Genomic DNA, 57,020 nt, shown 5'->3' with positions numbered 1-57,020 from the left:
TCGCCGCCAGGCAGGCGACGCAGCCATTAGGCGCGAGGAGTGGCAGGAGCAGCTTTTGGACGCGCTGCGCATTGCCGTGAAGCGCCGCATGATCGCCGACGTGCCGGTCGGCGTGCTTCTTTCCGGCGGCGTCGATTCCAGCCTGATCGTCGGGCTGCTTGCGGAAGCGGGCCAGCGCGGCCTCATGAGCTTTTCCGTCGGCTTCGAGGAGGCGAACGGCGAAAAGGGCGACGAATTCGTCTATTCGGACCTCATCGCCGGCCACTTCGGTACGGATCATCGCAAGATATTCGTCCCGTCCGCCGATCTGATGGGGGCCTTGCCCGGGACCATCGCCGCAATGTCCGAGCCGATGGTCTCCTATGACAATGTCGGCTTCTATCTGCTCTCGAAGGAAGTTTCGAAGCACGTCAAGGTCGTACAGTCTGGACAGGGTGCGGACGAGGTCTTCGGCGGTTACCACTGGTACCCGCCGCTGATGAACTCCAACGACGTCGTTGCGGATTACGGCAAGGCCTTCCGCGACCGTTCCCACGCGGTCCTGGCCACCCAGTTGTCGGATTCCTGGATTGCCGACCACGACGTGAGCGGCGACTTGCTGAACGAGCATCTCCTGCGCGAGGGCGCCGATACGCCCGTCGATCAGGCGCTCCGCCTCGACAGCAACGTCATGCTCGTCGACGATCCCGTTAAGCGCGTCGACAACATGACCATGGCCTGGGGCCTGGAAGCGCGCGTGCCTTTCCTCGACCACGAGCTGGTGGAACTTGCCGCCCGCATGCCGCCGGAGGAAAAGCTGCGCGACGGCGGCAAGGGCATTCTGAAGGATGTGGCGCGCCGGATCATTCCGAGCGAGGTCATCGACCGCAAGAAGGGCTATTTCCCCGTGCCGCAGCTCAAATATATCGCCGGTCCGTATCTCGACCTGATCCGCGACACCTTGCGCTCTCAGAAGGCCCGTGAGCGGGGCATCTTCAAAGAAGCTTATCTCGACCGCCTGTTCGAAGCGCCGTCGGATCACATCACGCCGCTACGCGGCTCCGAGCTGTGGCAGGTCGGACTGCTTGAAATGTGGCTTGAAGCGCAGGGGGTGTAGCATGAAGAAGACGCGCGAGATCGCATTGCCGCGTCAACGCAGCAAGGGCACCAAGGCAGTCACGCACCGTTTGAACCGGCTGCGGACGCACACCCAGCCGGGGCGCGACGCCGAGGGGTCGAGGGCCTCCGGAGGGGCGAAGCGGGATGTCGTGCTCGACTGCGGTTGGGGCAGGCTCCTGTTCGCCCAGACGTTTTCCGACGACGAGAAGCTGTTGTCCGAGTTGCGCGAGGAGGCTCCCTCGAGCCGGGATATCGCCTTTTACGTACGGGACCCGCACGTGCTTCTGTCACGGGCGCCTCAGGAAATTTTCCTGGACCCGTCGCACACGTACCGGCTCGACCTGTGGACCTACCGTGCAAACACCCGCCGAACGCGAGGCATCACGATCCGCAGGCTCGCGTCGGAAGCTGACGGAGACGGCATCAACCGGGTCTATGCCGCCTGCGGCATGGTCCAGATCCGATCCGATTTCTTCTCTTCCGAGCGGGACGACCGATCGCTGACCTATTTCGTGGCGCAGGACGACGCCACGGGCGAAATCGTGGGCACGGTGACCGGGATCGACCACCAGAGACTGTTCGACGATCCGGACCGCGGCGCTTCGCTGTGGTGTCTCGCGGTGCATCCGCAGGCGCGCCAGCCGGGCATCGGCGAACATCTGGTCCGCAAGCTTGCCGAGCATTTCCAGGCACGCGGCCTTTCCTATGTCGACCTGTCGGTCATGCACGACAATACGATGGCGATCAGGCTCTACGAGAAGCTGAATTTCCGCCGCATGCCGCTTTTCGCCATCAAGCGGAAGAACGCGATCAACGAGAAGTTTTTCGCGATTCCGCATCAATCCTACGATGCGCTCAATCCCTATGCGCGGCTCATCGTCGACGAGGCCACGCGGCGCGGGATCCATGTCGAGATCACCGACGCGGAAGGCGGGTTTTTCCGCCTCTCCCATGGCGGCCGCTCGATTCATTGCCGCGAGAGCCTTTCGGAACTGACTTCCGGCGTCGCGATGTCGATCTGTGACGACAAGGCGATTACGCGGCGCATGGTCTCCACGGCGGGCCTTGTCGTGCCGGACCAGATGGAAGTGGGGGAGGACCGCGAGGCAGTTCGCGCCTTTCTCGAAAAACACGGCAAGGTGGTGGTCAAGCCGGCGCGCGGCGAGCAGGGTCGGGGCATCTCGGTCGGCATCACGACGATGGAAGCGCTGGAGGAGGCAATCGCATCGGCCCGTCAGGTCTGCGACCGGGTACTGCTCGAAGCCTTTTTCGAGGGAGAAGACCTCCGTCTCGTGATCATTGACTATACGCTTGTTGCCGCCGCGGTTCGCTTGCCGCCGCGCGTCATCGGCGACGGCCGCAGCAAGATCGCCTCCCTCATCGGGAAACAGTCGCGCCGCCGCGAGGCCGCCACGGGTGGCGAAAGCCGGATTCCGCTCGACGCGGAGACGGATCGCTGCCTTGCGGAACAGGGTCTCGATCTCGAAACGATACTGGCCGAGGGGCGGGAGATTACGGTTCGCAAGGCCGCCAACCTCCATGCGGGCGGGTCGATCCATGACGTGACGGAGATCGTGCATCCCGATCTTGTCGAGGCCGCCTGCAACGCGGCGCGGGCAATCAACATCCCGGTGGTCGGCATCGACCTGATGGTCCGCGATCCGGCGGAACCGGACTACGTGTTCATCGAGGCCAACGAGCGTCCCGGCCTGGCAAATCACGAGCCGCAGCCGACGGCGGCGAGCTTCATCGAGCTGCTTTTCCCCGGCAGCCGCACGGCGATGTAGCAGCCCGTCACTCCTGCGGTATCTCGCTGTCCATCAGCGCGTCGAGCGGCCCGGTCAAGGCCGTTCTCGGCGGCACGAGCTGCGGCTGGATCATGTGTATTTGCAAGGACGCTCTCGGTTCTTCGATCACTTCGAAGGCCCTGGCGATCATTCCCTCGATATTCTGCCGGATCATGATGACGGGGAAGGGGAGGAAGGAGGCGAACGGGTCGTAGTCGTAGCATCCGACGACCAGATCCGTGAAATTCTCGAGCGGATGCTTGGCCATGAAACGCAGCAATCCCTCGAAATTTATCGATGAGTTGACGAAGAAGCCGCGTGGCAGTTTTCCATGCTGTTCGTAGAAAGCTTCGAAGGCCTTTCGCGCGTTGTCGGCGGCATAGCCGGTCGGCCATATGCATTCGTCCGGGTCGGCGCCCAGCAACTCCTCCTTCACGGCGCGGAAGCCGCGTATGCGCTCGCGTGTGGCGTGATCGTCGCGGCCCCCGAACAGGTAGAGATCGTCGGGCTCGAGCGGCCGCTCGGCGGGGAAGTGGCGGATGATCGCCTCGGTCAGCAGGCGGCCGCCTTCGAAATTGTCGCTGATCACCGACGGCACTTTCGTACCGGGAAGGTCGATATTGATATGCTTCAGGCCGGCCGCTTCGCAGACCTCGTGCACGCCATCGGGATCCGTCGCGCCGCAGATGAACAATTCGTCGATGGAATAGGAGATCAGCGTTTCGGCCGTCCTGCGCTCCTCCTCGGGGTCGCGGCTGGCACTGACGACGATCGGACATTGACCTTTGCTGCGCACATGCGCCTCGAAGGTCTGGGCGAGCGAAGAAAAGTAGCGGTTGTCGTGCACGGGCAGGAGCAGGCCGACGAGGCCGGAGCGGGAGCTGCGCAGGCCCCGTGCTTGCCTGTTGGCAGTGTACTGATGCGTTTCGGCGAGGTTCCGGATGTGCTCCGCGGTGCTTTCCTTGATCCGTCGTTTGCGCCACGTGCCGTTCAGCACCGCGCTGACGGTGGAGGGCGAGCTCCCGGACAGCACCGAAAGATCATAGATGGTCGCCTTCTTCCTGCCGCCGTTCGTCATCTGACCTCCTCCAAACTCCGGAAAACCGATGCGCGCGTTTTCTGGAATTGCTCTAGTGCCGATTTCGGCTTGACGTAAGATTAACTCTGCACGATAGTCATTGCACCATCGATTGTGCAAAAAAGAAATATCGATTGTGCAAATCGTAGGTGCCGTCTGAGGAGGCGGCCGTCGGCGGCGGGACATTCCCTCCCGTCCAAGAGAGTCGAGCTGGAGGCCGGCGCATGACGCGCCCGGGAGCGTTCCCTTGGGGGAACATGTGGAGGAGAGACATGATCAGGAAAATTCTTGCCGCCGCCCTGGCGGCGTCGCTTTCGCTTGCGGGTGCCTATAGCGCCGCTGCGCAGGATGCGGGCAAGGTCGGTGTCGTCGTCAAGATCGGCGGCATACCGTGGTTCAACGCCATGGAGGCCGGTATCAAGGAGCGCGGCGAAGAGCTCGGCGTCGACGCCTTCATGGTCGGGCCGACCAGTGCCGATCCGGCACTGCAGGTTCGCGCGATCGAAGATCTGATCGCCCAGAACGTCAAAGTCATCGGCGTCGTACCCAACGACGCCAAGGTGTTGGAGCCGGTCCTCACCAAGGCCAGGGAAAAGGGCATTATCGTCATCACGCATGAATCCCCCAGCCAGAAGGGCGCGGATTGGGACTTCGAACTCGCGTCCGCCACCGGCTTCGGTGAGGCGCATGCAAAGCTGCTTGCGGAGAAAATGGGCGGCAAGGGCGAATATGCCGTCTTCGTCGGTTCGCTGACGGTGCCGTTGCACAATGCCTGGGCCGACGCGGCAATTGAATACATCAAGAAGAACCATCCCGAGATGACGCTCGTCGGCGATCGCTACGGCGTCGCAGAGGATGTGGACAAGAGCCGCTCGACGGCTCTCGACCTGATCTCCGCTCATCCGAATCTCAAAGGCTTCCTCGCTTTCGGAAGCCAGGGGCCGATCGGCGCCGGCCGCGCCATCGAGGAGCGCCGCAAGGTCGGCGAGATCTTCGTTCTCGGGCCCTTCTCGCCCGGTCAGGGCCAGAAGCTCATCAAGTCCGATGCGATTTCCGGCGGCTTCATGTGGAATCCCAAGCAGGCCGGCGAAGTCTTCGTGACGCTCGCCGACAAGCTCATGAAGGGCGAGGAAATCAAGGACGGCGAGGAAATCGAAGGTCTCGGCGTGATCCACCCCGACTTCGAAAACCGCAACATCATCGTCGACCAGCTCGTACCGATCAACAAGGAGACGGTCGCCGACCTCGCCGCAATGGGCCTCTGAACGGATAGAAGCGGGGCGGGAGCCAAGCGCATCCCGCCCCGCCAACGGGTTCTCCCGGCTGCTGGGCCGGCTCCGGCCGGCCTGGCAGATCCTCTGGAAACACCATCGATGGGCCTCGATAGCATGCACCAGTCGGCAAGCGCGGCGAGCACGGACAAGCCGCTTCTGTCTCTTCGCAACATCAATATGACTTTCGGCGGCGTCAAGGCACTGAAGAATGTCAGCTTCGACGTGCGCCCGGGCGAGGTCCATTGCCTCGCCGGAGAGAACGGCTGCGGCAAGAGCACACTCATCAAGGTGATCACGGGCGTCTACCGCCCGGCCGAAGGGGCGGTCATCGAATATGAAGGCGAAACCTATTCGCATATGTCGCCGGTCACCGCACAGGATCGCGGCATTCAGGTCATCTGGCAGGACCTTGCGCTTTTCCCGGAAATGAGCGTCGCGGAAAACATCGCCTTCCACGAGGTGCTCGGCGGGCGGCCGCGGCTGGTGGATTACGGCCGCATGCGCAGGATCGCGGTCGATGCGCTGGCCCGGCTGGGCATCACGCTCGACGTGGACCTGCCGCTCAAGGAATATGCGATCGCCCAGCGTCAGATCGTGGCGATTGCCCGGGCGCTGGTCGGGGAGGCGAAACTGGTCTTCATGGACGAGCCGACGGCATCGCTGACGCAATCGGAAACGGACCATCTGCTCGAAATCGTCCGCAGCCTGTCCGCCTCCGGCGTCGCGGTCGTCTTCGTCAGCCACCGGCTTGCCGAGGTTTTGGAGATTTCGAGCCGGATCACGGTCTTGCGCGACGGCGCGCTGGTCGGGGTCTATCCCGCAGCCGGCATGACGCAGTCGAAAATCACCGAACTCATGACCGGCAAGACCTTCGATCAGCACGTCCGCGCGCGCCCGAAGGAGGACCAGCCGGCCGTTCTCGAAGTTCGCGGCCTCACCAGGCCGGGCGACTTCGAAGACGTTTCGCTGACCGTTCGCCGCGGCGAAACGGTCGGCATAACCGGTCTGCTCGGGGCAGGGAGGACCGAGCTGGCGCTCACCCTCTTCGGCATGCTCAAGCCCGCATCCGGGACGATCAGTATCGATGGCCGGGAGGTCCGCTTCGGCTCGAACCGCGAGGCGATCAGGGCCGGCGTCGCTTATCTGTCGGAGGACCGTTTGTCACTCGGGCTCATCCAGCCGCAGGCGATCGCCGACAATCTGGTTATCGCCTCGCTGCACAAGATTCTCTCCGGGGGGCTTCTTTCCGAAGATCGCAAACGAAGTCTCGTCTCCCGCTGGATCGCCGATCTCGGCGTCAAGATCGGCCATCACGCCGACGCGATATCGACGCTTTCCGGCGGCAACCAGCAGCGCGTGGCGATCGCCAAATGGCTTGCCACCGATCCCAAACTGCTGATCCTTGATTCGCCCACAGTTGGCGTCGACGTCGGGGCACGGGCCGGGATCTTCGACATCGTCGCCAAGCTCGCCGAGAGCGGGCTTGCGATTATCCTGATCTCGGACGAGGTGCCGGAAGTCTATTTCAATGCCGACCGTGTCCTGCACATGGCCCAGGGCCGCATCGTCGGAACCTATGATCCGCGCCAGTCGCGGCTGGAAGAGATCGAGGCGGCCGTCTATGCGTAGCTTGATCCGCACTCACGCGACGGAATTTTCGCTGCTGGCGGTGATCGTCGTCATCAGTGCCGTGCTCTCCTTCGCGACGGCGAATTTCTTCTCGCTCGGCAACGCCTTCGATCTCCTGAACATCAGCGCCGTCAACATCATCTTCGCCGTCGGCCTTCTGGTGGTGCTGATCGCCGGCGGCATCGACATCTCCTTCGCCGTGGCCGCTTCCGTCGTCCAATACGGCACAGCGATCGCGCTCGGCTGGATCGGCGGCGGCGGCTGGATCTCCGGGCTTCTCATCGCCGGTTCGCTGGGCGTGCTGCTCGGCTGCTTCAACGCCTTTCTGATCCACCGCTTCCGGATCATTTCGATCGTCGCCACGATCTCTACCTTCAATATCTATTTCGGATTGCTGATGTTCTTCACCCGGGGCGTGTCGATCTACGACCTGCCTGACTGGCTGACGGACCGCGTGATCCTCTTCGAGCGTGAAATGCCCGACGGCACCTGGATCGAGATCACGCTTCCGGTTCTCGTCATGGTCGTCTGCGTCATTGCGACATGGACGCTGATCACGCGGACGACGACGGGCCGCCAGCTTTACGCCTTCGGCGACAATCCGGAAGGCGCCCGCCGCTTCGGCATCAATATCGGTGCCATGCAATTCATTGCCTTCGGCTGGCTTGGTCTCATGGCCGGCATAGGCGGTCTCATCCAGGCGCATTATGCTCAGGAAGTCGTGCCGAACGCGCTTTATGGCCGCGAACTCGACGTGCTCGCCGCGGTCGTGCTCGGCGGCGCGCGCCTCGGCGGCGGCAAGGGCACCGTGCTCGGCTGCGTGCTCGGCGTGCTTCTGATCTCGATCACTCAGAACGGACTGAACCTGATGGGCGTGTCGCCCTTCGCCTTCAAGATGATTATCGGCGCGATCATTCTGATCGCCATCACGCTTTCCAACACGCGGATAGAGCGCCTGCTGCCTTTTGTCGGTCAGAAGGGAACGGGCCGATGACCACAGTCTTCGAAAGGATCAAGGCCGCCATAGGGCCGGAAATGGCCGGTCCGGGGCTCGCCTTCGTCGCCGTCGTCCTCGTCTTCGGGATCGCCTCGCCGCAATTCCTGAGCGCCGCGACCTTCGGCTCCGTCGCCTTCCAGCTGCCGGAACTCGGGCTCCTGACGCTTGCCATGCTGCTGCCGATCCTGACCGGCGGCCTCAATCTCGCAATTACCTTCACCGCCAATCTGGCCGGACTGACCCTTGCCTGGATCCTCAAGGCGAACGGAGGGGCCGACGCGGGCTTCGGAATCTTCCTCGTCGGCTCCCTCCTTGCCGTGATGGTCGGTGCGGCAAGCGGAGTCATCATGGGCCTGGTGATCGCGTTCACACGCGCCCATCCGATCCTCGTCTCCCTGTCGATGATGATCTTCCTGCGCGGCCTTGGCGAGTTCCTGACGCGCGGGGGCGACATCTCCGGATTTCCGCCCTTCGTCGGCGTGATCGGCCACGGCTCCGTCGCCGGCATTCCCGTCCCGCTGATCGTTTTCGTCGTCTGCGTGCTCGCCTGGCATCTGCTTCTCGGTCGCACAAAGCTCGGCTTCAACACCTACATGATCGGCTCGAATCTCGAGGCGACGCGCTATTCAGGCATCAACACGCGCAAGGCGATCGTGCTTGTCTACACGCTTTCCGGGGTCATGTGCGCGATCGCCGGCATCATCATGTTGGCGCGCTTCAATTCGGTGCGCATCGGTCATGGCGAGTCCTATCTGCTGATCACGGTGCTCGCGTGCTTCCTCGGCGGCGTCAATCCGTTTGGGGGCTTCGGCCGGGTGATCCCCGTCTTCGTCGCGCTGGTGGTGCTGCAGCTTCTTTCGTCCGGGCTCAATCTCATCGGAGCCAACCAGCATCTCGCGACCGCCGTCTGGGGCATCCTTCTCGTCGGCGTGATGATTCTGCGTTGGGTCGTTTCGAAAATCAGGATTTCAATTGTCAGAAGAGGATCATGACGATGCAGGGTTTTGGCGTACATACGAGCATGTGGACGATGAACTGGGATCGTCCCGGCGCCGAACGGGCGGTAGCCGCCGCGGTCAAATACAAGGTCGATTTCATCGAGATCCCGATGCTCAATCCGCCTGCCGTCGACACGGAGCACACCCGCGCCCTGCTCGAGAAGAACCGGCTGCGGGCGGTCTGCTCGCTCGGCCTGCCGGAGCCGGCGTGGGCCTCGGTGCGGCCCGAGGCGGCGATCGACCATCTGAAGATCGCAATCGACAAGACTGCCGATCTCGGCGGCGAGGCGCTGTCGGGCGTCATCTATGGCGGCATCGGCGAGCGCACCGGCGTGCCGCCGACTGTCCAGGAGTATGACAACATCGCGCGCGTGCTGCAGGCCGCGGCCAAGCACGCCAAGTCGCGCGGCATCGAGCTTGGCGTCGAGGCCGTCAATCGCTACGAGAACCACCTGATCAATACCGGCTGGCAGGCGGTCAAGATGATCGAGCGGGTCGGAGCCGACAACGTCTTCGTGCACCTCGATACCTATCACATGAACATCGAGGAAAAAGGCGTCGGCAAAGGCATCCTCGATGCCCGCGAGTACCTGAAATACATCCATCTTTCCGAAAGCGACCGCGGCACGCCCGGCTACGGCACCTGCGGCTGGGACGAGATTTTCTCGACGCTTGCGGCGATCGGCTTCAAGGGTGGTCTTGCCATGGAAAGCTTCATCAATATGCCGCCGGAAGTGGCTTATGGCCTTGCCGTCTGGCGTCCGGTCGCAAAGGACGAGGAGGAAGTGATGGGCAACGGTCTGCCGTTCCTGCGCAACAAGGCCACGCAATACGGCCTGATCTGAACGAGGTTGGCGCGAGCACGGTCGGGGAGAAGAGACGGTGGATGCGATGAACGATCGAGACAGCGGCGCGGCTCCGGTCGCGGTTCTCGACATCGGCAAGACCAACGTCAAGCTGAGCGCGGTCGGGGCCGACGGGGCGGTGGCGGAGACGATCAGCGTCCCCAATCCCGTCCTCCCCGGGCCTCCCTGGCGCCACCACGACCTCACGAAGCTGGGCGAATGGGTTTTCGCGACGCTGGCGGCTCTGTCGCGGCGCCATGAACTTGCCGCTGTCGTCGCGGCCGGGCACGGCTCGGGCGGCGTTCTGACCGGTTCCGACCCCGAGGCCGGCGATGGTGCGGCGCTTCCTATGGTCGATTACGAGCAGCCGTTGCCGCCGGATATCCGCGACGGCTATATCCCGCTTGCCGGTACGTTTCTCGACCGCGGCAGCGCGACCATGCATGGCGCGACCCATCAGGCCCGCCAGCTCTATTGGATGGAGGAGCGCGAACCGGAAGCTTTCGGGAAAGCGCGCTGGTATCTCGGCCTGCCGCAATATTGGGCCTGGCGGCTTTCCGGCGTCGCCGCGTCTGAAGCGAGCTTTCTCGGGGCACAGTCGCATCTCTGGAATGTCGCCGAAAGGCGCTTCTCACCGATCGTCGATGCCCGCGGCTGGGAGCGGCTGATGCCGCCCTTTGCGAAAGCCTGGCAGACGCTCGGGCCGATCCGGCCCGAACTCGTCCGCAGGTTCGGACTCCCGGCAGAAATGCGCGTCCTCACGGGCGGCCACGACAGCAGCCTCAATCATTATCGCTATCACGCCGCGGGACTTCGAGATTTCACGGTGATCTCGACGGGTACCTGGATCGTCGGCTTTTCACGAACGACACCGGTCGAGCGCCTCGATGGGCACCGGGGTATGACGCTTAACAGCGACGTTTTCGGAAACCACCTCGGCGGGATTCTGACAATGGGCGGGCGGGAATTCTCCCAAATCGCCGGTTCCAATCCGCCGACGGACGACGCCCCCATTGAGGTCCTCGGGCGTCTGGTTGCGCAGCGGACCATCGCGGTGCCCTCCTTCGGCGACGACGATGGTCTTTTCCCCGGCAGCGCCGGAAGCGGGCGCATCCTTGGACCTGTGGCCGAGACGGCAATGGAGCGCAAGGCCCTGGCGCTCCTCTATTGTGCGCTGCTGACGGTGGAATGCATCGAGGCGCTTTCCACGGATCGCCTCATCGTGCTCGACGGCAGCTTCCTGCGCGATCCTCTTTATGCGGGTGTGGTTGCGGCATTGCTTCCCAAGCGCCAGGTGCGCTTCAATCTCGACGCCTATGGTGTTGCCGCCGGTGCGGCGCTGCTTGCCGGTCACGAGACGCGTAAGGGGCCGGCGCCGCTTGCCCTCAGCGAGCCCGTCGATCTTGCGCGGCTCAATCCCGAACTTTCCCGCTATGCCGCCGATTGGCGCGCGATCGCCCGCGCAATGCCGGGCAACAGAGATAAATTCCGGAACACGAAAGGAAATCTTCATGGCTGAGACGGACAAGCTGGCACTCCGGCGGGAAATGGTGGACATCTGCCGGCGGATGAATTCGAGCGGCATCAACCAGGGCACGGCCGGCAATCTTTCCGTCCGCACCGATGACGGCTTCCTCATCACGCCGTCCTCCATGCCCTATGACACGATGCAGCCGGACGACCTGGTGGAAATGGGATTCGACGGCACCTATGTGGGCCACCGCCCGTCATCGGAGTGGCGCTTCCATCGCGACATTCTGCGCGCGCGCACCGATATCGACGTGGTCCTGCATTGCCATTCGATCTACGCGACGACGCTCGCTTGCCATCACAAGACCATTCCGAGCTTTCACTACATGACGGGGATTGCCGGAGGCACCACGATCCGCTGCGCCGAATATGCGACCTTCGGAACGCAGGCGCTCTCCGACAACGCGCTTATTGCCCTCAACGACCGTTTGGCCTGCCTGCTCGGGCAGCACGGTCAGATATCGCTCGGCAAAACGCTGGAACAGGCATTGTGGCTTGCAATCGAGGTGGAGACGCTATCGCGGATCTATGTTCAGGCTCTGACGCTCGGAGAGCCGCCCGTACTGCCGGACGACGAAATGGAGCGGGTGATCGCCCAGATGCGGCGTATGAGCTATGGCCAGGCGCCGGATCCGGAGGGAGTGAACGACGTGGCGCGCCCGCGCGTGTAGTGAAGCCGGGCAGAGGGGGTGGCCACTCTTCGTGGGTGGTCTCCCTCGCCCTTCCGCCGCGGATCGCCTTCGCCGCCCAATTGCGTCGCGGCACTCAACTGTGCGCTTCTTCAGAGAGTTCGCTGATTTCTCGCGCAGAAAGCATCATTCGGCAGGCGCGAGCCACGGCAATTGCGATCGATAGCCCTCTTGGCGAGGTCACGAGACTAGCACCTCGGCAAAGCGGGTTGTCAGCCTTGGTATTCGAACTGTTCGTCGGTATTCGGCCGCCCTCCGGGAGTGAGGTCCAAGAGGGTCCACATCGGCTCGACAGTGCCCAAATGCCGTGGATCCTGCCCCGGCTCGGCCGGCAAGAACAACAGTTCAGAGGCCCAGCTCAGCCTGATCAGCCGGTCCGCGCCTTTGTGAAACACGGTAAGGATCGGCAATTGCTGGCCCTCCGCGTCCTCGCCGTGGTAGTCGTGTTTGAAGCTATTGTTCGCGGCAGAAAGGAGCTTCAGCCTGCGCCAGCCCCGATGAGCCGCAAAGGCTGCAACCTGCTCGATAGGCGCCTTTGCAACAGCCGCGATGTTTACGCCCATACCCTCTACGTGCGGCACCGCTCCCTCCCAGTTGTCGAGTAGGGCAGTACAAGACGGGCACGGACCGTCTTCGATCGGCAGCTCTGCCATCGGCCCGCTGCTCGGTTTGGGCCGCTTATCGCTGCGATGGCGAGGGAACATATAATGGTAGAGGATCAAGACATCGGTGCCGGGCCGAAACAGCTCGGAGAGTCGCACCTTTGCCAATGTCCCCTTTCCGTCCATGTGGTCGAATTCATAGTCCTCGGGAACGACCCCGCCCGGAGGGAGTGCTCGGATCTCTGCGGCCACGGATTCCATTTCGCGCCTGAGTGCTGCTTCGCGCTGCAGTAGCTTGTCGCGAGCGGTGCGATAACTTGAACTTTCGTTCGGAAACGTTATGCCCATGGGACCACTCCATTGAAGCGATGGGCCGGAGTGTAACACAGCTCAAGGAGTCCGCTCAGCCGGCTGGTCGGTCGCCGAAAGGCCGTCGGCCGCAAGACTGCCGTCAGGACCGTTCAGCACCTCCGGCGCACAATCTGCTCAGCTCGTCCTTCTAAGGTCGCGTAGGGATCCAGGAACAGCTCCGCTCGTTTCGCGCAGGCTCTAAAATGACGATAACCACTCCTCGGTGTTCATAACCTTTACTTGAACTGAGAAGCGCTTGCTGAGAAGTTCCAGCGATGCATCGTGCGTTTGATCGGTCGCGCTACATACCGCATCCTTCAGCAGGATAATATTGTAGCCGAGATCGATAGCCCCAAGCGTCGCGGCCAGCACGCAGATGTCCGTCTCGCCTCCTGTTACGACCAGTGTGCCGATATCCTGATGAAGCAAGGCGCTGTGCAGGCGACCATCCGTCCAGGGCGAATAGGTCCTTTTGTCAAAAATGCGTGCTGGCGGTACCAATCTTTTCAGGTCCGGAACCAGATCCACCAGAACCGGATCAAGTTGGGTAGTCGTCATCATCGGCCATTTCTCGTAGTACGCCTGCCACATGCCTGGCAGTTCCTCAGGGGCGGACGGCGGCACGAAACGCGTGAATATCGTGCGCTCCGGAAACCGGCCTGCAACTTCAACGACCTGGTCGAATACCTTCGGCATCCAGGTAACTTGCCAAGGAGTATCCTCGGCGAACATGCGCTGCATATCTATGCACAGATGCGCCCATTTTCCCGGATTCATTTCCTACGCATCGTCCTTCTTCTGAGAGCGACATGACGGTAAGAACTCCAACAGAGGAGTGGAGTTCCAGCTCTCACGGACTGGCCAGGTGCGCGAAACGCTCGGATTGGCTGCGGTGACGCTGCAAACGTTATGAAACGCCAGTTCTGCGGCCCTACGACACCCTTGATTTGCTGGAGAATGAATGGCCGAACCACGGAGAGCGCAAGTGGTGGACGAGCTTATACCTATCGGCTCCTTGCTTTTCCTCAGTAAGCGTGTCGCCAGCCCACGAGGGTGTCAGAAGATGCGAGTGATCGCCGGAGTTACGCAATGCTTCCAGCTTGCTGATCAACAGGTTCAGCCCTGTGAATTCGTGCCGAACTGCGACCTGAGCGTGACACGCTAACCGACACGTCGCATTTGCGCGAGTAGTTTCTTGCGGAAGACTTCTGCGGGCGTTCGGTAGCCTAAACACTTCCGCGGCGTCGAGCTCTGGCTGCCAAGGCTGCTTGGTTACCAGGGCTGATGGGAGTGATCATGAAGCCGATCTACATTCTGAACGGGCCTAACCTCAACCGCCTTGGCAAGCGAGAGCCTGAAATCTACGGGACGACGACACTGGCCGAAGTCGAGGCCTGGTGCCGGGAGTCGGCGGGAGATCGGCCGGTAGAGTTTCGTCAGACCAATAGCGAAGAACAGTTGATCGACTGGGTTCATGAAGCAATCGACGAGGGCGAGGGGATCATTATCAATCCTGCCGCCTTCATGTTCACCTCGGTCGCACTCCTGGACGCCCTCAAGATGTTCAAGGGGCCGATTATAGAATTTCACATCAGCAACGTTCATCGCCGCTAGCCAATTTATCACCGCTCCTATGTCTCGATGACGGCGACCACCGTTATGGCGGGGCTGGGGGCGGAGGGATACCCGCTGGCTGTGAAGGCGCTGGAGATGCTGATCCTGAAACAGATTTGATAGCGCACCCACGACTCAATTTAACTGTTCTCGTGATGGCAGCAGAGCGCCTTCGCCACTTAACATCGCGGGTAGCGCGTCTAAGGAGCTGGCCCTGCGCCGCGCGCGAACCAGCGGATGTGCGCTGAAAAGTCGATCGCAATCACAGTCGGCGGGCATTGCGCGAAAAAAGCCCATCATTTCCTTACGGCGCAACTTCTTGCGCAGGATCGGTTGCTCAGCAGCGTTGACGCCATGCAATTGAAAGACATGTTTTGGCGTATCCATGCCAATACGAATAATCTGCTCCACGGACGGCTCCCTTTGCTTGAGTTCACAACGACTCACTCTGGCACATTCGATGCCGTTCGGGGCCGTCCACCCCAACAGAAGCAAGCACTCGGCGAGGGATTAAGCTCACCAGGGATTGGCGCAAAGCCCGTTTCAAAAGATCGCATAACGTATCGGCCGGAACCTGTCTGTGGACTGGGAACAGAGCTTGGAGCGGACTGTTGTTACCATTAACGCAATTTTGGTAACAACTCCCGGGTGACATTGTAGCGAATTTCTGCTATTACCATCTATGCGAACATGGTAACAACGTAATGCAGAACATCTCGCACACCTACCAGACGCTCTACAGCGAGCTCTCGCAGCGATCTCTTGATGGCTCGTTCGCAGGCGAGTTCAATGTAGAAGGCCGGTTTATCACTGCTGAGGTGAAAGGGCGTCGATACTGGTACTTCGATCTACCGGATGGGGCGGGCGGCAAGAAGCGAACATACGTCGGCCCTGTCGAGGATCCTGAGATCACAAGACGGGTCGAAACTTTCAAAGATTTAAAGGCAGGCATCCGTGAGCGCCGAAAGTTGGTGTCAACTCTCGTGCGCGAAGCGTATCTACCCCGCCCGGAAAGGCAAACGGGGGACATTGTGCAGGCGTTGGCTGAGGCCGGTTTTTTCCGGTTGCGTGGCGTCCTGATCGGTACCGTCGCCTACCAGTGTTATCCGGCAGTATTAGGCGTTCGCCTGCCGGGGACGGCAATGCTTACGGCCGATGCGGATTTCGCTCAGTTCTATTCGATTTCGGTGGCTGTGGACGATCAAGTGCCGCCCATGCTCGAGACGCTGAAGAAGGTCGATCCGACATTCAGGGAGATCCCTCACCAAGCCGACGGTCGCTTCACAACGCAGTACGCGTCTCGGAAGGGCTACAAGGTCGAATTCCTTACTCCAAATCGTGGTTCTGACGAATATGGCGGGCGACCGACACCCATGCCCGCACTCGGCGGAGCTGCGGCTCAGCCGCTCCGATTCCTCGACTATCTGATTTACCATCCGATCCGAGCCGTTCTGCTGCACGGTGCCGGCGTGCTGGTGAATGTCCCCGCTCCGCAGCGGTACGCCATTCATAAACTCATCGTCGCCAGCCGTCGCCTGACGGACGATGACGGCATGGCGAAGAGTCGCAAGGACCGAGCACAGGCTGCCACCATAATGGAAGCCATGATCGAAACGCGACAGACGGAGGACTTGGCCGACGCCTTCATGGAAGCGTACGACCGTGGTCCAGCCTGGAAAGAGGCAATTCGCAAGAGCATAGACCAGCTCGAGAATGATGTTCGTCATCGTATTCGATCAGGGCTTACCGAGGGTATCCACAAGTTGGAGGAGAATCCCAACAACTACGATCTCCGGGAGAGAACTACGGCTTCACCCAAGTGAGACGCCGGTTGAACAGAGATCTTTTCTCAACCAAGGAGCCTCCAAAGGTAAGCCTTCTGTGCTGAGAAGATCGCCCCGACGCAAGCGTGCGATAGTCAGTAAGAGGGGCGTAGCTCCTAGCCGAGCCGAAGAGGGTGAGGATATCTGAGTTCGATCAACAACGGCAGGCTGCTCTTGCGGTGGTGCGCTGCTCGACGTTTTCGCATGCGAAGCTATCTACCTCCTGAGCAGCGGGAAGCCGTCTCGTAGTTGCCGCTCTGGTCCCTGATCTCTGATCGGAGGGAGGATCTATATGCCGTTCCGTCCTGCGAAAGCACTTGCCACGGCGACCATGCTCCTTGGCTTGCCGGCGTTTGCTGAGGACACTGTGCGGGTATCGGGTTGGGGCGGGTCCGAGGTCGCCATCGTCAACGGCTTATTAACCAACGTTCTTGCCGACGAGCTCGAAAAAGCCGGCATCACGGTAACGTACGAACCCGTTGATGGCGACTTTTCGCAATTCATTATCAACGGCCTTTCGGCGGGCACCGCTCCAGACCTCTTCTACGTCGATATCTTCTGGGCGCGCTCCATTTTCAGCGCCGGGCAAGCAGCACCGGTAACGGAGGACGTTTTCGGTTTTGCAGTCAATCTCCTCGAAGCCTTCACCTATGATGGGAAGCTTTACGCGATCCCGAAGGACTTCAACACGCTGGCGGTACATTTCAACAAGGACATCTTCGATGATGCGGGAGTTGCCTATCCAAGCGACGACGATACCTGGACGACGCTGCAGGAGAAACTCGTAGCGGTGCACAAGGCTCTTCCGGAGGTCGATGGCCTCTGCATCGTTCCGGAATATGCCCGCTTCGGCGCCTTTGCAGTGTCGACGGGCTGGCGCCCTTTCGACAGTCGGGGAAAAACTATGCTCGATGAGCGTTTTCAGCGGGCTTTCGATTTTTACACCGGCCTCGTGAAGTCTGGGGCCGCCGTTATGGCCGCCGACGCAGGTCAAAGCTGGAGCGGCGGTTGCTTGGCGTCCGAGCGGGCTGCCACAGCGATCGAGGGCGCCTGGATCATCAGCGCCCTGCGCGATAGTGCTCCAAACATGAGCCTCGGCACTGCCCGGATGCCGAAAGACCCTGAAAGCGGCAAACGAGGAAATATCGTCTTTACCGTCGGTTGGACCGTCAATGCGGCCTCGAAAGTCCGTAAGGCTGCTGCAAAGGTCGCTGAGCTCCTGACCACAGAGGAGGCCCAGCAATGGGTTTTGGAGCAAGGGCTGGCCCTCCCGAGCAGGACCGCACTGGCTCACAACCCCTGGTTACGGGGCGGCCAGTCCGAACAGATGACAAGCCGAGTGGTTTTTGAAGGCCTCTCGGACGATCACGTCACGCCATATTTCTTTGGAAACGTCGGAGGAAGTTGGATGCAGCCAATCAATGCTGCGCTCAATGCTGTCATCCTCGGGGAGGCGGATGCCGACACCGCTTTGGCATCGGCACAAAGCGTCTTCGATCGGATGCTCGCAAAGTAAGGCCGAGTTCTCGGATGCGCAACGTGAAGCAGGGCACCTGCGGGAGGGGATGCATGTCGCGAGCAGGTTCGGAAGAGAGGAGCGGCTGGCTCTTCGTATTGCCCTTTACAATCTCGATGGCGCTGTTTTTCGTCTACGCGATCGTCCGGACAGCCTGCTACAGCTTTACCGATTTCGACTTGTTCAAGGGACCGGGCTTCGTCGGGCTGTCCAATTACACTGCACTCGTCTCCGATGAACTTTTCCTTATCGCCCTGCGCAACACGATCGGCTTCTCGCTCATCGTCACAACAGTCCAGAGCATGCTTGCGCTTGCCCTGGCGGTTCTCGTGAATCATGCCGTGCGGGCGAGGGGGCTCATTCGTACGGTGTTTTACCTGCCATCGATCATGTCCAGTGCGGCCATGACGCTTATCTTTCTCTGGCTTTTTCAGGGAGATGGCTTCATGACCGCGATTGTCAGCGTCGTGCTTACTTATCGCGGGCACATTCTGTCGTTCCTCGTGGGCATGGCTGCGCTGCACGGCGCCCTGGTTCTCAACGCGCGACGCAACTACGAAGGTGTTTCGATCTTCGATCCATTCTTTCTGCTCGTCGCCGCCGTAGGCGCGCTGGCGCTTGCTGTTTCCTGTGCCCTCGCGGGATTGCTGTCTGTTTTCGACAACAATCTGCCTATTTCCTGGCTAAATACGCAGCGCCATTTCCTTTTCATGCCGGTCACGCTGTGGTCCGTGGCGTTGATGAACGTTTTTACGACGGTCCCGACGCTGATGCTGTTGTTCCTGGCAGGCCTGCAGTCAATCCCGAGCAGCTTATACGATGCGGCTGAGGTCGACGGAGCCAACGCTTTCCAGCGATTTCGCCACATAACCGTGCCGGCGCTCAGGCCGGTAACCTTTGCCGTCGTGACGATGGGCGTCATTGGTACCCTACAAATGTTTGACCAGGTTGCGATTTTAGGAGATGCGGCTCCCCTCGCAAGTCGAGTAACGCTTGCCTACTACGTTTATGAGAACGCCTTTCCCGCAGGCGCCTCTTCGAGAATCGGTATGGCAAGTGCTGCGGCCCTCGTCCTTGGCATCCTTACAATCACAGCCGTCTACGTGCAAAAATCGCTCGGCGTGAAGGAAAAGGGCGAATGATGGCGAGCACGCCGGCTGCTAAAGTCCCTCCCTTGCGCCGCCGTTTACCGGCTGGCGCGCTTCGCCGGCGGCAGCTTGCGGCGAGCGCCTGGCTATATCTGGCCTTTCTTGCCGTCGCGACCGTGATGGGGGGGATGTTCGTTCTTGCCTTTATAGCGAGCTTGAAAGTCGATCCACTCGAGAGACCGTTCCGCATCTATTTCGATCAGCTCAATCCGGCCGCATGGATCGCCGCCGCTCGCTTGGGACAGGAGGGTGCGGGTGACGCTTTGTGGGGAGGACTTGCTCCTGGCGCCAAAGTTGATTTCAGCGTGACGTACGCGGCACCCGCCGATGCTACGATTGTTGAACCCAGAGCCGAGGTTCCTCGCCGCCGCCCGGGCTCGGGCATCGCCGCTGCGCTCATGCGGCATTATGCGGCGGATTATGCGTCAATTGCCCTGAAAAGTTCCAGTTCGGCAACGATGGAGGTTCATGACGAAAGCGGCATTCGGCGAGTGTGGCAGACTCGAACATTCGTCTATGAGATCGCCTACCGTACCGACCGCCGGAACGGGCCGCGGATCGAACGCACGCCGCTCAATCTGACCGCTCCGCCTTCTCAAACGCTTATCGACAGTCCGATTTCGCCATCGCGATCCGAGCGTCGTGGACGTCTGCTGAGTTGGGACAACATCACACCAGGCGCTCTCGGGTTGATCTTCAACAACTACCGGCGAGTTATAAACGAGACGGCTGACCTGCAGACAGGGAAGAGCCTGTTCGGAAGCTGGCTGGTCAATAGTCTTGCCATCGCTACCGGGCGCCTGGTCCTGACGCTCGTCGTCGCCAGCCTTGCCGGATATGCGCTCGCGCGGCTCAAGTTCAGGGGCAGCCGGCTACTGTTCGCAGCACTGATCTTCTCAATGACGATTCCGGCGCAAGTGACCTTCGTCTCAAACTATTTGATTTTCCGGGACCTGTCGCTTCTAAATACCCCCTGGAGCGTAATCGTTGTTTTCGTCGCCTCGGCCAATGTCCTGTTAATGAAGCAGTTTTTCGAGGGGTTCCCAAGAGAGATAGAGGAAGCTGCCATCGTCGATGGCGCTAACCGTTTTCAGGTCTTTTGGAAGATCGTTCTGCCAAACGCCAAGCCGGCTTTGTTGGTCAACGCGATTCTCGCCTTTCAAGGCGCTTGGAACGACTTCTTTTGGCCCCTTGTCCTTATCACCAGCCCACCTGAAGCGCTGACGGTCCAAGTCGGGCTCCTCAGCCTACGTCGTTCGTTTGGGGGTGTGCAGGGCGATTGGGGCCTCGTTCTGGCAGGTGCGTTCCTCTCGGTCGTGCCGGTCCTCATCCTTTTCGTGCTCTTCCAGCGGCACATTGTCCCCACTCAGTTTACTAAGGGCGTCACATAAACTCCCGGTTTGGTGGCTACCCGGAGAGATCGTCCAGGCCGGATAGTCTGACACAGCGCAGTCTCAGACGGCGGCAAGCATAGGCGGGCAGGAACCGCATTGCGACTTAGATAGGCTCCGACAATCCGGCTTGTCAGCTCCAGCTTCCGCTCCGCATTGCTCGAACCCGATTCGCTCAATATCGTCTCCTTTGCTTGCTGTCGTTCAGTCCGGTTCGGTCAAAGTGCAGGTATTTCGGCCGGAACGAAGGCGGCAGACGGTTATTTCCGGAAGGGGCGCCGCAAGCGAAACTACCAGCCGCCGGAGGCGTTCTTCATCCCGTGAGTTTAACATCAGGAGAACAGCCAATGGCGGACGACAGCACCACGACAATCCGGGCCACGTTCGAAACACGCGAAGCAGCCGATCTGGCAGTCGAGCATCTGGTCCAGCAGCACGGGATTTCGAGGCCCGATATCTTCGTTCAGTCGGGAAGCGACCGGAACACTGCGGGTGCGAGGCCCTCGGGCGGGGATGCCTCTCATGACGGGGGCGCCCGTCGAGACGCGCCGCTCGCAGGCGAGATCGAGGTCTCGGCCGATATCGCGTCCAGCCAGGTCACCGCCGTCCGGCGCAGTCTTGGAGATGCCGGCGCCATCCGTGTGTCGAGCCGCTGAGCATGGCCAACAATCTTGCAAAATACAGCGCCATACGGGATTTCAAGAAGACTAGCGAACCGAGCGGCGAGACGCATGTCAGATCAAGGCGGACAGGGTGATCTCTGAAGCGTGGCTGCCAGGCGATGTGATATGGAACGAAAGGACACATCCGAACCACGCCCGCGTGAGGGTGCAACGACCGAGTTGCCACACGACCGGATAACGGTCGCGCGGTTTCGGGAGGCGTTCCCGCGCGCCAGGTGGAGCGATCGCCTCAATGCCTGGTTCGTACCGGGCCGTACCGCCGAGAAGCGGATCGGCCTATGGCTGGCCGAGATGGAGGCTGAAGAAGATAGATTCGCCGACGAGAAGGGTCGGGACGTCTTTGCCTTCGAGCCGATCGAAAGCCGCTACCTTGAGGCGGCACCGGCAACCCTCCAGATCCGGACGCCCTATTCACGGACCGTGGTCAACGAAATCCGCGAAATTCCCCACGCGCGTTGGGACGCCGATCGCCGCCTCTGGACGGTGCCCTACCGCTCATTTGAAGAACTCCGGCAACGCTGGCCGGCAATCGAGGCGGCCGCCGAGCGCAATGAGCCGGAAGCAAGGCGGGCGCGGCGCGAGGCGATCGAGGGGACCGAGCAGGACGAAGCACGCAGAGCCAGGACAAGGGAGCGGCGGCGGAAGCGCTACCCGGCTCCCAGCAATGACGCCCCGCCCTTGGATCGCGCGATCGGCACGCATGTCGGCGTCGTGTTCTTTATCGGCACTGACGGAGAACTGGCGGACCCCACCACGGTCAGCGCATTCTACTTTCCCGCAGTGGATGGCGAGGAGTATGTCTGGGCGTCGTGGCGGCCGGGCTCGCTGGACGAACTAGTGGCAACTTGGCCGTCGCGGACGCCACCGGAACAGCACGAACTGAATCGCGGCTGGTGGATGCCGACGCTCGAGGAGTTACAAGACGCGCGCCGCAACGCCAGATCCAGACGGCGGGTCAAAAAGCGCCAGCATAAGGACAACTGATCCGCTGAAAGACCAGAGGAGAGCGCTTGAGGCGTTCCAAAGCCTGCCGCCGATCGAGCCGCGCGAACTCGTCGGCCTATGAAAAGGGCGTAGCATTCCGGCCGGCCATTCGTTCGACGGTGTGATGGAAAATTTCGACTGGTTCGGCAAGCGCTTCAACTCGGACATGCGCGCGGACGCCTTGCTGTTTCGCTCAGGCGAGCGCCGCCTGATCGCCATCGATACAAGGTGGATACCGCTTGGCCTGACGCTGCGTTTCCACCAAGTCGGCAGGACGCGGGTCGCGGGAAACCTGTTTTCATATCTTGAGCGCCGTCTTCGGGCACTTCAAGTGTCCGTTGTTAGACCAGGCGATACCTTGTAGGTTGGAACGACACCCGGGAGATTGGAAACATGGCGCTCAAGCGGATGGACAACGTCGGAATCGTCGTCGAAGATCTCGAAGGGACGATTGAGTTCTTTCGCGAGCTCGGCCTCGAGCTCGAAGGGCAGGCCACGATCGAAGGAGAATGGGCGGGACGTGTTACTGGGCTGGGCGATCAGCATGTCGAAATTGCCATGATGCGCACCCCTGATGGACACAGCCGGCTAGAGCTCTCCCGCTTCCTCAGGCCATCTGTCGTCGCGGATCACCGGAACGCCCCGGTCAACTCTCTCGGCTACCTCCGCGTCATGTTCACCGTCGACGACATCAACGAGACGCTGGACAGGCTTCGCAGCCGCGGCGCGCAGCTCGTAGGCGAAGTCGTCGACTATGAAGACGTCTATCGGCTCTGCTACATCCGTGGGCCGGAAGGGCTTCTCATCGGACTCGCCCAAGAACTCGGCTGAGCAACATGTCAGAAGTATGGTGCAGCGCTTTGCCAAGGCGGCGCCGAGATTGCCGCCGGCGCCGGTAACGTCTTGGACAATCACCTGCTGGCCGAGATCCTCTTTGCTTGAGTTCACAACGACTCACTCTGGCACATTTCGATGCCGTGCGGGGGCCGTCCACCCCAACAGAAGCGAGCACTCGGCGAGGGATCGAACTTACAAGGTATTGACGCAAAGCCCGTTACAGAAGATCGCTTACTCGTTGGGGCTTGAGGGGCGAAAGATTGCAAGCAGTCCTTTATTCATCGGCCTGAGGTGCCTGGGCGCCTAGCCCTTATACTCTCGATGTGCGGCAGCGGTGGGCACTGGCGAAACTGAGCATGGTTGTGGCAGGCAGACGGCCACTCTGGCGTCTTTGACTACGCCCTGAAGTCATGTCTCGGGTTTGAATTGGATCTGCTTTTTCACACCAATCTTCCCTCAGATGTGCTCAAGAGCCTGCCCTACTGGCACGGTAAGGAAGTATATTTTTGCATATGCTCTCCATGCGTGGGCTTGATCAAAGAAAAATCAAATCTCCGGCGCGCACCGGCGCGTCTACCGGGTCTGAACACCCACGGATGCGCGGTTCGTGCGCTGCTGAGGGGGGCGCCAACGCTGGTTCCTGTTACTTCCGGAACTGCCGCAGAGGCTCAGACCGGGTACCAGTAACAAATGGATGGCTCGTGCGGGCTGAACGACGATGGCACGCGGGCTGGACGAGCCTTTGCCACCACATCTGGAACAACAAGGCGGTGGCTCCGACGCAACAGCCGCATTGGTGAGTGTCCACCGACAGGCCGACACTCAGACCAAGAGGGAAGCACCATGTCTAAGACCTCCTTCAACACCAATCCGTCGCCCTTTTTGACCACGGCACTAGGCACAGCCTTCTCGAGCTGCGTGGCACAGGTGGCCCAGGCAATCCACCGTCGCCGACAAAGCGGTCGTGCACGCGGGTGCGCTCTGCAGGAAATGCCGGATTACATCCTCAAGGACATCGGCGTGACGCGTTTCGAAATTGAATACCTCGTCAAATCTGGACGAGCCTGCAAACGCCGCAAAAGCGAGTGAAGCGGCCGAATGCCACCGTCTCTCACATCGAAACTATTGAGAATGACCATGAACACACACCTTCTCTCCAGCGCTCTGTCCCACAGCGATCCTCTTCGTCGCCGCTCCGGCCCTTGCCGATGACGCGAAGTACCGCGTGGCGAAGAACACTGAACTGAACCGCCAGCTTCCGAGGGACGGGTATCGACGCTGGCGGCATAGTCCAGCAGCCCAGCACGATGAGCACAATGCCTCGCACTAAACCATTGAAGCAGGATCAATCCGGGCCCGCGCCGCCACGTCGCCGGTCAGTTCTAGCGCCTTTTGGAGTTGGACGGCCCACGCTCACGTTCGAGGGTCGATTTCCAGGATGCATCATCCACCCCGAGGCCCGTCACTTGGGGTGGATGAGGACGCCGCGTGCGGTTTCGTCCTGAGTTTCGAAATCGTGATCTAGTCTTAGATTAGTGGCGGAGGATCGCCTCCGCCGCCTTTTCCGCAATCATGATGACAGGTGAATTGGTGTTGCCAGAGACGATGGCCGGCATGATCGACGCGTCGACGACGCGCAAGCCAATAATCCCGTGGACTTTCAGCGAAGAATCCACCACTGCCATTGGGTCGCTGCCCATCTTGCAGGTTCCCACCGGGTGGAAGATCGTCGTCGCGATGTCGCCGGCCCGGCGGACAAGTTCATCCTCGCTTTGGAACCCCGCGCCGGGCAGTATTTCCGTCGGCTTGAATCTTGCAATGGCCTTCGTCGCCATGAGATTGCGAGCGTGGCGGATCGCCCGTGCCGCAAGCAGCCGGTCGCCGGCAGTGGACAGATAGTTCGGCCGGATGTCGGGCGCGGCGGATGATTGCGTTGTCGTGACATGCACGCTCCCCCGGCTTTCCGGCCTCAGATTGCAGACCGAGACCGTGACGGCCGGGTAGCTGTGGAGCGGCTCTCCCAATCGGTCGGTGCTCAGCGGCTGGATATGGTATTCGAGGTCGGCGGTTGCGACAGAGGGGCTGCTTTTCGCGAATATGCCGAGTTGGCTCGGTGCCATCGACAGCGGACCGGAACGCCTCAGCATGTATTCGAAGCCCATTCCCATGCGGGAAAAAATGCTGTGATAGAGCTGGTTCAGCGTCTTCGCGCCTTCGATCCGGAATACGGTGCGGATCTGAAGATGATCCTGCAGGTTCTCGCCAACCCCGGGGAGGTGGTGGACGACCTGCACGCCGGCTGCCGAGACGACGTCCGGTCGGCCCACCCCGGAGAGTTCGAGGATTTTCGGCGAGTTGATCGCGCCCGCAGAGAGGATGACCTCGCGCGTGGCGCGCGCCACGTGGATGCGGCCGTCCGACCGGAAGCGCACGCCCTTCGTCCGGCGCCCGTCGAAGATCAGACGCTCGGTCTCGGCGCCCGTCAGCACCCGAAGGTTCGGCCGCTTCATCGCGGGGCGCAGGAACGCCTTGGTCGTGTTCCAGCGCAGGCCGCCGCGCTGGTTCACCTCGAAATAGCCGGATCCCTCGTTATCGCCGGTGTTGAAATCCTCAGTCTTCGGAATGCCGAGCTCTTCGGCCGCATCGCGAAAGGCATCAAGGATCGGCCAAGACAGACGCTGGCGTTCGACTCGCCATTCCCCGCCGGCGCCATGCAACGGCGACTTGCCGCGGAAGTTGTCCTCCGACTTCAGGAAATAGGGCAAAACATCGTCCCAGCCCCAGCCGGTATTACCGGCCTGGCGCCAGCCGTCGTAGTCGGCCGCCTGCCCACGCATATAGATCATGCCGTTGATGGAAGAGCAGCCGCCGAGCAGCTTGCCGCGAGGATAGGGGAGGCTGCGGCCGTTGAGACCGGGTTCCGCGGCCGTCCTCATCATCCAGTCGGTGCGCGGATTGCCCATGCAGTAGAGATAGCCGATCGGCACATGCACCCAGTGATAACGGTCGCTGCCGCCGGCTTCGAGCAGCAGGACCCGGTTTTTCGGGTCGGCGGAAAGGCGGTTGGCAAGGACGCAGCCCGCGGAGCCGGCGCCGATGACGATGAAATCGTAACTGCCCGCATCGGCGATCGTCTCGTTCATATTCGCGTTCACGCCGCAACTCCCGCCGTGATGGCCTGCATTGCCGAAAGCCGTCGCCAGATCGGCGTCATGGCGTCCGCGATGTCCCTGTAAAGCGGGTATCGCCGGGCATAATGGGCCTCCAGCGCCCTGTTCGGGCGATAGTGCCGTTCGGTTCTCACCATCGCGGCCGCACCCTCGGCGAAGTCGGAGAAAATGCCGACGCCGGTGCCGGCTGCGATTGCCGCCCCCAGGGCGCCCGTCTCACGCGAGCGGGCCACGGAGACTGGGACGCCGAGGACGTCGGCGAATATCTGCGGCCATATGAGACTGCGCGAACCGCCGCCGGAGAGTATCGCCTCGTCGAAGGCCGCACCTGCTTTGCGCATCGTCTCTATGTGCTGGCGGTGACCGAAAGCCACGCCTTCGAGTACCGCGCGCACGAGGTGGCCTTTCGTGTGCCAGCCGGCGATCCCATAGAACCCGGCGCGCGCGCTGCCGTCCTGCTGGGCGCCGTAGAGATAGGGGTGGTAGATGGGGTCGTCGGAGGCCGGATCGCTTGAGGAGGCGAGCTCGCAGCAGAGGTCGAAGGGCGAGCGCCCATCGGAGCGCACCTCGGAAAAGAACTCCCGCACCAGCCATTCGAGGTTTGCGGCGGAGGTCGCGCTGGACTCGATCGCCATATAGCGGTCGCGGTCGAAGGTGGAGGACATGAACACCGGTCCCTCGAGCTCCGGGCTTTCGATGATCACCTGATTGATGCTCCAGGTCCCGGCGATGATGGAAGCTGCCCCGGTGCGGGTGACCCCCGAGCCGATCGCCGAGGCGACCACGTCGAAGAGCCCGCCGACCACCGGCGTTCCGGCGGCAAGCCCCGTCTCGGCTGCGGCCGCTTCGGTGATGCGACCGGCGACGTCGGCGCTTTCCACCAGCGGCGGCAGGAGGTCAATCGTTTCGGAGAGCCCGTAAGCTGCCATGAGTTCCCGGTCGTAGTGCCGGCCGGCGACGTTGAGCAAACCGCAGCCGGTCATGTCCGAGACGTCGCTGACGCGCGCGCCCGTCAGCCGGTTGACGATGAAATCCTTGCAGAGAAAGACCGTGCCGATGCTGGCGAAGACCTCCGGCCGATGTCGTTTCAGCCAGGCGAGAAGAGTGGGGGTCTGCGAAGGCCAGGGCCGTTGCTGACCGATCGGATAGGTCCGGTCGCCGACACCTTCCGACCTCCACTCTTCAACAAGCGCCGCCGCCCGGGTGTCGAGCGACTGTATGCCGAGAAGCGGACGCCCCTCATGGTCGAGCGCGTAGAGCCCGTTGCCATGGCCGGCGCAGCCGATGGCGGCGATTTCGCTGCCGTCGATCCCGGCCTCATCGACACATGTGCGGATGACCCGGCGGGCATTCTCCCATAGCTCGTCCAGGCTGCGCTCGACATGGCCTGGGAACGGCATCCGGCTGTGCCCTTCCGCCGCGGCCGAAGCGATTTCCTTACCCTGCCGGTCGAAGATCACCGCCTTGATGATGGTGTTGCCGGCATCTAGGCCCAAAAGATAATCTCCCATGCTGAACCCCTCCCAAGGTCCGATATCCGATCAACCTTGACGATACAGCGCAAAAGCCTCTTCGCCGCTCGCATTGTCGTGAACGATCGCCATCAATCCGCGCACCACGGCATTCGGATTGGAGTGCTGATAGACATTGCGCCCGTAGACCATGCCCATCGCGCCCTGCTTCATCAAGGCCGCCGACTTGTCGAAGACGGATCTCAGATCCTCCTTGCCGCCGCCGCGAACGAGAACCGGGCAACGCGCCGCTTCGACCACCCGGTGGAATTCGTCCGCATCGGTGGTCGGGTCCGCCTTGACGATATCGGCGCCCATCTCCCGGGCAAGCCGTGTCAGCGTGACGATCTTGTCGGCATCGCCGTCCACCATGTAGCCGCCATCCTCGGTAACCGGCTGCATGACGAGCGGCTCTATCATCAGTGGCATGCCGTATTTGTCGCAATCGGCCCGGACGCGGGCGATGTTCTGCACGCATTGGCGGAAAAGATCCGGTTCGTCCGGCAGCATGAACAGGTTGACGACGACGCAGGCCGCATCCATGGCCAGCGCCCCAATCAGCGGCTCGGCCTCGTTTTGCAGCACCGCCCACATGTCGCGATGGCGGACGCGGTTATAGGGATTGCCCATGTCGATGCGCATGACGAGCGCCGGCTTGTCCTTTCCGGGCAGATCCTGCAGCAGATCGGCCTGGCCGTAGTTCATCTGGATCGCGTCGGGCGCCGCTGCGGTGAGTGTCTTCACCACGGACTCCATGTTCTCGAGTCCGCCCAGGAAGGATGGCTCGTTGCAGACGCCGTGATCGATCGCCACGTCGAGGCAGCGTCCGCCGTTGAACAGGCGGTTCATCCGCACCTTGCTATTGATTCTCATGCTTTTCTCCTTCGTCGAAGGTTGCGCGGCAGCCTGGGTCGGGGCCACCGCAAATTGCGGTATCAACTCGCCGCGACGGCCTTCGCCAATGGGGACGGCATTCGGGTTGCAAGGGCTTTCTCGTCGACCCCGTGCCGGTCTCGCAGGAGCGCCAGGCACCGGTTCCGCTCACTCAGGCGGCGCGCCTCGGACCACGCCTTCTCCTCCGTCAGCAGTTCGAGCGCAGCGTCGAGAATGGCGAGCGAGAGCGTGCCCGAAATCGCGAGCGTCGTGCGGCGCAAGAGCAGATCGTCCAGATGCTCGACCGCCTCGTTGCGGATCAGGAACAGAAGTTCCCGCATCGTATGAGCGGCGCCCGGGATCACGGCATCGCTTCCCTGGCCTATGAAAGCCGCCAGCGCCTCCGCCTCCGTTCCGTAGCGGGAGAACAATTCGGCGACGTGCGGCGGTGGCAGGCCGCAGCGAGCGGCCAAGGCGGCAATCCAGCTTTCGCGATCGGCCGGAAATCCCCGCCCTCCGCCGATGGCGCGGTCAGCCGTCGAGACGCGGCGTGAAAGGCCGAGGCGTTCCAGCGCAGTATCGGCTGCAAGTTCGCCGAAGGAGCGAAAGGTCGTCCACTTGCCGCCGATCATGCACAGTACCGGCGTGCCGGCGCTCTCGATCGTGGTGCAGAAATGGTCGCGCGGGATGCGGCCGGTGAAACTGTCGCTGCTGGCGGGCAGCGGTCGCACGCCGGAGAACTGGAAGACGATTTCCTCCTGCCCGATCTCGATACCAGGCAAGACGAAGGCCAGCGACTGCAGGATGTAATCGCGCTCCTCTTCCTCGCACTTGACCGTCCCGGGATCGTCGACCCGGATGTCGGTCGAACCGACCAGCACCTTGCCGAAATAGGGAAAGAGGATGCAGATGCGGCCGTCCTCGTTCTCGTAATAGATCATGTGATCGCCGAGCGCGTCGCGCAGATCCATATTGTCGATGATGAGATGCGATCCCTTCGTGCCGCCCATCAGCGGGGTCGAGGGCTGATCCGGCGGCAACAGCGCGCCATTGGTGATGTCGATCCAACCGCCGGTCGCGTTGACGATCAGACTGGGCTCGATTTCGACGCCGACCCCATCGATGCCGTCGGCGATGATGTATTTGCCGGCCTCGTTTCGGCGAAGCTCGGCATAGTTCAGCGCCGCCGCCTCGCTCGAGGCGGACAGCCCGTCCCGCAACAGCTCCATGCCGATCCGCTCGGGGTGGCTCACCCAGGCATCGTAATAGGTGGCGGAACTGCGTATCTTCGGGTTGAGCGCCGGCCATTTCGCCAGCGTCGCACGACGGCCGCGGAACCGGTGGCGCGGCATCAGTGCCCGCTTGCGCGTCAGCAAGTCGTAGATCGAAAGTCCGGCCTTGATCGCGATGGCCCCGCGGCGGCTCGGCCGGCGGCTCAAGCCGAGAAGGCGAACGATCCCATTGGCGAGGCCGGAGAAGATGTCGAAGACGGGAACCGTCGTCGCAAGTGGCGCCACGAGGTGCGGCGCGTTCCTGAGAAGCCGGTCGCGCTCCACGAGCGACTCCTTCACCAGCGTGAACTCGCCGTTTTCGAGGTAGCGCAGGCCGCCATGCACCATGCGCGACAGCGCAGCACTCGCGCCCGAGCAGTAATCGTGCTTCTCGACGAGCAGGACGCGTAGCCCCTGCAGCGCGAGCTCGCGAAAGACGCTGAGCCCGTTAATGCCGCCGCCAAGGACGCAGACGTCCACCTTCGGGCTCCGGCGGAGCCCGTCCAAAATCTCTGTCCTTGTCATGGGGCGGTTCCGTTACCTGTCCATATTCGCCAGCTCAGCCGCTATTGCCGCCTCGACCGTCGAGAGGTGCTCCGCGCTGAGCCGGATCGTGCCGGCTCTTGCATTGTCGAGCGCCTGGACGGGATTACGCGCGCCGCAAAGCGCGAAGGTGATGCCGGGTTGCGCCAGGGTCCAGGCGATGACGATCTGGGCGATCGATGCCTCGTGCTCTTGCGCGATCGGCCTTATCGCTTCGGCGAAGCGCGTGACCTTCTCCCGGTTTGCGACGGAGAAACGCGGATTGTCCCTGCGCTGGTCGTCACCGGAAAAGACGCGTTCCGGCCCGATCGAGCCGGAGAGAAGGCCCAGAGCGAGAGACGAATAGCTGAGCGTCGCCACGCCGTTTGCCGTCGTGACCGGCAGGAGTTGCGCTTCGATCTCCCGGTCGAGCATGCTGAACCGTTCCTGGATCGCATCTAGACCGCCGATCTTCACATAGATTTCGAGTTCTTCCAGGTTGACATTGCTGGCGCCGATCGCCCGGATCTTGCCGGCGGCGCGCAGGTCCTCGAGCGCCCGCATGGTTTCCTCGATCGGCGTCGTCGGGTCCTGCCAATGGGTGATGTAGAGGTCGATATAGTCGGTGGCGAGCCGTCTGAGGCTCTGTTCCACCTCGTGGAATATCGATTCTCGGCCGAGATGGCGATGGACGGGCCTGCCGTTCTCGTCGAAGAAGTGACTGCCCTGCCGTGTGTGCCAGACGAGGCCGCACTTCGTTGCGATCACCGCCTTGTCGCGGCGCCCGGAAAGCGCCTTGCCGACGATCTCTTCCGCCCGCCCGAGACCATAGGCGGGTGCCGTGTCGATCAGCGTCACGCCTGCATCCAGGGAGGCATGGATGGCGGCGACCGATTCCCGTTCGTCCGTACCGCCCCACATCCAGCCGCCGATTGCCCAGGTGCCGAGGCCGACCGCTGAGGCTGCGACCCCGGAGCGGCCGATCTCCCGCATGATTTGTTGTCCATTCATGAACGCTCTCCGCCTTCCTTGGCCAGTTCGAGAATGCGCGCTCCCGTCGCCTGATCCGTGACGAGCGTGTCCAGATGATTGCCGCGCATGACGCTTAAGATCGGCCCCGCTTTGCTGGGCCCGCTTGCGACACCGATCTTCGTTGGGATCGAAGCGAATTCGGAGAGCGTCAGCGAAACCAGACGCCGATTGAGCCCGTAGCCGCAGACGCGCCCGCAATCGTCGAGCAGATGCGCCAGCAGTTCGCAGGAGGCGCCGGATTGCTCGATCGCTTCGCGATCGGTGCTGGAGGAGGGGTGCAGGTCGTAGTAGCTGGAATCGTCCGAAAGGATGGAGCCGATGCCGACCACGGCGATCTTCGCGTCGCGCGCCCGCTTGAAGACGTCGGCGACCGAGCGCATGCCGAGCAGCATTTTCCGTTCCGCTTCGCTGTCGGCGAAGAGCGGCGCGTGTATCTGGAAGGAATGCCCGCCGAGCCGGTCTGCCATCAGGGTGGCGACGTGGTTGACGTCGGTATAGTGCTTGCCTTGAACGCAGCCGGTCGCGGGAATAACCTCGATATCGAAGCGGCGCGACGGCTGCAAGCCGGCAACCACGGCGCTCACCCCCTTGCCGCCGGTGATGCAGATCGTGTCTCCGTCGGCGATCTGTTCGAGCATGAGCCGTGCCGCGGCTTCGCCGACCGAATGCAGGGCGATCTGGGGATTGTCCGAGACCGTCGGCACGACGACCGCGCGGCGGATGCCTCCGAGCGCCAGCAGTTGTTCTTCGATTTCCACCAATGGCTCGACCGGCGACTTGATCTTGATCTCGACGAGGCCAAGCTGGCGCCCACGCTTGATGAGGCGGTTGACGGTCGCATGCGAGATCCCGAGCTGGTCGGCGATCTGCGCCTGTGTCAAACCCTCCAGGAAGTGCAGCACCAGGGCTTGATGCATCTGCCTGGCGATGACGATTTCTTCGCGCGGGGCGGATTGTGATTTCGGTTTGGCGTTCGCCATGTCAGAGAGCCTTCCGCTTGTGCAGCAAGTGATCGATCGAAACGGCGGCGAGCAGTATGCAGCCCTTGATCATATCCTGCCAGTACACCGAAACGTCGAGCAGGATCAGCGAGCTCGTGACGACGGAGAGCAGGGCGATGCCGAGGATGGCACCGAGGATCGTGCCCGAGCCGCCATTCAGCGAGGCGCCGCCGATCACCGCCGCGGCGATGATGTTGAGCTCCATGCCCACCCCGAAGGTCGGCGTCGCCGCGCCGAAGCGTGACATGTAGATCGTCCCCGCCACGCCGGAAAGCGTCGCGCAAAGCACCGTCACCCAGAATTTGACCTCCTTCGTCTTGATGCCGGAGTAGAGCGCGGCCTTCTCGTTGCTGCCGGTGTAGAAGACCTTGCGGAAGGCGGTTGCCCGGCGCAGCAGGAAATCGAAGGCGGCGACGACGGCGATGAAGATCAGGATCACATAGGGAACCCCGAAGAGGGTACTCTGGCCGACCGCCTTGAATGCCGGCGGCAAGGTGAAGAGCGAAAGCGGCGTGCCCTTGGTGATGACGAGGCAGAGACCGCGAACGATCACCATGGCCGCAAGCGATGTGATGAAGTGGTTGAGCCCGACCACGGTGACGAAGAAGCCCATGATGCAGCCGATGGCGGCACTGGCGGCAATTCCGACGAGCGATGCCGTCCAGGGATCGACGCCGATCAGGAAGAGCGAGCCGGAGAGCACCATCGAGAAGCAGACGACGGAGCCGACCGAAAGATCGATGCCGCCGACGATCAGCAGGATCGTCATGCCGACGACGACGATGCCCTCGACCGAGAAGGACATGAGCATTGCCCGGAAATTGCCAAGCGTCAGGAAATGCGGCGAGGCGAAGCTCATGATCACCGAGAGCGAAAGGATGATCGCAATCAGTCCGGCCTCGCGCATCGTGCCGATCCGCTTCCATGCCGGCCTGCGCGTTTTTCCCGCGACCGCCAATGTATCGACTGCCATAGTCCTGTCTCCCGCTTCTTCAGGCAGCATGCCCGGATGCCTTCAAGTTGGTTTCGCTTGCCGAGCCGATGCCGGACGCAAGCCGCATGATCGCCTCCTCGGTCATTTCGTCGCCCGATACCTCGCCTGCGATCCGTCCTTCGCGCACCACCAGGACGCGGTCGCAAAGGCCGATCAGCTCCGGCAGTTCGGACGAGATGACCAGAATGCCGATGCCGGCATGGGCAAGCTCGCGCAGCAGGCGGTGGATTTCCGATTTGGCGCCGACATCGATGCCGCGAGTCGGCTCGTCCATCAGGATCACCTTTGGATCGACGGCCAGCTGCTTAGCGATCGCCACCTTCTGCTGGTTGCCGCCCGATAGCGAGGAGACCGGCATGTCGACGCCGCCCATCCGGACACCAAGCCTGCGGGTCAGGTCCTCGGCGAGCACTCTTTCCTTGCGGGAGTTGAGCAGGCCAAGTGAGGTCAATGCCTTCAGATCGAGTGCGGCAATGTTCTGGGCGATCGAGAGATCGAGGAAAACGCCGGATCCCTTCCGGTCCTCCGAAAGATAGACGACGCCGGCTTTGGCCGCGTCGGAATAGCGCCGCAGACGAAGCACCTGGTCATGCAGCCGGATTTCGCCTTGCGTCACCGGTCGCAGTGCGCAGATGCCCTCGGCAATTTCCGTCCGCCCGGAGCCGATCAGGCCACCCACGCCGAGAATTTCGCCGTGGCGGAGCACGAAGCTGACGTTGCGGAAGCGTGCGTCATCGCCGAGATCGCGGACTGAAAGAATCGGTTCGCCCAGGCGTTCGGAGGGATGCGGCTTGTCCGGATAAAGCTGGCTGATCTCGCGGCCGACCATCAGTCGGACGACATCGTCAGGAGTGACGTCCGCTATCTTTTCCGTCGCAACATAGCGCCCGTCGCGCAAGACGGTCACCCGGTCGCAGAGATCGAACACCTCTGCCATGCGGTGGCTGATATAGATGATCGAGATGCCGCGCGCCCTGAGATCGCGGATGATGCCGAAGAGCACCTGCGCTTCGGTCTCTGTCAGCGCCGCCGTCGGCTCGTCAAAGATAAGCACGCGGCAATCGAGCGTCAGCGCCTTGGCAATCTCGACGAGCTGCTGACTGGAGATCGGCAGGTCGCCGACCTTCCGGCTGACGTCGATCTGGGCCAGACGATTCATTACGGCCTGCGCGTCGCGCTCCAGCTGAGCGTAGTTCATCAAAGCCGAGCGTCGGCGGTTCGTCGCCGCCATGAACATGTTTTCGGCAATTGTCGCGTCGGGGCAAAGCGCGATCTCCTGATGCACCAGGCCGATGCCGAGCGACTGTGCGACTGCGGGCGAGGCAATCTTCACGGGTGCGCCTTCGATGAGGACTTCCCCGTCCGACGGGTGCAGCACGCCGGCAATGACGTTCATCAGTGTCGACTTGCCGGCGCCGTTCTCGCCGCAAAGCGCGTGAACTTCGCCTCGTTCGAGCCGAAAGTCTACGCCTGTCAACGCCTTCACGGCGCCGAAATGCTTGCTGACATTGCGGATCTCCAGCACGGTCTCTGACGTCATCGCGATTTTCCCCTCCCGCCTCGTCGGCCGCCCGGAGCAAGGACCCGGGCGGCCGCCCATGCGATCTTATTCCTCAATGCCCTTGGTACCGCGGCGTTTCAGGTACTTGTCCCAGTAGAAATCGTCGGCGTTATCGGCCGTGACGATCGAGAGCCCGTTGTCGACGACGGGGATGCTCATCGGATTGAAGCCGGATCGCTTGGCGTCGTTCATCGGGTCGATGAGCTCCGGGTGCTTGGCGAGCCAGAGCAGCAGGAACCCCATATAGCCCTGCATGCCCTGATTGGGGTTGATCGAGCCGAAGACCTCGCCCGCCTTGATCATGTCGAGAATATTGGCGTTGACGTCGGCGCACATGACGAGGACCTTGCCGCCCGTTTCCTTGTTCGCCTGCGCCGCGCCGATCGCCGAATTTGCCTCGGGCATGAACACGGCACCGAGATTGGGGTTGGCCTGGATGAGGCTCGTGAGTCCCTGATAGGCTTTGTTAGGGTCCTGGTTGGAAGCGGCCCGCCCGACGAGCTTCATGTCGGGCCATTTCTCCTCCATGCGGGCGATAAAGGCTGCGATGCGCTTGTCGTGATTGTCCTGGCCGGGATTTTCGAGCACCGCATATTCACCCTTGCCCCCGAGCTTTTCGGCGATCTTGTCGGCGGCGTAGACGCCTTCGCGTGTGTTGTCGGAGGTGATGTAGGAAACGCGCTTCGACAGGGGAGAATCCGCGGCGAAGGTCACGACCGCCGTGCCCTGGTCGGTCGCCCGGTTGATAGGCTCGATAAACGGATCCGAATTCATCGGATGAACCAGAATGCCGGCCGGGTTCTGCGCCAAGGCTTGGTCGAAGCTGGCGATCTGCTTGTTGACGTCATATTCCGGCGTTCCGGTGTATTCCGTCTCGCAGCCGAACTGCTGGCCGGCCTGCTTGAACATCTCGTAGACCGGGAACCAGTATTCGACGCCCGACACCATCACGTTCATGACGTATTTTTCGCCCGGCTTGCAGCGGAACGGGTTGTCCGTCGCGGCGGCACCCGTGCCGGCAAGAAGCGTGGTTGCGAGGACCGCCATCGCGGTCGTGCTGAGAAAATTGCGCAAGAGTCCTCCTCGAGGCCGAAGCCCCTCCCAAAAAGCGCGTCGGCGCGCCAAAGGCGGCCGCTGTGTTCGTGAAATCCGTTCTTCCTCCTCGAAGTCCGGTAGAGGCAGGTAACGCTAGGAAAGGAAGTATGTCAATATATTTCTATATGTGAAATATATTTCACCAAGGCAGGCGCTGCGGCGAAACGCGTAAAGCCAGCCCAAGGGTTTGGGCTGGCATGATTTCTGTGACAGGGAGAGGACTAAGGATTGAGAACCGAGGGACCTGCGTCCTTCGTGCCGGAAATCACCCTCGCGGCCTGCCGGCGACAGAGCGCATATTGTCGAGGAGGACCGCAATCAGCAGGATGAGACCACGCACCACATACTGGTAGAAGGCCTGGATGTTAAGCAGGTTCATGACATTCTCGGCAATACCCATGATCAGAACGCCGACGACGACCCCGGTCATGGTCGCCCGGCCGCCGGCAAGCGAGACGCCGCCGAGAACGCAGGCGGAAATCACCGAGAGTTCGAGCCCGGTGGCCGCATTCGGCTGACCCGAAGTGATGCGCGAGGCGAGTAGCACCCCTGCTACCGCACATACCAGCCCCTGCAGGGCGAAGATCCAGATGCGCATTCGCGCAACGTCGACGCCGGCCAGCCGCGAGGCCTCCGGGTTGCCGCCGATCGCAAGGGTGTTCTTGCCGAAGACGGTCCGGTTGAGCAGGAAACCGAACACGATGAAAAAGAGGGCCATCACCCAGATCGGCGTGGGTACCGTCAGGAACTTCGACAGAGAGAGCTGGTAGAATGCCGGATCGTTGATCCCGACGGCACGGCCGTCCGAAGCAATCAAGGCGAAGCCGCGTACGATCTGCATCGTCGCCAGCGTCGTTATGAGCGCATTGATGCGGAAACGGGCGATCACGATGCCGTTCGCGAGACCAACGATCCCACCGCAGGCAAGAGCCGCCAGAAGGCCGAGCACGATCGAGCCCGTCGCGTTCGACGCCATTACGGCAACCATTCCCGAGAAGGCTACGGTAGAGCCGACCGAAAGATCGAAGTCGCGTGATGCCAGGCAGAACATCATGGTGCAGGCGACGACGCCGATGGTCACCACCGATTGCAGCAAGCCGAGCATGTTGCGCTCGGTGAGGAAGTTCGGAACCGTCAGAGACACCACCACGAAGGCGGCGGCAAAGATCACCAGCAGGCCCTGTTCGCCGAGAAGAATTTTTTTCAAGGAAGTCGTCATGGTCAGCTTACCTGTTCGGGAAGAGTGGCCGTCGTGGCTGAGGCATCCGGAAGTGCTGCTGCGAGTATCCGGTGTTCGTCAAAATCGCTCCGGTCGATTTCGGCCGCGATCCGACCCTCGCACATCACGAGAATGCGGTCCGCAATCCCCATGACTTCGGGCAGTTCGCTCGAAATGACGACGATCGCCATGCCTTGAGCCGCAAGCTCGTAAAGAATCTCGTATATTTCCGATTTCGCGCCGACATCGATGCCGCGGGTCGGCTCGTCGATCAGAAGCACCTTGACGCCCTCTTCCGACAGCCAGCGGCCAAGGATCACCTTCTGCTGGTTTCCGCCGGAAAGGTTGACGATGTCCTGGTGGCGCGAGGGCGTGCGCACCCGCAGCTTCGCGATGAAACGCTCGGCAAGGTCCGCCTCCTTACGCTTGTCGACAACCCCGAAGGGCGAGAAATGACGGCGGGAGGAGATCGCCATGTTCTCCTCGATCGAGCGCCCGTGCACGATGCCATCGGACTTCCTGTCTTCCGGGCACAGAACGACGCCGGCACGGATCGACAGTCGCGGGCTGTTCGCCGGTACGGCGACGCTGTCCACCAGAACCTTGCCCTGCCGCCGGCGATCGGCGCCATAGATCAAACGGGCCATTTCGCTGCGGCCCGCGCCGATCAAGCCGAAGAAGCCGAGAATCTCGCCGGCGCGGACGGCAAAGCTGATCGGTTGGGGCAGGGTGGTCCCGGAAACGCCTTCGACCGAAAGCCTCGCAGCTCCGAGCGTCCGGGCGCGCCAACCCCAGATGTTCGAAATTCCGCGCCCGACCATCTCGGCGATGATCTGCTCGCGGCCGACTTTCGAAATGTCCGAATGATGGGCTGCGAGCCGGCCATCTCTCAGCACGGTCAGGCTGTCGCACAGGCGGAAGATTTCGTCCAGCCGATGCGAGACATAGAGGATGACCGTGCCGTTCGACCGCAATCTTTCGATCAGGGCGAAGAGGATTTCGCTTTCTCGCGAGGAGAGCGAAGAGGTGGGCTCGTCCAAGGCAATCACGCGAGCGTCGGTCATCACCGCTTTGGCTATCTCGACCATCTGCCGCTCGCCGATCGACAGGGATGCAACCTTCGCCTCGGGATCGACGTCGATACCGATTTCTTTAAGCCTGTCGGAGACGACGCGAACCAATTGTCGACGGTCGATGACGCCGGCATTGCCGGGGAAGCGGCCGAGCCAAAGGTTTTCGGCGACCGTCAGCTCCGGTACGAGCTGCAGTTCCTGATGGATGACGATGACGCCCGCGTTGAAGGCATCGCGTACGGAACGATAGTGCTGCGGCTCGCCGTCGATGCGGATCTCGCCGGTATCGGCCGCCTGGTCTCCGGAGAGCACCCGTATCAAGGTGGACTTCCCGGCTCCGTTTTCTCCCATCAGCCCGTGAACCGCGCCCTTGCGTACAGAGAAGGAGACCTCCGACAGCGCCTGAACGCCGGGATAGCCTTTTGAAATCGATTGGAATTCCAGAAAGTCCTGCATTGCAGCGCTCCGGGAAGGACGCCCGGCGCTTGGCGACACCGGGCTCGTTTCAGTCGGGGCAGGGCTCACTCGATGCCGAGTTCCTTGCGGACGGCCTCATAGTTGTCGCGCAGCGCGAGCTGGCCGGCGGTCAGGATCAGTTTTTCCGGTTCCTTGCCGTTGGCGATCCACTCGTACATGTTGAGGGCCGTCTCGTAGCCGTGGCGTTTCGGCGAGATGATGACGGTGCCGTAGAAGCCCGTCGCGGAAGGCTTCTTGAACTCGTTGATCGCGGAGTCCGCGCCGCCGATGCCGATGCCGATCATGCTGTCTGCGGGGATGCCGACCGTCTCGGTGGCACGCACTGCACCAAGCACGGCTTCGTCGTTAAGGCCGACGGCGATCCACTTCTTGATCCCCGCATTCTTGTTGAGAACGACTGTCGCGGCATTGAGAGCGGCTTCGGTGTCCGTCTTTGCCTGCGGCGCGTCGAAGATGTTGGCTTCGGGGAAGCCGTTCGCCTTCAGAACGGAGAGCGCGCCGTCAACCCGGTCCACGGCGGTCGGGAGCTGGTCGTAGGAAACGCGGATCGCGCCGACTTCCTTCATGTCCCAGCCGCGCTTCTTGATCTCCGCGACGATCGCCTCGCCCACGGTCTCGCCGATCTTGGTGGCGGAGATGCCCATATGCGGAACGTCCTCGATCGGGCTGCCGTCGGCGTTGACCAGCCGATCGTCGACCGTCATCAACTTGAGGTCGTTGGCTGCCGCCTTGGCGACGATGCCTGGGCCGAGCTTCACATCCGGCGTGCAGACGATGAAGCCCTGCGCGCCCTGGGCGCCGAGATTGTCGATGGCCGACTGGACCTTTTCGCCATCCTGGGCGCCGATCTTGACGAGCGTGAAGCCCTTTTCCTTGGCCGCTTCGTCGGCGAATTTCCATTCGTCCTGGAACCACGGCTCCTCCGGCTGCTTCACGATGAAGCCGATCTTCACATCGGCGGCGAAGGCGGATGTTGCAGCAAGAATCGCGACGGTGCCGGCCAAAGCGACGGCTTTGATAAAGCGCATGATTTCTCTCCCTGTTCGAACTGCTCCCAGCAGCCGCATTTGTGTATGATGGAAAGATCATACTTGTCAATTGGACGTGTATGATGAATGATAATCGCGTGTCTGATAATGCGTGCTGCACGAAGGGTCGTCACTTCGGCTCAATTGCGATAAGCATCGCTTCAAGTCCCAGGAAAATAGCGGCCCGCGCATGGAGATTTCGGTGCAAGGACAACAGGATCAATCGATGGAACCGAGCGGCGCGCCTTCCCGCCGGCCCCGTGTCCAGAAGGATGTGACGCGGGCGATCGCCGCCGAGATCTGCGGCGACGACTATCCGGCAGGCAGTTTCCTGCCGCGGGAGAACGACCTGTGCGAGCGCTACGGCGTCAGCCGCACGGTGATTCGGGAATCGCTGAAGATTCTCGAATCGAAGGGCCTTGTGCGCGGGCGTTCGCGCGTCGGCACCGTCGTCTGCAGCAAGGACGAGTGGAACATTCTCGACCAACAGGTCCTGGAGTGGATCGGCGACCGGATTTTTCAGTTCGATCTTCTGAACTGTATTCTGGAAGCGCGCCGTGCAATCGAGCCGGTTGCGGCGGAGCTGGCTGCCGCGCGCGCGACGGTGCAGGAAATCGCTGCGATCGAGCGCGCCTGGCAGCAGATGAGGGACGCCGAAGGCGACATCGTGAAGTTCACTGCGGCGGACGTCGCCTTCCACGAATCGCTCCTGAAGGCGAGCCACAATCAGGTGTTTCAGCAGCTGGCGAGCATCATCCAGGCCGGCCTCAAATTCTCTCTGCAAGCCTCGAACGAGGCTGCGGACACTTGCGGCGACGCCGTGGAAATCCACAGGCAGTTGGTCGAAGCGCTGCGGATGCGCGACACGGCGGCGGCGCGCAACTGTTCGGATCAGTTGCTGGACCTCGCCGCACGTGATCTTGCCGTCGCCGTCGAGCGGCGTTCGCCGCAAGGCTGACCGCAACATAGACGCCGTTCGGATCGCCATATCCCTATTCAGATTGGACGCATTTCATGAAAATCACGAAGCTGACCACCTATATCGTTCCGCCGCGCTGGCTGTTTCTCAAGATCGAAACCGATGAGGGTGTCGTGGGGTGGGGAGAGCCCGTGGTCGAGGGGCGCGCTTTGACGGTCGAAGCTGCCGTTCACGAGCTTTCGGACTATCTCGTGGGCAAGGACCCCTTCTTGATCGAGGACCATTGGAACGTCCTTTATCGCGGCGGGTTCTACCGCGGCGGCGCCATCCATATGAGTGCGCTTGCCGGCATCGACCAGGCGCTTTGGGACATCAAGGGCAAGGCGCTCGGTCAGCCCGTCCACTCTCTGCTCGGCGGCCAGTGCCGCGACAGGATCAAGGTCTATTCCTGGATCGGCGGCGACCGCCCGAGCGATGTCGCGAACAATGCGCGCGAGGTGGTCGCCCGCGGCTTCAAGGCGATCAAGCTCAACGGCTGCGAGGAGATGCAGATCGTCGACACCAACGATAAGATCGACAAGGCGGTGGAGACGATAGGGCTGATCCGCGATGCGATCGGCCCCCATATCGGCATTGGCGTCGATTTCCATGGGCGGGTCCACCGTCCGATGGCGAAGGTACTCGCCAAGGAACTGGAGCAGTTCAAGCTGATGTTCATCGAGGAGCCCGTGCTTTCCGAGAACCGCGAAGCCCTGAGGGAAATCGCCAATCATTGCTCGACGCCGATCGCACTCGGCGAAAGGCTCTATTCGCGCTGGGACTTCAAATCGGTTCTCTCGGACGGCTTCGTCGACATCATTCAACCGGATCTTTCCCACGCCGGCGGGATCACCGAATGCCGCAAGATCGCCGCCATGGCCGAGGCCTACGACGTGGCTCTGGCGCCGCACTGCCCTCTGGGGCCGATTGCGCTTGCCGCCTGCCTGCAGGTCGATGCCGTTAGCTATAACGCCTTCATCCAGGAGCAGAGCCTCGGCATCCACTACAACGAGGCGAACGACATCCTCGACTACATCTCCAACAAGGAGGTCTTCGCTTACGAAGACGGCTTCGTTTCCATTCCGCAGGGGCCCGGTCTCGGCATCGAGGTGGACGAGGCCTATGTGATCGAACGCGCGAAGGAGGGGCATCGCTGGCGCAATCCGATCTGGCGCCATTCGGACGGCAGTGTTGCCGAGTGGTGAAGACTATACGCGGATCGAAGGGAGGCAGGGATGACCGACCGGCTTAAAGGCAAGCGGATCATGGTGACCGGTGCGGCGCAGGGCATCGGCCTTGCGATTGCCGAAGTGTTCCTGTCGGAGGGTGCGGCACTCTTCCTCGTCGACCGAGACGGTCCCCTGCTTGAAATGGAGTCGAAGCGGCTGCAGCGCGAGGGACGGGCGCTCGCCTACGCCGAAGCCGACATTACGGACGCCGATGCGATCGAGGCGGTGGTGTCGGCAGCCGCTTCATCGATCGGTCCGATCAATGCGCTCGTCAACAATGCCGGGGTCAACGTCTTCTCGGAGCCGCTGGAGATGAGCGATGCCGACTGGCAGCGCTGTTTCGACATCAACCTCCGTGGTGCCTGGAACTGCTGCAAGGCGGTGCTGCCTGGCCTGATCGAAGAGGGCGGCGGGGCGATCCTCAACATCGCTTCCACCCATGCCTTCACCATTATTCCGCACACCTTTCCCTACCCCGTCGCAAAGCACGCGCTGCTCGGCATGACGAAGGCGCTCGGTATCGAATATGCCCCAAAGGGCATTCGCGTGAATGCGCTGGCGCCGGGCTATGTGTTGACCCAGAAGGCTTACGACTACTGGAACAGTTTCCCGGACCCGGCGGCAGCCGAGGCGGCAACCATGAAGCTCCACCCGGGCGGCCGCATCGCGACGGCAGAAGAGATCGCCCGCGCCGCCGTCTTCATGATCTCCGACGAGTGCCCTTTCATGAACGCGACCTGCCTGACGGTGGATGGCGGCCTCAGCGTCCTGCATCATCCGGTCTGATGAGCTCAAAGCAAAAGGCTGCTGAAAGAATCTACGGCGATCTTCGTGACGGTGCGGCCGGGAGATCGCCGCGCTTCATTGCGCGGCGGGCAGGCGGCTCCCTGAGATCGCGAGGGCGCCCCGGATCGCCGCGTCAGCCGGTGCGGGCGCAAGCTCCAGGCCAAAGGCCGTGGCCACTCTCTCGTAAACCTCGACAAGATCGTCATCGCCAACCACGGCGATCGTGTCCCCTTCCTTGAACCAGCCGCCGGCCCGCGCCTCCACAAACTCCCATCCGACAATGAGCCCGGAAAGGCGGCTCTTCATTTCGTCCGGCGTGATCGTACCGGCAAGCCAGCCGGTCCTGACTGCAAAGAGCCGCGTCAACAAGCCGCCGGCCCGAGCGCATTCTTCCTGCGCCAGCGCGACGCCTTTCGCGAAAGCTGCGGTGGCATGGTCACGCTCGGCCGTTGCGACTTTCGACAGGAAGGAATGGTTGGCCAGCGTCGTGTAGATTTCACCGGTGACGAAGGTGCGGAAACGCTCGATGCGGCCGTTCCTGAGCTCGGCCCATTTTGCATGGGTGCCGGGCAGGACGACGACGATGTCCCGCTTCAGGCCGAAACCGACGAGCTGTGTCTCCTCGCCGCGCATGACGTCTGGGAATGGAAACGCCGTCGGGTCCGTCAGTCCCGGTAGAAAGGTAAGCCGGTCTCCCTCCGGGAGTTCGATGGTGCGGCACGCGGCAGCCAGGTCCGCCGCTGCCGCCGGGGTCGGCACATAGGGCATCTCGATCCATCCGTTGCGGCTCCCGATCATTCCCGCCGCCAAGATGTCGAGCGGGCCATATTCGGCGCGCCAGGATGCGAGGGCCTCGCTGACGACGCGTGCGTGCTCCCCTTTCGCAACAGACTGAATTCCCCGGTCGCCTTCTTTCTCATCGGTGATTGAGCCGTCCGATTTCACCAAGAAAGCCCGGAAGTTTGTGGTGCCCCAATCGAGCAGGACCGTGACGGGTTCATGTGCAGCGTTGGACAAGGTCTTCTCCTTTGGAACTTCGGCGATTGACACGGCCTATCACCTTCGCCTATGGTCCACAATATAAATTACAAGTCTCATTATATGGACCTAACCATGCAGCTGACAGGAATTTTCCCGGTTCTCCCAACGCCTTTCACCGAAAACGGGGTGGATGTTGCTGCGATGCGCCGTCTCGTCCGGTTCGCTTTGGATGCGGGCGTTGCGGGCCTGGTGTTCCCCGGTTTTGCGAGCGAGGTGGAAATGTTGACCGGAGAGGAGCGCCTGGCGCTTCTCGAAGCCGTCTCGGCCGAGGTCGATGGCAGTGTGCCGATCGTAGCCGGCGCGAGCGCAGCGACCGTGGATGAAGTCGTCGCCTATGGTCGGCAGGCGCTGGCGCTCGGGATTACACAGCTCATGATTCAACCCCCGAAGTCCATCGGGGCGGGAGCAGACGCGGTGGCCGCTTTTCTCTCCGCTTCGGCGATGCAAATGCCCGACGCGGAAATCATCCTTCAGAATGCTCCCGCGCCGCGTGGCTCGGACCTGGCGCCCGAGGCGGTCCTCGAAGTCGTCCGCCAGGTTGCGGCTGTTCGATACGTCAAGGAAGAGACGCTTCCCGCGGGGCCGGCTATTACCGCCATTCTTGCGGACGCGCCCGAGCATTTACTGGGTGTCATCGGCGGCGGAGGCGCTCGCTACATTCTTGACGAGTACGATCGGGGTGCATGTGCGGCGATGCCGGCGCTCGAGATCGCCGACCTGCATGTCGCCCTCGACCGAAATTACCGCGCAGGCCGCGGGGACGAGGCGCGAGCGCTTTACGTCAAGTCGCTGCCTCTGTTGGCGCTGCAGGCCGTTTACCGCATGCGGCTGACCAAGCATGTGCTCGGCTTGCGCGGGGTCATAGACAACCCCATTGTGCGTGCGCCGACCCCTGATCTCGACGCAATGGCCCTGCGCGACATCGAACGATGCCTGCAGGAGTGTGGCGTGAAATCCTTCGGGCGCGCAAAGAGAGGGCCGGGTGCATGAGCGATCGCGTCAAAAAGATTGAGAGCTTCACGCTCACCTTGCCGCGCGACAAACCCTATCTCGGCAAGGCGCGCCCGGGCGAGGAGCCGAACGGGCGCGGGTACCTGGTCCGCAAGGGCAATCGCACGGTCTATCCGACATACGATCGCAGCGTGCTCGTCCGCATCGAGACCGAAAACGGCGCCGTGGGCTGGGGCGAAACCTATGGATTGGTCGCGCCGCGGGCGACGATGGAGATCATCGACGATCTTCTCGCGGATTTCACCATGGGCCGCGACCCATTCGATGCGGCAGCGATCCATGACGATCTCTATGATCTGATGCGGGTGCGCGGCTATACCGGCGGCTTTTACGTCGATGCGCTCGCTGCGATCGACATCGCGCTGTGGGACTTGGCTGGCAAGCTCGCCGGTCTGCCGGTTTGCAAGCTGCTCGGCGGCCGGAGGCGCGACAGGATCGACGCTTACATTTCCGGGCTGCCCGAGGATACGCGCGTAAAACGCGCAGAACTCGCGGCATCATGGCAGGCCAAGGGCTTCTCATCCTTCAAATTTGCCTCGCCCGTTGCCGATGACGGGGTCGCAAGGGAGATCGAAACCCTGCGAGAAAGGCTCGGTGCGGGGGCGCGTATCGCCTGCGACATGCATTGGGCACAGACTGCCAGCGAAGCGATCGCGCTGATCAGGGCAATGGAGCCGCACGGGCTGTGGTTCGCCGAGGCGCCGGTGCGCACCGAGGACGTCGAGGGTCTGGGCCGGGTGGCGGCGAGCGTCCCGACCGCCATTGCGGTCGGTGAGGAATGGCGCACCGTCTACGATATGGTACCGCGCGTTGCGCGGAACGCGCTTGCAATCGTGCAGCCCGAAATGGGCCACAAGGGCATCACGCAATTCATGCGTATCGGCGAATACGCCCATGCGCACCACATCAAGATCATCCCGCATGCAACCATAGGCTCGGGCATCTTCCTGGCGGCCAGCCTCCAGGCGAGCGCGGCGCTGGCGAATGTCGATTGCCATGAGTTCCAGCATTCGATTTTCGAGCCCAATCGCCGGCTTCTCGAAGGAGATATGGATTGCGCCGAGGGCCAATACATTCTGCCGACAGGACCGGGACTCGGCGTCGAGCCGTCGAAGGAGGCGCTCGCGCTTCTGAAAAGAAATTGAAATCGAATAGGTGCGGAGGAGTGGAGGAAAACATGAAAATCATCCGGAAATATGCCGTCGCGACGACCGTCGCAGCGATGCTGGCTTGCACGGCCCTGCCGGCCACCGCCAAGGCGGAAGTGCTCAAATTCGTCTCGTGGCAGAAGGACGAGAAGGGCATCGGTGATTGGTGGGGCACGGTGATCAAGGAGTGGGAGGCAAAGCACCCCGGCAATTCGATCGAGTGGACCAAGGTGGAACGCAGCGCCTATGCCGACACCATGACGACGCTGTTTGCAGGCGGAACGCCGCCGGACATCGTTCACTTGGCCTCCTTCGAATTTCAGACCTTCGCGAACAATGGCTGGCTGGAGGACCTTGGTCCCTGGGTCGAGAAGGCGGGGCTCAATCTCGATGGATGGAGCGGACAGGACATCTGCAAGTTCCAGGATACGACCGTCTGCATCATGATGCTCTATTACGGCACGATCTTCGGCTATAACGAGGAGATGCTGAAGCAGGCGGGCGTCGCGGTCCCCACCAATTACGAGCAGTTCCTCGAAGCGGCCCGTGCGACCACCAAGGACCTAAACGGCGACGGCATCGTCGACCAGTTCGGAACCGGCCACGAGACCAAAGGTGGCGGCGGGCAGTATATCGCCGAAATGGCGAGCTATCTTTTCGATGCCGGCGCACGCTTCACCAATGCCGAAGGCAAGGTGACCATCGACACCCCCGAAATGGTCGAGGGCCTGGCCCGATGGAAAACCGTGGTCAAGGAAAACCTGACCCCGCGCGATCTCTCGGCGGGCGAGGTCCGGAAACTCTTCGCCGATGGAAAGATCGCGCTGAAGGTCGACGGTCCCTGGATCTATTCCATCATGCAGCAGGGAGCGGCAAAGGATAAGCTGAAGCTTGCCAGCGTTCCCTTCGACCCGCCGCTGGGAGGGTCATCCAACATTCTGGCGATGCCGAGCGAGATTTCGGAAGAGAAGAAGCAGCTTGTCTGGGACTTCATCGCAATTGCGACTTCGGACAAATTCCAGACCAGCTTCGCGACGCTTGCCGCCTCGACGCCGCCGAGCCCGCGCGCCGATCTCACCGAAGCCAAAGCGCAGATTCCGCATTTCGATCTGATGGTGAAGTCGCAGAAGGCTGCGGCAGAGCACAAGATCGACCGCATTCCGGTCGGCCTCGAGATCCAGTTCAACGAGTTCTCGAAAATGATCCAGGAGGAGGCGCAGAGAATGATTATCGAAGATCTCGATCCTGCAGCCGTCGCCAAGACGATGCACGAGAAGGCCGAGGCGCTTCAATAGGCGTTTGCGACCCTCGGCACATGAGGGGCACCCGGCGCCCGCAGCGGCGCCTGGTCCCCCCGGCAAAAACCAAGAGGCAAAAATGAGCGTACGCTTCCTCGATCTGGCACGCCCAAGTCGGCAGCATTGGCTGGGCTACCTGTTGTTGTTGCCGGCGGTCGCGCTAGTGGCCCTGATCATCGTCTATCCGCTGTTCGTGTCGCTGGACTTGTCTTTCCAGAAGATCGGCATGGCGACGCTCAGCGCACCGCGCAAGTCGTTCACATTGGAAAACTACCACAAGCTGTTCACGTCGCCGGAATTCTGGAAATCGTGCTGGGTGACGATCAAGTTGGTCGTGGTCGTCAGTGCAGCCTGTTTCGCCGTCGGTCTGGGCACGGCCTTGCTGGTCAATAACCGTTTCAAGGGGCGGACGCTGGCGCGTCTCTTCGTGGCTCTGCCCTGGGCCGTTCCGGAAGTCATCGCCGTCGTCATTTTCGCCTGGATATTCGATTCTTCCTTCGGTCTGATGAACTGGCTCTTCATCAAGCTCGGCATCACGAGCCAGATGATAAACTGGTTCTCCGAGCCGACCGCCGCGTTCTGGGTGGTGGCGATAACGATGATCTGGAAGGGTTACCCCTTCGTCTCCATCATGACGCTTGCCGGTTTGCAGTCTATTCCGGAAGATTTCTACAACGCCGCCAAGGTCGATGGCGCGAACGCCTTCCAGCGCTTCTGGTACATCACCATTCCCGTGCTCATGCCCGTTCTCGGCGTCACGTCGGTGCTCGTCGTCCTTTGGGTCTTCCGGGATTTCTCGATCATCAAAGTGCTGACCGACGGCGGGCCGCTCAAGGCGACGCAAACGCTCTCGATCATGACCTACAATCAGGCTTTCGGCTTCTTCAACATGGGTTACGCCTCCGCGATCGGCATCGTAACGCTCGTGCTGTGCGTCGTCGCCAGCCTGTTGATGCTCGGCCGCAAGTCCCAGGCAATGTATTAGGAGGTCGAGCTATGCAGCGCACAACCCTTCAAACGCTCGCGCTCTATGCCGGCCTTGCCGTCGTCTGCGGCGTCCTTCTCTTTCCGATCTATTGGCTGTTCGTCACGGCGCTGTCGACGCTCGCGGAAATCCGCCAGTTGCCGCCGTCCTTTTGGCCGGCAGAGCCGCAGTGGAGCACCTTCGCCAAAGTGGCGACCGAGCGACCGATCCTCCTGTGGCTGTGGAATTCGACGCTCGCGGCGCTCGGTTCTGTAGCCCTGTCGATGGTCGTTTCGGTCTTCGCGGGCTACAGCCTGTCGCGTTTCAGCGTGAAGGGCGGGCGATCGCTCGGTCTCTTCATTCTCACGGCGAAGATGCTGCCGGCAACGCTGCTCGTCATTCCGCTTTTCGGAATTTTCCGCTCTGTGGGGCTGATCGGAAGCCTCTGGTCGCTGGTGCTCGCCCATGCGACGCTGATCATTCCCTTCACCACATGGATGCTGAAGGGCTACTTCGACACGATCCCGCGCGAACTGGAGCAGGCGGCCATGGTCGATGGCTGCTCTCCGCTTGGCGCCCTGTTTCGGGTGGTGCTTCCGGTTGCAACGCCGGGGCTTGCCGCGACCGCCCTTTACGCCTTCGTTCTCTCCTGGGCCGATTATGCCTATGCCCGCACCTTTCTCACCAATGCGCAGGGGAGTTGGACGGCCAATCTCGGCATTACCACGATGAAGGGCGAGTACGTCACCGACTGGAACGAGATTTCGGCGGCGGCCGTGTTCGTCTCGGTGCCGATTATCCTGATCTACCTGTTCCTCGAACGCTATTTGGTCGGCGGGCTGACTGCCGGCGCGGAGAAGTGAAATGGCCGGCATAAGCATTCAGAACGTCTACAAGAACTACGGAGCGCTCAACGTGCTCAAGGAGTTCTCGCTCGAGATCGCGGATGGAGAATTCGTCGTCCTCGTCGGCCCATCGGGCTGCGGCAAGTCGACAATGCTCAAGATCCTCGCCGGCCTCGAGCCGGCAAGCGGCGGCAAGATCCTGATCGGCGACAAGGACGTGACCGACCTTGCACCGGGGGACCGGGACATCGCGATGGTCTTCCAGAATTACGCGCTCTACCCGCATCTGACCGTCGGCCAGAATATCGGTTTCGGACTGAAGATGCGCGGCATGCCCAAGGCGGAAATCGACAAGCGCGTTGGCGCCGTCGCCAGGATCCTGGCTGTCGACCATCTGCTCGATCGTCGCCCGAAGGCGCTGTCGGGCGGACAGCGCCAGCGCGTCGCGCTCGGCCGGGCAATCGTGCGGGAGCCGCGTGCCTTCCTGATGGACGAACCCCTGTCCAATCTCGACGCAAAGCTGCGTGTTCACACCCGAGCCGAGATCAGCGCGCTGCACAAGCGGATCGGCGTCACGACGGTCTATGTCACGCACGACCAGATCGAGGCGATGACCATGGCCGATCGCGTCGTCATCATGCGCGACGGCGTCATCCAGCAGATCGCAGACCCGGATACGCTGTTCGCCAAGCCGGCCAATCTCTTCGTCGCCGGCTTCATAGGGTCTCCGGGCATGAACTTCATGTCCACCCGCATCGAAGGGGGCAAGCTCACCTTATTCGGCCAGAGCTTCGTGACCCGGAAAGGCGCTCGGGACGGCGAGGTGATCGTCGGCATTCGGCCGGAACATCTGTCGCTCGGCCAGGGCCATGTCGCCTTCGCGGTGCGGCCGACATTGGTCGAGAGCCTCGGCTCAGAAAAATACATCTACTTCGATCCGGGCGAAAACGCATACGGCGAGGCTGCTCGGGACGAAGAACGCGGCAAGGGCCTGATTGCGCGGATCGCGCATTCCGGCCCTGTGCGAGAGGGCGAAGAGCTCACGCTCTCCTTCGACCCGTCAGAAATCCACCTCTTCGATCCGAAGACAGAAAAGGCCATAGATTGACATGAAAGTGCTCGTGACGGGCTCTGCCGGCAGGGTCGGCTCTTTGGTTGCCAGGAAATTGCTCGAGGCCGGACACCAGGTGAGGGGTTTCGACCTGCGCCCGGCATCGATCGATGATGTCGGCTTTGACGAAGTCGTGGGCGCGTTTGACGACCGGGAGGCGGCGATGCGCGCCTGCGAGGGGAGCGACGCCGTACTCCATCTCGGCGCCTTCATGTCCTGGCTGGCGAGCGACCGCGAGCGGTTGTTCCAGGCGAATGTCGAAGGGACGCGCATCGTGGCCGAGGCGGCCGCCGCGGCAAAGGTCGGCCGCTTCGTCTTTGCCAGCTCCGGGGAGGTCTATCCGGAAAACAGCCCCGCATTCCAGCCGATTACAGAGGATCATCCGAAGGAGCCGCTATCTCCATACGGTCTCACTAAGCTTCTCGGCGAGGAACTGGTGACGTTCCAGGGGCGCGTATCGTCGATGGAGACGGTGATCCTGCGTTTCTCGCATACGCAAAATGCCGACGAGCTGCTCGATCCCGACAGCTTCTTTTCCGGACCGCGCTTCTTTCTTCGCCCTAAGATCAAGCAGCAGGAAACCTTCGGCAACAGGACTGCGGCCGAACTTCTGAGGGCGGCGGATCCGGGGCGGCCGGCACTCGTCCTGACACGCAACGAGAACGGCCGGCCATTCAAGATGCACATCACCGACACCCGCGACATGGCCGGGGGCGTTCTGCTCGCGCTGACCCATCCGAAAGCCGCGGGTGGCGTCTTCAATCTGGGAGCGACCGATCCTGTTGACTTCGCCGAGCTCCTGCCCGTAATGGCCGACAGGATCGGGTGGCCGCTCGTGGCGGTCGATCTTCCCGGCTCCGGCGTGTGGTATCACACTTCCAACCAGCGCATTCGTGAAATGCTCGGTTTCGAATCCGAGTGGCCGATCATGCGAATGCTGGACGAGGCGGTAGCGGCATGGACGACAAGGCAGGCTTAGGCGGGCTTGAAGATCGCGGGGCACCGGCGGGTGCAGCCGCGCTCGCCAAGGGGCTCGCTCTCCTCGATCTCATAGCGGAGGCGCCGAAGGCGCTGCGCTTCGCGGACCTGCAGAAAATGAGCGGCGTGCCGAAGCCGACCCTTGCGCGCATGCTGAAGACGCTGATGGTGTTTCGTCTGATCCGGCAGGACGAAGCAACGGGCGCTTACCTGCTCGGACACCGCTTCATCGAGCTTTCGCATCGCGTGTGGGATAAATTCGACCTCGTCAGCGCCGCCGCCCCCGAACTCGAACGCCTTTCCGCCGAGCTCGGGGAAACTGTCGCACTTTGCCGCCTCGACGGTCACCGCGTGGTCTATCTGGAAGAGCGCTCGAGTGGCGGCCTGGGCGTGCTGATCGCAGTCGGCCGGCGCGTGCCGGTCCACTGCACCGCAGCCGGTAAGGCTCTGCTGGCGTTTCAGGAGCCCTCCTTCGCCCGTTCGTTGGCGGGACAGCTCGTTTATGATCGCTTCACGTCTCAGACCATTACAGATCCGCAGGCGCTCGAGGCCGATCTCGTCCTCACGCGCGCCCGGGGCTATGCCGTTTCCTACGAGGAGCATCTCGCCGGGGTTAATTCCGTCGCCGCTCCGATCGCCGGGCGCGACGGAGTACCGCTCGGGGCACTCGTGGTGCTGGGGCCTGCCTCCCGTCTCGACAGTTCCGCCATCCATCCGGTCGGCCGCGAATTGATGGCTGCGGCGCGACGGATCACCGGCACGGTCGGTGCCGTCGCCATCAGCTCCGGCCCGCGGCCCCGGACGCGTGCGGGAGGACAGAGCGACGTGCAATGCGTCCTGCCCTGGGGCGCCCAACTCGGCGAAGCGCCAGTCTGGGTGGACAGGGAAAAGCGGCTCTATTGGGTGGATATTCTTCACCCGGCCGTGCACCGGTTCGATCCAGTTACCGGCAAAAACGAGACCTGCAACGCAGCCAAGCTCGTCAGTGCCGTCCTTCCGGACAAGGATGGCCGGCTGATCGTCGCCTCGCAGGACGGCGTCGAACGTTTCGACTTCGAGCGCGGCCTGTTCACCCCGTTTGCCGAGCCGGAGCCGGGAGTGCCGGAAAACCGCCTAAATGACGCAAAAGTCGACCCGGATGGCCGGCTTTGGGTCGGATCGATGCGGCTCGATGTGAGCCGGCCGACCGGCAGCCTGTATCGCCTGACGAAGGCCGGTGAAGTCGTCCGCGCCGAGAGCGGTTTCACGGTCGCCAACGGACTGGCCTGGAGTCCCGATGGCTCGACCTTCTACTTCGTCGATACGGTGCCGGGCATCATCTATGCCTATGATTTCGATGCGAGGGAGGGGAGCATCGCCAACCGCCGCGTCTTCGTTACCGTGCCCGAGACGGAGGGGCGCCCGGACGGCCTTGCCGTCGATGCCGATGGCGGCGTCTGGTGTGCGATCTGGGACGGCTGGCGCGTGAACCGCTATCGGCCCGATGGCCGGCTGGACCGAGCCGTCGAACTGCCGGTGCCGCGCCCCACCAGCGTGGCCTTCGGCGGGGACGATCTTGCGACCTTGTTCATCACCAGTGCGCGCACCCGTCTCCCGGCCTCGACGCTGACGGAAGCGCCGCTCTCCGGCGGCATTTTCGCCTGCAATCCTGGTGAGCGCGGCCTGCCCACCTCGCTCTTCGGCGTCTGAGGAAACAGTTGTGAGCGTGTATAAGGACATATTCTCGCTGAAGGGCAGGACAGCTCTGGTGACCGGCTCGAGCCGCGGAATCGGGGCTTCGATCGCACAAGCCTATGCAGCCTATGGCGCGCGCGTGGTTCTGCACGGACAAAAGCCCGGCGCAACGGCCGGGGTCGAACAGGAAATACGCGCTGCCGGCGACGACGCGGTCTCGATCCATGGCGAGCTTTCGCCGCCCGGTGCCGGCCGTCAGTTGATCGCAGCGGCGGAAACGATCGGGGGTCCGCTGGATATTCTGGTCGTCAACGCATCGGCGCAAGTTAATGGGGCGTTCGACGATGTCACGCCGGAAGACTTCGCCGCCCAGGTCGACGTCAACCTGCGATCCACCGTCGAGATGCTTCAAGCGGTGTTGCCCGGCATGGCCGCACGCGGCTGGGGCCGCGTCGTCAACGTCGGCAGCATCAACCAGTTGCGGCCGAAATCCGTCGTTTCGATTTACGCGGCGACCAAGGCGGCACAGCACAATCTGATCCAGAGCCTTGCACGCGATTACGCCGCTCGCGGCGTGCTGCTCAACACCCTTGCGCCGGGCCTCATCGACACGGACCGCAACGCCGCCCGCCGCGACGGCGACCCAGAGGGTTGGGGGAACTACGTCCGGACGCTCAACTGGATGGGACGTGCAGGCACGCCGGACGAAATGGCAGGCGCTGCGCTCTTCCTCGCCTCCGATGCCTGCAGCTTCATGACCGGCGAAGCCATTGTCATGTCGGGTGGGTATTAACAGCTCGGCGTCCGGGTTTCGCTTTCAACATGCCGGCGGGTGTGTCGGAAAAGCAGAGTGTACCGAACGTTACGGACCGGGCGCCATGCATCGGAGATGTTGGCGACGGCTTCCCTGATCTGGAGAACGTCGATGCGTAGTTCGTCGCAATGCCGGTTCTGGTGTCCCTGGGAGCACCCCCCAGCGCGGTATGGTCGCAAGAGGGTGAGGACACAACAGACATGGGGTACTGAGCGCGCGTCATTGTGTTACGGCAACAGGGACGGTAGCAGCCCCATTGACGCCGCCCGAGCAGGTGTCGGTGACGGCGCCCCGGGTACCGGGGCGCGTCATCATCGGCGGCCGCACCGAGGAGCAGTTCTGCGACAGTCTCGCCTCTGCAGAGTTCCCAAAAAGGAGCGGCGTCGGAGGGAGGAATAGAGGCCGCTCTTAGGCTGAGTAGGAGCGACAAACTCTAACCCACTCCTTCTGGGATGGTTCCAATTTGGGAGTGAGCAGCAGCGGCCCTCGCTGCGATCACCCGAGCCTCAGCTTTCTCCATTTGTGATATTGATTTCTCCGTCCCTGCGGGAACAAGGCACAAACAGTTTTGTTAGGCGCTTTTCAAGCAAGGAGGCGGCAATGTTTTTTACGGACGGCAAACTGCAATATCCGGTACGTGTCGACACTCCCGATCCTTTGTTTGCCCGCGCGCTGCAACAGGCGATCGGCGGCATTGAGGGCGAGATTCGCGTCGCCATGCAATATTTCTTCCAGGCTTGCGGGGCACGGGGAGACGCCAAGTTCCGCGACCTCCTGATGAATACTGCCGCGGAGGAGCTTGGCCACATCGAGATGCTGGCGACCGCAGTCGCCCTAAACCTCGAGGGCGCACCCTTGAGCATCCGGGAGGAAGTGGCCGCTGACCCGGTCGGAGGTGCAGTGCTCGGCGGCATCAATCTCAAGAATCTTTTGTCCTCCGGCCTGGCGGCGATGCCGGTGGATTCCGATGGCGTGCCCTTCGACATGTCCCACATCTACGCCAGCGGCAATATTGCTGCCGACATGACCGCCAATGTGGCGGCCGAAGCGACCGGTCGCGTGCTGGCCGTGCGGCTCTACGGAATGACAAGCGATCCCGGCATGAAGGACATGCTGTCCTTCCTCATTGCAAGGGACACCATGCATCAGAACCAATGGCTGGCAGCCTTGGAAGAGCTTGGCGGTCACCAGGGAGCCTTCCCGATCCCAAACAGCTTCCCCCAGGACCAGGAACAACTGGAGTTCAGCTACGCTTTCCTCGGCTTCCAGCAGGACGGTAAGGACGCCGTGGCTGGGCGATGGTCGCAGGGCCAGTCGATCGACGGCAAAGGTAGCTTCAAAGCAGGGCCGACCATGGCGATGGGACAGAAGCCCGTCCTTGCCAGGGCCAAGCCGAACAGCGGCGCCCAGGCGGAGCAGATGTGAGACGGAAGCAAAGCGCCGTGGGGCACGAGAGTGCCGTGGGGAAAGTGGTGACGGGCACGGTGAGCCGCTTCCGTCGCCGTTCCGGTTGGCCGTATCACGGAGGGAATAAGCTTGCCCCGAACACAAAGATCCCGGCGGCATATCGGCTGCTTTGTTCTCGGCCTGGCGATCGGCGGCTTTTCTACGGAATCTTCCTGCACCAGAGCCTGCAATGGCGCCACCTGCTCTCCGGCATGTAGGTCCTTCTGCTCGTTGGCCTCGCGTACTTGTGGCGATAGCACCGCGATTCCGACATATCTCAGTTGGCCGCCGCAACCGCCATTGCTTCGACTTTGAGGGTTTCGGCTGCCTGGTGCACCTTGGCAGCTAACGGGCGAGGATCACCAGACGGTGGTCGGTAGAGCAGTCATCCTTCGTCTGCAATGGCAGAGGCGCCTGGCGGAAACTCCATCTTCAGGATTTGTCTCAGTGTCGCCGCATCCGCCAGAAATGCGGCCGGATCGTCTCCCGCCACGAATTCAAGCATGGCAAAACGCCGCCCGGTCCAGCGCGACGAGGGCATGGCGGCCAGCACGGCTCGCCAGTAGTCGGCGGCGGATGCCAGCGGGAAGCGGTTGCGGTCGCCATCCCAGGCGAAGACATGGAGATGCGAAATGTGCTCGCCGATGCGAGCGATCTCCAAGAGGGCCTCATCGAGCGGGAGCCCGGGGCGCGGCTGCCAGTAGAGATAGACATTCGGGTGCGCGATCGCCTCGATCAGGCGGAGCGCCGACCCGGTCTCGTCCGTCAGGGTCTTTGGGTGATATTCCAGCGAGACCTTGACGCCGTGCCGGGCGGCTTCCGCGGCCATTTCGCGGATCGCATCCGCCGCGACGCGCCGTTCATGGGCGCTGTAATCCCTCGAATCGCGCTGACGCGTGCCCGGCCAGATGCGGATGTTGGAGGCACCAAGCGCGACCGCCGTTGCCAGAGCGGGCTCGAGAACGGAAAGGTCGTCTGACGGCGGCGCGACATAGGAACCGTAGGAGGTCTTGAGATCCGCGCTTTCGCACAGGCGCCGGACAGTGCGGGCGGTGGCCGTATCGCCCGGAGGAACATGGGCGTCTGCCGCCCATTCGATGGCGGCGAGCCGCGCCTTCGCTGCGAGCGTGACGATTTCGCCGGCGGGCAGCTTGCGGAAGGTGACCGTGCAGAGAGCCGGTTCGAAAGCGTTCATGCCATGTGCCCCAGATCCCGCTTGTGGACCTCGAACAGGAGCGGGCTGCCTTCGAGGAACCGCGCGACTTCATCGACCGCCATTTCCCCGAGGCGCGTGCGTTCCAAACCGATGGCGCCCGCAATATGTGGCGTCAGAAATACATTCGGCAGATCGTAAAGCGGTGAGTTTTCGTCGGGGATTTCGGGGTCGGTAACGTCGATCACGGCATTGATCGCGCCCGACTGCAGCTTTTCGATGAGTGCCGCCTCATCCACCAACGCGCCGCGCGCCGTGTTGATCAGCGTCGCGCCGTCCTTCATGAGGGCGAGTTGGCGGTTGTCGATCATGTGCCGGGTTTCGGGCAGCAGCGGCGCGTGCAGCGACACGATATCGGACCGGGCCATCAACGTATCGAGATCGACCTTCTCTGCCATGAGAGCCATGGCTTCGGCGTCGCTGACCAGCGGATCATAGAGCAGCAATCGATAGTCGAGGAGACACAGCAGATCGATCACGCGGCGCCCGATCCGCGACGCCCCGACGATCCCCACGGTACGGCGATGATTTCCGATCGCTTCGCCCTGAAGAATCTGGGTGCGCTCGCGCCCGCGGTCGGCCGCGTAGACATCGCGGAAGCGGAACACCTGCTTGCCCGCGAAAATAACCGCTGCGAGGGTAAACTCGGCGACCGGGACGGCATTGGCCTCCGCCGCGTGGCTGACCTTGACCCCAGCATCGAACACGCTCTCGTCGACGAGCCCCTTGATCGTGCCGGCGGCATGAACGATGAGGCGTAGGCGCGGCGCCCGGGCGAGGACGGCCGCATCGATGAACGGCGC

49 protein-coding genes and 3 pseudogenes (2 of these 52 cut by a window edge) are annotated in these 57,020 nt (G+C 62.1%); 32 read left to right on the top strand and 20 right to left on the bottom strand.

The annotated features are described in order from the left end of the window. Both ACFHWW_RS19130 and ngg read left to right on the top strand, forming a co-directional pair. On the top strand, positions 1–1,096 hold the 3' portion of the coding sequence (locus ACFHWW_RS19130; RefSeq protein ID WP_379940088.1) for an N-acetylglutaminylglutamine amidotransferase. The gene continues 680 nt to the left of window position 1, outside the view; the window shows 1,096 of its 1,776 coding nt (coding positions 681–1,776); its start codon lies off the left edge, out of view; the stop codon is at positions 1,094–1,096. 1 nt (position 1,097) lies between these two features. After that, positions 1,098–2,885: an N-acetylglutaminylglutamine synthetase gene (gene ngg, locus ACFHWW_RS19125; RefSeq protein ID WP_379940086.1), complete on the top strand. Its 1,788-nt coding sequence runs from the start codon at positions 1,098–1,100 to the stop codon at positions 2,883–2,885. 7 nt (positions 2,886–2,892) lie between these two features. Here ngg and ACFHWW_RS19120 read toward each other — a convergent pair whose 3' ends face one another. Next, on the bottom strand, positions 2,893–3,963 hold the full coding sequence (locus ACFHWW_RS19120; RefSeq protein WP_379940084.1) for a LacI family DNA-binding transcriptional regulator: 1,071 nt from the start codon (positions 3,961–3,963) through the stop codon (positions 2,893–2,895). Positions 3,964–4,235: 272 nt separating this feature from the next. On the opposite strand from ACFHWW_RS19120, the gene ACFHWW_RS19115 reads away from it, so the two are divergent. The 7 genes from ACFHWW_RS19115 (at position 4,236) to ACFHWW_RS19085 (ending at position 11,907) form a co-directional block, all read left to right on the top strand. After that, positions 4,236–5,228 carry an autoinducer 2 ABC transporter substrate-binding protein gene (locus tag ACFHWW_RS19115; protein WP_127711376.1) on the top strand — a complete coding sequence of 331 codons (993 nt, stop codon included), beginning with the start codon at positions 4,236–4,238 and terminating at the stop codon, positions 5,226–5,228. 108 nt (positions 5,229–5,336) lie between these two features. Beyond that, entirely contained in the window at positions 5,337–6,866 is a 1,530-nt protein-coding gene (locus ACFHWW_RS19110) for a sugar ABC transporter ATP-binding protein (RefSeq protein ID WP_379940082.1), read from the top strand. Continuing rightward, positions 6,859–7,860: an ABC transporter permease gene (locus ACFHWW_RS19105; RefSeq protein WP_275598812.1), complete on the top strand. Its 1,002-nt coding sequence runs from the start codon at positions 6,859–6,861 to the stop codon at positions 7,858–7,860. The genes ACFHWW_RS19110 and ACFHWW_RS19105 overlap by 8 nt, the downstream gene beginning before the upstream one ends. Then, on the top strand, positions 7,857–8,855 hold the full coding sequence (locus tag ACFHWW_RS19100; protein ID WP_379940079.1) for an ABC transporter permease: 999 nt from the start codon (positions 7,857–7,859) through the stop codon (positions 8,853–8,855). The genes ACFHWW_RS19105 and ACFHWW_RS19100 overlap by 4 nt, the downstream gene beginning before the upstream one ends. Positions 8,856–8,857: 2 nt before the next feature. Beyond that, positions 8,858–9,706: a sugar phosphate isomerase/epimerase gene (locus ACFHWW_RS19095; protein WP_026168976.1), complete on the top strand. Its 849-nt coding sequence runs from the start codon at positions 8,858–8,860 to the stop codon at positions 9,704–9,706. Between the two features lie 46 nt (positions 9,707–9,752). After that, entirely contained in the window at positions 9,753–11,225 is a 1,473-nt protein-coding gene (locus ACFHWW_RS19090) for an FGGY family carbohydrate kinase (RefSeq protein ID WP_379940259.1), read from the top strand. Continuing rightward, the gene (locus ACFHWW_RS19085) at positions 11,218–11,907 is read left to right on the top strand and encodes a class II aldolase/adducin family protein (RefSeq protein ID WP_379940077.1); all 690 of its coding nucleotides are present in this window, start codon (positions 11,218–11,220) and stop codon (positions 11,905–11,907) included. Before ACFHWW_RS19090 ends, ACFHWW_RS19085 begins: the two co-directional genes overlap by 8 nt. A gap of 230 nt (positions 11,908–12,137) precedes the next feature. Here ACFHWW_RS19085 and ACFHWW_RS19080 read toward each other — a convergent pair whose 3' ends face one another. From ACFHWW_RS19080 to ACFHWW_RS19070, 3 genes are all read right to left on the bottom strand, one after another. Beyond that, the gene (locus ACFHWW_RS19080; protein ID WP_379940075.1) at positions 12,138–12,875 is read right to left on the bottom strand and encodes a DUF899 family protein; all 738 of its coding nucleotides are present in this window, start codon (positions 12,873–12,875) and stop codon (positions 12,138–12,140) included. A gap of 201 nt (positions 12,876–13,076) precedes the next feature. Beyond that, positions 13,077–13,655, bottom strand: a complete 579-nt coding sequence (locus ACFHWW_RS19075; RefSeq protein ID WP_379940073.1) for a cysteine hydrolase family protein — start codon at positions 13,653–13,655, stop codon at positions 13,077–13,079. A 154-nt stretch (positions 13,656–13,809) separates the two neighbouring features. Beyond that, complete coding sequence (locus tag ACFHWW_RS19070) at positions 13,810–13,989, bottom strand: Imm32 family immunity protein (protein WP_275598814.1); 180 nt, start codon at positions 13,987–13,989, stop codon at positions 13,810–13,812. 185 nt (positions 13,990–14,174) lie between these two features. On the opposite strand from ACFHWW_RS19070, the pseudogene ACFHWW_RS19065 reads away from it, so the two are divergent. Further along, positions 14,175–14,612 (top strand): annotated as a pseudogene (locus tag ACFHWW_RS19065) (type II 3-dehydroquinate dehydratase). A gap of 101 nt (positions 14,613–14,713) precedes the next feature. On the opposite strand, the pseudogene ACFHWW_RS19060 reads toward ACFHWW_RS19065, so the two are convergent. Beyond that, positions 14,714–14,903 (bottom strand): annotated as a pseudogene (locus tag ACFHWW_RS19060) (IS110 family transposase); the annotation flags it as partial. Positions 14,904–15,196: 293 nt separating this feature from the next. On the opposite strand from ACFHWW_RS19060, the gene ACFHWW_RS19055 reads away from it, so the two are divergent. From ACFHWW_RS19055 to ACFHWW_RS19015, 9 genes and pseudogenes are all read left to right on the top strand, one after another. Continuing rightward, complete coding sequence (locus ACFHWW_RS19055) at positions 15,197–16,315, top strand: GSU2403 family nucleotidyltransferase fold protein (RefSeq protein WP_379940071.1); 1,119 nt, start codon at positions 15,197–15,199, stop codon at positions 16,313–16,315. Between the two features lie 292 nt (positions 16,316–16,607). Beyond that, complete coding sequence (locus tag ACFHWW_RS19050; protein WP_379940069.1) at positions 16,608–17,831, top strand: extracellular solute-binding protein; 1,224 nt, start codon at positions 16,608–16,610, stop codon at positions 17,829–17,831. A 53-nt stretch (positions 17,832–17,884) separates the two neighbouring features. Next, positions 17,885–18,973, top strand: a complete 1,089-nt coding sequence (locus ACFHWW_RS19045) for a carbohydrate ABC transporter permease (protein WP_379940067.1) — start codon at positions 17,885–17,887, stop codon at positions 18,971–18,973. Beyond that, the gene (locus tag ACFHWW_RS19040) at positions 18,970–20,370 is read left to right on the top strand and encodes a carbohydrate ABC transporter permease (RefSeq protein WP_379940065.1); all 1,401 of its coding nucleotides are present in this window, start codon (positions 18,970–18,972) and stop codon (positions 20,368–20,370) included. Before ACFHWW_RS19045 ends, ACFHWW_RS19040 begins: the two co-directional genes overlap by 4 nt. 347 nt (positions 20,371–20,717) lie before the next feature. Continuing rightward, positions 20,718–21,026: a hypothetical protein gene (locus tag ACFHWW_RS19035; RefSeq protein WP_379940063.1), complete on the top strand. Its 309-nt coding sequence runs from the start codon at positions 20,718–20,720 to the stop codon at positions 21,024–21,026. Between the two features lie 132 nt (positions 21,027–21,158). Next, a complete protein-coding gene (locus tag ACFHWW_RS19030) occupies positions 21,159–22,037 on the top strand; it encodes a hypothetical protein (RefSeq protein ID WP_379940061.1) in 879 nt (292 codons plus the stop codon). Continuing rightward, a pseudogene (locus ACFHWW_RS19025) lies at positions 22,024–22,362 on the top strand (GXWXG domain-containing protein); the annotation flags it as partial. The gene ACFHWW_RS19030 and the pseudogene ACFHWW_RS19025, both read left to right, overlap by 14 nt. Before the next feature lie 68 nt (positions 22,363–22,430). Next, complete coding sequence (locus ACFHWW_RS19020; RefSeq protein WP_379940059.1) at positions 22,431–22,868, top strand: VOC family protein; 438 nt, start codon at positions 22,431–22,433, stop codon at positions 22,866–22,868. Positions 22,869–23,717: 849 nt separating this feature from the next. Continuing rightward, positions 23,718–23,963 (top strand): DUF1127 domain-containing protein, encoded by a 246-nt coding sequence (locus ACFHWW_RS19015; RefSeq protein ID WP_102762682.1) that lies wholly within the window; start codon positions 23,718–23,720, stop codon positions 23,961–23,963. Between the two features lie 443 nt (positions 23,964–24,406). On the opposite strand, the gene ACFHWW_RS19010 is transcribed toward ACFHWW_RS19015, so the two are convergent. The 12 genes from ACFHWW_RS19010 to ACFHWW_RS18955 all read right to left on the bottom strand — a co-directional run bounded on the left by ACFHWW_RS19010 (position 24,407) and on the right by ACFHWW_RS18955 (position 39,701). Continuing rightward, on the bottom strand, positions 24,407–26,017 hold the full coding sequence (locus ACFHWW_RS19010) for a GMC family oxidoreductase (RefSeq protein ID WP_379940256.1): 1,611 nt from the start codon (positions 26,015–26,017) through the stop codon (positions 24,407–24,409). A gap of 8 nt (positions 26,018–26,025) precedes the next feature. Then, entirely contained in the window at positions 26,026–27,555 is a 1,530-nt protein-coding gene (locus ACFHWW_RS19005; RefSeq protein ID WP_379940057.1) for an FGGY-family carbohydrate kinase, read from the bottom strand. A gap of 30 nt (positions 27,556–27,585) precedes the next feature. Next, complete coding sequence (locus ACFHWW_RS19000; RefSeq protein WP_379940055.1) at positions 27,586–28,428, bottom strand: class I fructose-bisphosphate aldolase; 843 nt, start codon at positions 28,426–28,428, stop codon at positions 27,586–27,588. A gap of 62 nt (positions 28,429–28,490) precedes the next feature. Next, positions 28,491–30,224, bottom strand: coding sequence for an FAD-dependent oxidoreductase (locus ACFHWW_RS18995; protein ID WP_379940053.1), 1,734 nt, complete (start codon positions 30,222–30,224; stop codon positions 28,491–28,493). A 12-nt stretch (positions 30,225–30,236) separates the two neighbouring features. Next, positions 30,237–31,232 carry an aldo/keto reductase gene (locus ACFHWW_RS18990; protein ID WP_379940051.1) on the bottom strand — a complete coding sequence of 332 codons (996 nt, stop codon included), beginning with the start codon at positions 31,230–31,232 and terminating at the stop codon, positions 30,237–30,239. Next, the gene (locus tag ACFHWW_RS18985) at positions 31,229–32,233 is read right to left on the bottom strand and encodes a sugar-binding transcriptional regulator (RefSeq protein ID WP_379940049.1); all 1,005 of its coding nucleotides are present in this window, start codon (positions 32,231–32,233) and stop codon (positions 31,229–31,231) included. The genes ACFHWW_RS18990 and ACFHWW_RS18985 overlap by 4 nt, the downstream gene beginning before the upstream one ends. A 1-nt stretch (position 32,234) precedes the next feature. Then, complete coding sequence (locus tag ACFHWW_RS18980; RefSeq protein WP_379940046.1) at positions 32,235–33,227, bottom strand: ABC transporter permease; 993 nt, start codon at positions 33,225–33,227, stop codon at positions 32,235–32,237. Between the two features lie 19 nt (positions 33,228–33,246). After that, entirely contained in the window at positions 33,247–34,788 is a 1,542-nt protein-coding gene (locus ACFHWW_RS18975; protein WP_379940044.1) for a sugar ABC transporter ATP-binding protein, read from the bottom strand. Between the two features lie 66 nt (positions 34,789–34,854). After that, entirely contained in the window at positions 34,855–35,883 is a 1,029-nt protein-coding gene (locus ACFHWW_RS18970) for a substrate-binding domain-containing protein (RefSeq protein ID WP_379940042.1), read from the bottom strand. A gap of 286 nt (positions 35,884–36,169) precedes the next feature. Beyond that, positions 36,170–37,123, bottom strand: a complete 954-nt coding sequence (gene araH, locus ACFHWW_RS18965) for an L-arabinose ABC transporter permease AraH (protein ID WP_018098539.1) — start codon at positions 37,121–37,123, stop codon at positions 36,170–36,172. A 2-nt stretch (positions 37,124–37,125) separates the two neighbouring features. Then, positions 37,126–38,652 (bottom strand): L-arabinose ABC transporter ATP-binding protein AraG, encoded by a 1,527-nt coding sequence (gene araG / locus ACFHWW_RS18960; RefSeq protein WP_379940040.1) that lies wholly within the window; start codon positions 38,650–38,652, stop codon positions 37,126–37,128. 65 nt (positions 38,653–38,717) lie between these two features. Next, on the bottom strand, positions 38,718–39,701 hold the full coding sequence (locus ACFHWW_RS18955) for an arabinose ABC transporter substrate-binding protein (protein WP_127711350.1): 984 nt from the start codon (positions 39,699–39,701) through the stop codon (positions 38,718–38,720). A 190-nt stretch (positions 39,702–39,891) separates the two neighbouring features. On the opposite strand from ACFHWW_RS18955, the gene ACFHWW_RS18950 reads away from it, so the two are divergent. The 3 genes from ACFHWW_RS18950 to ACFHWW_RS18940 are packed head-to-tail and all read left to right on the top strand — an operon-like array spanning position 39,892 to position 42,674. Further along, entirely contained in the window at positions 39,892–40,659 is a 768-nt protein-coding gene (locus ACFHWW_RS18950; RefSeq protein WP_018098542.1) for a FadR/GntR family transcriptional regulator, read from the top strand. A gap of 56 nt (positions 40,660–40,715) precedes the next feature. Continuing rightward, on the top strand, positions 40,716–41,864 hold the full coding sequence (gene dgoD, locus ACFHWW_RS18945) for a galactonate dehydratase (RefSeq protein ID WP_379940038.1): 1,149 nt from the start codon (positions 40,716–40,718) through the stop codon (positions 41,862–41,864). Positions 41,865–41,894: 30 nt separating this feature from the next. After that, the gene (locus ACFHWW_RS18940) at positions 41,895–42,674 is read left to right on the top strand and encodes an SDR family oxidoreductase (RefSeq protein ID WP_379940036.1); all 780 of its coding nucleotides are present in this window, start codon (positions 41,895–41,897) and stop codon (positions 42,672–42,674) included. Between the two features lie 75 nt (positions 42,675–42,749). Here ACFHWW_RS18940 and ACFHWW_RS18935 read toward each other — a convergent pair whose 3' ends face one another. After that, positions 42,750–43,691 carry a 2-dehydro-3-deoxygalactonokinase gene (locus ACFHWW_RS18935; protein WP_379940034.1) on the bottom strand — a complete coding sequence of 314 codons (942 nt, stop codon included), beginning with the start codon at positions 43,689–43,691 and terminating at the stop codon, positions 42,750–42,752. Between the two features lie 84 nt (positions 43,692–43,775). Between ACFHWW_RS18935 and ACFHWW_RS18930 the strand changes: the two genes are divergently transcribed. The 10 genes from ACFHWW_RS18930 to ACFHWW_RS18885 all read left to right on the top strand — a co-directional run bounded on the left by ACFHWW_RS18930 (position 43,776) and on the right by ACFHWW_RS18885 (position 54,983). Next, a complete protein-coding gene (locus ACFHWW_RS18930; RefSeq protein WP_379940032.1) occupies positions 43,776–44,705 on the top strand; it encodes a dihydrodipicolinate synthase family protein in 930 nt (309 codons plus the stop codon). Next, a complete protein-coding gene (locus ACFHWW_RS18925; protein ID WP_275602727.1) occupies positions 44,702–45,871 on the top strand; it encodes a mandelate racemase/muconate lactonizing enzyme family protein in 1,170 nt (389 codons plus the stop codon). The genes ACFHWW_RS18930 and ACFHWW_RS18925 overlap by 4 nt, the downstream gene beginning before the upstream one ends. A 32-nt stretch (positions 45,872–45,903) precedes the next feature. Next, entirely contained in the window at positions 45,904–47,169 is a 1,266-nt protein-coding gene (locus ACFHWW_RS18920; protein WP_379940030.1) for an ABC transporter substrate-binding protein, read from the top strand. A gap of 82 nt (positions 47,170–47,251) precedes the next feature. After that, entirely contained in the window at positions 47,252–48,157 is a 906-nt protein-coding gene (locus ACFHWW_RS18915) for a carbohydrate ABC transporter permease (RefSeq protein WP_275602728.1), read from the top strand. Positions 48,158–48,168: 11 nt separating this feature from the next. Further along, positions 48,169–48,999: a carbohydrate ABC transporter permease gene (locus ACFHWW_RS18910; protein WP_379940027.1), complete on the top strand. Its 831-nt coding sequence runs from the start codon at positions 48,169–48,171 to the stop codon at positions 48,997–48,999. A gap of 1 nt (position 49,000) precedes the next feature. Then, entirely contained in the window at positions 49,001–50,089 is a 1,089-nt protein-coding gene (locus ACFHWW_RS18905) for an ABC transporter ATP-binding protein (protein ID WP_379940025.1), read from the top strand. A 1-nt stretch (position 50,090) separates the two neighbouring features. After that, positions 50,091–51,071: an NAD-dependent epimerase/dehydratase family protein gene (locus tag ACFHWW_RS18900; protein WP_379940023.1), complete on the top strand. Its 981-nt coding sequence runs from the start codon at positions 50,091–50,093 to the stop codon at positions 51,069–51,071. Further along, a complete protein-coding gene (locus ACFHWW_RS18895; RefSeq protein WP_275598837.1) occupies positions 51,050–52,759 on the top strand; it encodes an SMP-30/gluconolactonase/LRE family protein in 1,710 nt (569 codons plus the stop codon). The genes ACFHWW_RS18900 and ACFHWW_RS18895 overlap by 22 nt, the downstream gene beginning before the upstream one ends. Before the next feature lie 10 nt (positions 52,760–52,769). Next, complete coding sequence (locus ACFHWW_RS18890) at positions 52,770–53,537, top strand: SDR family NAD(P)-dependent oxidoreductase (protein ID WP_379940021.1); 768 nt, start codon at positions 52,770–52,772, stop codon at positions 53,535–53,537. Positions 53,538–54,158: 621 nt separating this feature from the next. Beyond that, positions 54,159–54,983, top strand: coding sequence for a manganese catalase family protein (locus ACFHWW_RS18885; protein WP_379940019.1), 825 nt, complete (start codon positions 54,159–54,161; stop codon positions 54,981–54,983). Between the two features lie 406 nt (positions 54,984–55,389). Here the strand turns inward: ACFHWW_RS18885 and ACFHWW_RS18880 are convergent, their stop codons facing one another. Both ACFHWW_RS18880 and ACFHWW_RS18875 read right to left on the bottom strand, forming a co-directional pair. Then, a complete protein-coding gene (locus tag ACFHWW_RS18880) occupies positions 55,390–56,199 on the bottom strand; it encodes a sugar phosphate isomerase/epimerase family protein (RefSeq protein ID WP_379940016.1) in 810 nt (269 codons plus the stop codon). Further along, positions 56,196–57,020 carry the 3' portion of a hydroxyacid dehydrogenase gene (locus ACFHWW_RS18875; RefSeq protein WP_379940014.1) on the bottom strand. 186 nt of this gene lie beyond the right edge of the window, so only the last 825 of its 1,011 coding nucleotides appear in the window; its start codon lies beyond the right edge, outside the window; its stop codon occupies positions 56,196–56,198. Before ACFHWW_RS18875 ends, ACFHWW_RS18880 begins: the two co-directional genes overlap by 4 nt.

It is taken from the genome of Sinorhizobium sp. P24N7 (assembly GCF_042436655.1).
In the GTDB taxonomy this organism is placed as follows: Bacteria; Pseudomonadota; Alphaproteobacteria; order Rhizobiales; family Rhizobiaceae; genus Sinorhizobium; species Sinorhizobium meliloti_A.
The sequence above is the reverse complement of the archived record's forward strand: the minus strand, read 5'-3'. Positions and strand labels throughout refer to the sequence as shown.

What these genes read in the sequence shown, in the direction of transcription:
- ngg (WP_379940086.1), top strand. Translation starts at nt 1,098, where the DNA reads ATGAAGAAGACGCGCGAGATCGCATTGCCGCGTCAACGCAGCAAGGGC.
- ACFHWW_RS19120 (WP_379940084.1), bottom strand. Translation starts at nt 3,963, where the DNA reads ATGACGAACGGCGGCAGGAAGAAGGCGACCATCTATGATCTTTCGGTG.
- ACFHWW_RS19115 (WP_127711376.1), top strand. Translation starts at nt 4,236, where the DNA reads ATGATCAGGAAAATTCTTGCCGCCGCCCTGGCGGCGTCGCTTTCGCTT.
- ACFHWW_RS19110 (WP_379940082.1), top strand. Translation starts at nt 5,337, where the DNA reads ATGGGCCTCGATAGCATGCACCAGTCGGCAAGCGCGGCGAGCACGGAC.
- ACFHWW_RS19105 (WP_275598812.1), top strand. Translation starts at nt 6,859, where the DNA reads ATGCGTAGCTTGATCCGCACTCACGCGACGGAATTTTCGCTGCTGGCG.
- ACFHWW_RS19100 (WP_379940079.1), top strand. Translation starts at nt 7,857, where the DNA reads ATGACCACAGTCTTCGAAAGGATCAAGGCCGCCATAGGGCCGGAAATG.
- ACFHWW_RS19095 (WP_026168976.1), top strand. Translation starts at nt 8,858, where the DNA reads ATGCAGGGTTTTGGCGTACATACGAGCATGTGGACGATGAACTGGGAT.
- ACFHWW_RS19090 (WP_379940259.1), top strand. Translation starts at nt 9,753, where the DNA reads ATGAACGATCGAGACAGCGGCGCGGCTCCGGTCGCGGTTCTCGACATC.
- ACFHWW_RS19085 (WP_379940077.1), top strand. Translation starts at nt 11,218, where the DNA reads ATGGCTGAGACGGACAAGCTGGCACTCCGGCGGGAAATGGTGGACATC.
- ACFHWW_RS19080 (WP_379940075.1), bottom strand. Translation starts at nt 12,875, where the DNA reads ATGGGCATAACGTTTCCGAACGAAAGTTCAAGTTATCGCACCGCTCGC.
- ACFHWW_RS19075 (WP_379940073.1), bottom strand. Translation starts at nt 13,655, where the DNA reads ATGAATCCGGGAAAATGGGCGCATCTGTGCATAGATATGCAGCGCATG.
- ACFHWW_RS19055 (WP_379940071.1), top strand. Translation starts at nt 15,197, where the DNA reads ATGCAGAACATCTCGCACACCTACCAGACGCTCTACAGCGAGCTCTCG.
- ACFHWW_RS19050 (WP_379940069.1), top strand. Translation starts at nt 16,608, where the DNA reads ATGCCGTTCCGTCCTGCGAAAGCACTTGCCACGGCGACCATGCTCCTT.
- ACFHWW_RS19045 (WP_379940067.1), top strand. Translation starts at nt 17,885, where the DNA reads ATGTCGCGAGCAGGTTCGGAAGAGAGGAGCGGCTGGCTCTTCGTATTG.
- ACFHWW_RS19040 (WP_379940065.1), top strand. Translation starts at nt 18,970, where the DNA reads ATGATGGCGAGCACGCCGGCTGCTAAAGTCCCTCCCTTGCGCCGCCGT.
- ACFHWW_RS19035 (WP_379940063.1), top strand. Translation starts at nt 20,718, where the DNA reads ATGGCGGACGACAGCACCACGACAATCCGGGCCACGTTCGAAACACGC.
- ACFHWW_RS19030 (WP_379940061.1), top strand. Translation starts at nt 21,159, where the DNA reads ATGGAACGAAAGGACACATCCGAACCACGCCCGCGTGAGGGTGCAACG.
- ACFHWW_RS19020 (WP_379940059.1), top strand. Translation starts at nt 22,431, where the DNA reads ATGGCGCTCAAGCGGATGGACAACGTCGGAATCGTCGTCGAAGATCTC.
- ACFHWW_RS19015 (WP_102762682.1), top strand. Translation starts at nt 23,718, where the DNA reads ATGTCTAAGACCTCCTTCAACACCAATCCGTCGCCCTTTTTGACCACG.
- ACFHWW_RS19010 (WP_379940256.1), bottom strand. Translation starts at nt 26,017, where the DNA reads ATGAACGAGACGATCGCCGATGCGGGCAGTTACGATTTCATCGTCATC.
- ACFHWW_RS19005 (WP_379940057.1), bottom strand. Translation starts at nt 27,555, where the DNA reads ATGGGAGATTATCTTTTGGGCCTAGATGCCGGCAACACCATCATCAAG.
- ACFHWW_RS19000 (WP_379940055.1), bottom strand. Translation starts at nt 28,428, where the DNA reads ATGAGAATCAATAGCAAGGTGCGGATGAACCGCCTGTTCAACGGCGGA.
- ACFHWW_RS18995 (WP_379940053.1), bottom strand. Translation starts at nt 30,224, where the DNA reads ATGACAAGGACAGAGATTTTGGACGGGCTCCGCCGGAGCCCGAAGGTG.
- ACFHWW_RS18990 (WP_379940051.1), bottom strand. Translation starts at nt 31,232, where the DNA reads ATGAATGGACAACAAATCATGCGGGAGATCGGCCGCTCCGGGGTCGCA.
- ACFHWW_RS18985 (WP_379940049.1), bottom strand. Translation starts at nt 32,233, where the DNA reads ATGGCGAACGCCAAACCGAAATCACAATCCGCCCCGCGCGAAGAAATC.
- ACFHWW_RS18980 (WP_379940046.1), bottom strand. Translation starts at nt 33,227, where the DNA reads ATGGCAGTCGATACATTGGCGGTCGCGGGAAAAACGCGCAGGCCGGCA.
- ACFHWW_RS18975 (WP_379940044.1), bottom strand. Translation starts at nt 34,788, where the DNA reads ATGACGTCAGAGACCGTGCTGGAGATCCGCAATGTCAGCAAGCATTTC.
- araH (WP_018098539.1), bottom strand. Translation starts at nt 37,123, where the DNA reads ATGACGACTTCCTTGAAAAAAATTCTTCTCGGCGAACAGGGCCTGCTG.
- araG (WP_379940040.1), bottom strand. Translation starts at nt 38,652, where the DNA reads ATGCAGGACTTTCTGGAATTCCAATCGATTTCAAAAGGCTATCCCGGC.
- ACFHWW_RS18955 (WP_127711350.1), bottom strand. Translation starts at nt 39,701, where the DNA reads ATGCGCTTTATCAAAGCCGTCGCTTTGGCCGGCACCGTCGCGATTCTT.
- ACFHWW_RS18950 (WP_018098542.1), top strand. Translation starts at nt 39,892, where the DNA reads ATGGAGATTTCGGTGCAAGGACAACAGGATCAATCGATGGAACCGAGC.
- dgoD (WP_379940038.1), top strand. Translation starts at nt 40,716, where the DNA reads ATGAAAATCACGAAGCTGACCACCTATATCGTTCCGCCGCGCTGGCTG.
- ACFHWW_RS18940 (WP_379940036.1), top strand. Translation starts at nt 41,895, where the DNA reads ATGACCGACCGGCTTAAAGGCAAGCGGATCATGGTGACCGGTGCGGCG.
- ACFHWW_RS18930 (WP_379940032.1), top strand. Translation starts at nt 43,776, where the DNA reads ATGGACCTAACCATGCAGCTGACAGGAATTTTCCCGGTTCTCCCAACG.
- ACFHWW_RS18925 (WP_275602727.1), top strand. Translation starts at nt 44,702, where the DNA reads ATGAGCGATCGCGTCAAAAAGATTGAGAGCTTCACGCTCACCTTGCCG.
- ACFHWW_RS18920 (WP_379940030.1), top strand. Translation starts at nt 45,904, where the DNA reads ATGAAAATCATCCGGAAATATGCCGTCGCGACGACCGTCGCAGCGATG.
- ACFHWW_RS18915 (WP_275602728.1), top strand. Translation starts at nt 47,252, where the DNA reads ATGAGCGTACGCTTCCTCGATCTGGCACGCCCAAGTCGGCAGCATTGG.
- ACFHWW_RS18910 (WP_379940027.1), top strand. Translation starts at nt 48,169, where the DNA reads ATGCAGCGCACAACCCTTCAAACGCTCGCGCTCTATGCCGGCCTTGCC.
- ACFHWW_RS18905 (WP_379940025.1), top strand. Translation starts at nt 49,001, where the DNA reads ATGGCCGGCATAAGCATTCAGAACGTCTACAAGAACTACGGAGCGCTC.
- ACFHWW_RS18900 (WP_379940023.1), top strand. Translation starts at nt 50,091, where the DNA reads ATGAAAGTGCTCGTGACGGGCTCTGCCGGCAGGGTCGGCTCTTTGGTT.
- ACFHWW_RS18895 (WP_275598837.1), top strand. Translation starts at nt 51,050, where the DNA reads ATGGACGACAAGGCAGGCTTAGGCGGGCTTGAAGATCGCGGGGCACCG.
- ACFHWW_RS18885 (WP_379940019.1), top strand. Translation starts at nt 54,159, where the DNA reads ATGTTTTTTACGGACGGCAAACTGCAATATCCGGTACGTGTCGACACT.
- ACFHWW_RS18880 (WP_379940016.1), bottom strand. Translation starts at nt 56,199, where the DNA reads ATGAACGCTTTCGAACCGGCTCTCTGCACGGTCACCTTCCGCAAGCTG.